Raw genomic sequence first — 57,251 nt, forward strand, 5'->3', positions numbered from 1 at the left:
GTGTCCGGTCAGAGCGTTGCGAGCCGTCTCCCGGATCAGTTCCCGTTTCGGCGCCCCGCCCACCGGATAGGCCACCAGCAGCCGGTCGTCGGCGTGCGCGTCCGCGGTGATCGGCCGGCCGGCGTGGAAACCGCCGTTCGCCACGTACACCTGATGGGTGCTGAAGACGATCTCCTGACCCTCGGCGCGCAGGGTGGCTCGCAACGGCCGGTGCCGCGACAGCAGCCCGAGGGCGGTGATCGGGTAGGCGATCCGCCCGATCATCCGCTTCAGCCGGCTCGGCACGTTGATCATGATCTCGGCGGACAGCCCGATGCCGACGTGGTTGGTGAACGGCATGTCCCCCGCGACACCCAGGTCCACGTCGATGACCTTGCCGTCGACGAGCGTGGCCACCGCCTCGTCGAGATCGGGCGCGATGCCGACCGTACGCGCGAAGTTGTTCGTGGTCCCCAACGGCAGCAGCCCGAGAGCGATGTCCTGATGCGCCAGCATCCGCCCCGCCGTGCTGATCGTGCCGTCCCCGCCACCGGCCACCAGCAGATCCGGCTGGTGCGCCAGCGCGGCCCGCAGCGAGTTCTCCAGCTCGCCGGGACGGTCCACCGCGTATGCCCCGAGCAGCTGGAACCCGGCGTCGACCAGACGGGCGTGGGCGTCCGCATACAACTGGCGGCCCCGCCTCGACCGCGCGTTGACCACCAGCGCGGCCCTCCGCTCACGCCGGATGTCCTCGGTCAGCTCCTGCTTCGTCCGCACCGGCCGACCCTATCTGCTGGAGATCACGGAAAGACGAGGCGCACGGACGCATAACCCCGCAGCACGAAACCCGGATCGCGGACGGGTTCCGCGGCCGGTTCGAGCCGCGGCCCCTGATCGAGCAGCGCGCTGAGGGCGGCCTGGAGTTCGATCCGGGCGAGCGGCGCCCCCAGGCAGAAGTGCAGCCCCGCCCCGAAACTCATGTGCGGATTCGGGTCCCGTCCGGCGTCGAACCGTTCCGGCCGCTCGAAGACCGCCGGGTCCCGGTTGGCCGCGCCGAGCAACGCGGCGACCTCGGCACCGGCCGGCACGGTCACCCCACCCACTTCAAGATCCACAGCGGCGGTACGGACGAACAACTGCGACGGTGAGTCGAACCTCAGCATCTCCTCCACCGTGGACCCGATCAGCCTCCGGTCCGACCGCACCCGCGCCAGTTCGCCGGGATGCCCCAGCAGCGCCACCATCCCGTTCCCCAGCCCGTTCACCGAAGCCTCGTGACCGGCGTTGAGCAGCAGGATCGCCGACGCCACCAGTTCCTCGCCGGTGAGCCGGTCGGATCCGTCCCGCACCGAGACCAGGTGGCTGATCAGGTCGTCCCGGGGTTCGGCGGCCCGCTGGGCGGCGAGCCCGGCCATGTATTCGGCGAACTCACGGCACGCCTCGACCGCGGCGGCCTCGGTCTGCTCGGTGCGGCCCAGTTCGTACATCCGCACCATCGCCGCCGACCACGGCCGGAGCCGGTGCCGATCGGCGGCCGGAACCCCCAGCAACTCCGCGATGACACTGACCGCCAGCGGCTCGGCGAAGTCCGCCAGCAGGTCGAACTCGTCCCCCGCCGCGTCCAGCAGCCGCTTCGCCTCGGCCGCGACCGCCGGGCGCAGCCGCTCCACGTGCCCGCGGGCGAAGGCTTTCGCCACCAGCCCGCGCAGCCGGGTGTGCACCGGCGGCTCGTTCTCCATCATCTGATTGCGGTGCAGCGTGTTGAACGGCTCGAACACCTCGGCGGGCGTGGTGTCGCGCCAGAACCGTCCCAGCCGCCGGTCGCGCAGCACCGCGTCCACTGCGGCGTGCCCGGCCGCCAGCCACCGCCCGCTCGGCGGATGAAAGCTCACCGGGGCTCGCTCCCGGAGCCGGTCCAGCGCCGGATAGGGATCCGCGAGAAAACCCGGCTCCGCGAAGTCGATCTGCACCCCTGAACGCTATCGGCCCCGGGTGTCACGCGTGTTGCAACGACATCCGGTCCGCATCCGGTGCATATCTGCCAGGATGAATGATCGGTTCCGCCAGACACGAGAGACGAGGCACCTTCCGATGAGTGACTGGGACGACAAGATCATCGAAGAGTTCCGTGCCAACGCCGGTCACGTGGGCGGTCCGTTCGCCGGAGCGCCCATGCTGCTGGTGCATCATCAGGGCCGTAAGAGCGGGCGCGACTTCGTCAGCCCGATGATGTACCTGCCGCACGAGTCCGACAGTGACGTCGTCTACGTGTTCGCGTCGAAGGCGGGCGCCCCGGAGAACCCCGGCTGGTACCACAACCTGGTCGGCGCCGGTCAGGGCACGGTGGAACGCGGCACCGAGACCTACCCGGTCCAGGTGCGCGACGTGACCGGCGACGAACGTGACCGCCGGTACTCCGAGCAGGCCACCCTTTACCCCGGCTTCGCCGAGTACGAGAAGAAGACGGCCGGTATCCGGACGATCCCGGTCCTCGAACTGACCCGCCTGACCAACGGCTGAGCGGTTCAACGGGCCGCGAGGGCGGCGTGCCGGCCGTGCCGCCAGAGCGCGCCGGCCTCGGTGAACCCGGCGGCCCGGGCCGCGGCGGCGTGCCAGGACACCGCCGGGGTGAACTCGGCGGGTGGGCGGTCGCGGAAGATCTCCGCCCGGCGGCGCAGCAGGTCGCCGAATTCGGGGACCGCGGCGAGGACCGCCCACCACTGCGACCACGAGTCACCGGACGGGTCGGCCGGCGTGGCCAGGGCTCGCATCATCGCGGGCAGGCCGTCGTCGGGCATCACGTCGGCCACCACCAGCAGGCCGCCGGGGTGCAGGATCCGCCGGATCGCCGCGTAGAGGCAGCGGATCGCGGCCGGATCCAGGTAGTGGACCGTCATCACCGCGGTCACCAGGTGGTAGCCGGTTCCGGTGCGGGTGGGCCAGGACGGATCGGTCAGGTCGGCCTCGACCACCGTCACCGACGGGGGCACGGTCGCGGCGGCCAGGGCCAGCAGCACCGGGTCCAGGTCGGCGAGCGTCACCCGGGCCGACGGCCAGCGGGTGGCCAGCCGTTCGGCGAGCAGTCCGGGGCCGCCGCCCAGGTCGAGGATCCGGGCGGGTGGGCCGGTCAGGCGTTCGGCGGTGGTCATGATCGCCTGTTCGAGGTCGGGCAGGGCGGGGAGGAAACCGGCCATCACGGTGTTCCAGGCGGCGCGATGACCGGCCACTCCGGCGGGATGTGATGCGGTGGGCGGGGCGGTGGGTGGCATGGCTACCTCGGTGCGACTGGTTAGGAACGACAACCGTTTCTAACCAGTCGCGGACCTCGGTGGTCACGGTTCCGACGAATACCTCAATGGTCCAGGCGGGACAGGGCGTCCAGCAGGCGGTCCACCTCGTCGGGGGTGTTGTAGACGTGCAGGCTCACCCGTACCGACGCGGTCTTCTCGCCCTGGACGCCCTGGCAGTGGCCGTCCGCCCGGACCAGGAGGCCGTCGCCGGCCAGGATGAAGCCCAGGTCGTTGGAGCCGATCGAGTGGTGGCGGAACGTCACGATGCCGTGCCGTTGCTGGACCAGCGAGTCCGACGTCAGGCTGCGCTGGCAGCCCAGGATCTCGTAGGCGGGCATCTTGGCCAGGCCTTCGGTCAGGCGGATGCCCAGGGCCTGGTTCCACTCGGCGATCCGGGTCAGGTCGGCTTTCTCCAGCCAGTCCATCGCGGCGGCCAGGCTGATGATGCCGCTGGTGTTCGGGGAGCCCTGCCAGCCGGCCGGGGTGTAGGCGGGGCCGCGCTGGTTGCGGGCCCAGATGGCGCCGGTGCCGGGCAGAGCCATCGCCTTGTGGCCGGAGAAGACCACGAAGTCGACGTCGAGGTCGCGGACCGAGATCGGGATGTGGCCGAAGCTCTGCGCGGCGTCCAGACAGATCGGCACGCCGGGGGCGACCGCGCGCAGGCGCTGGACGTTCATGTCGTTGCCGTAGACGTGGTGCACGTGGGTGAGCGCGATCAGCCGGGTTCGCGGGGTGACGGTGAAACGGCGGTGGTCGTAGTCGTAGGCGGTGTCGTACGGAATGGCCCGCACCGCGACGCCGGACAGGGACGCCGCCTCCACCCAGGGCATGGTGTTGGCGTTGTGGTCGGCGAACGGCACCATGATCTCGTCGCCGTCGCGCAACTGAGGCAGCAGCCAGTCGCGCGCGACGGCCCGCAGCCCTTCGGTGGTGCCGCTGACGAACTGAACGGTGGACTGGTCCGGCAGCGGGTCGTCGAGGAAACTCTTGAGCCGGTCGCGGGCCTGGTCGATGCGGGTGGTGGTGCGGTTGGCCCACGGGTAGGTGCCCCGGGAGGCGTTGGCGTTCCCGGTGGTCAGGTAGGTGATCACGGTGTCCAGCACGGACTGCGGCTTCTGCGAGGTGGCGGCGCTGTCCAGGTAGGCGACGTCCGGGTTGGCCTCGATCATCGGGAACTGGTCACGCAGGGCACGCTGCCAGATGGCGAGGTCGTCGAGTGTGGTCATCATCAGTCCCGGACCAGTTCGAGGCCGGCGTCGCGCCAGGCGATGATGCCGCCGTCCAGGGAGCGGGCGTCGGGGTGGCCCATCCGGGTGAGCAGGGCGGCGTAGGCGGCCGAGCGCTCGCCGACCGGGCAGACCAGCAGCACCGGACGGCGACGGCTGAACGGCAGCCCGGCCTGGAGCATGTCGGCGAACACCTCGTCGGCGATGTTGATCGAGCCGTCGATGTGCAGAGCCTGGTAGGCGTAGGGGTTCCGGACGTCGATCACCAGGGCGTCGCGGGTGAAGGCAGGCGCGTCCAGAACGGAAACAGCTGGAAAGTCCGAGATATCGCCCAGGGAAGCGATGGTGTTCGGGCGCGGTGGGCGACCGAACAGAGCGGGACGCCGATCCCGCAGGTAACTGAGGTAGCTCTCCACCCGGTCACAGACGATGAAAACCGCGGACTTACGCGACGGAAGCGAAGCGTCGATCGTACGCAGGAAATGAAGTGCGCCCTGAAAAGCCCCGCCCCCGGTGGGACCCGCGAGGATCCCGCATCGCCGGACCAGGGCGAGCAGGCCGTCGATCGCCTCGTCGGCGCTGACCGGTTCGATGACGTCGTAGACGCTGGGTTCGAAGAGGCCGACCTCGTGCACCTCGTCGATGGTGCGGATACCGGGGATGAAGTCGTTCTTGGCCGCGACCAGCCCGATCACCCGGGTGTCCGGGTTCTGCTGGCGTAGCGCCCGGGCCACGCCGGTGGATGATCCGGCGGTCCCGACGCAGGCGATGAAGAAGTCCGGAGCGTTGCCGTCCAGATCCTTCACGATCTCCGCGCCGGTGCCGTTGACGTGGGCGTCCACGTTGAGCGGGTTGAAGTACTGGTCGGTGTGGACGTACCCGCCGCCGTCGGTGTCGAGCCGCTGGTACATCCGGGTGAGCGGGTCCTCGGTGTCGCTGGGGTCGAGGCATTCGGACCGGCCGGGCAGTTCGTCGATCTCGGCGCCGAGCAGGAGCAGCAGGTCCTTGATCTCGGGGACCCGCATCCGGTTGGTGACGCTGCGGAACTTCAGCCCGTGCATGCCGGCGATCATGGCGAGGGCTTTCGCGGTGTTGCCGCTGGAGAGTTCCACGACCGTGTCGCCTCGTTCGGCGGCGCCGGGCAGCAGGGGGCGGACCATGTTCCACGCGGCCCGGTCCTTGACCGAGCCGAACGGGTTGAGCAGTTCGAGCTTGGCGTAGAGGTCGATGTTGGCCAGGCCGTGCACCGCGGGTTCGATGCGCACCAGCGGGGTGTTGCCGATGGACTCGGTGATGTCGTCGAATCTCATGGGGGCTCCGAGGGCGGGTGGATGGGCCAATACTGTTCGTCGAGGCTCCATTGCCACGACCCGCCCGACCGGAAGGCGGCAACCTTCCGGCCGAGCGGTTGATGGAGGGCCGTGGTGGCCGTCAGGTCCATGAAGTAACCGGCCGCGTTCACGAAGGCGAGCAGATCGCCGGGTGCGGGCCGGGCCGGCAGGTGGACCTTGCGCCGGGTGATCAGGTCGGATTCCAGGCAGAGATTCCCTAGAAGATAGACGCCGACCGGGCCGAAATGAAAATCATTCCGCCTTATGAGTATCGGGTCCATCAGCACACCGTGCTCTTCCAGACCCACGTCGCGGGCGTTCAGCCCCAGCCTGACCAGGGTGTCGTCACCGTCGTCGCGGACTTCGAGCACCCGGGCGACGACCAGGCCGCAGTCGTCGAGCAGCGCCCGGCCGGGTTCGATGTCGAGGTCGTACATGTGGTCCAGCAGCAGCGACCCGAGCGCCGGCGTGCCGGTGCCGAGCAGCGCGTCCAGATAGTCCGCCCCGAACACCTTCCGGTACGCCGGATAGAGCGCGAGGGACCCGCGCAGCGTGCCGGACTCGGCGCGCAGACCGTAGCCGTAGCCGTTCCAGGTCATCGGCGGGCGGTTGCCGAGCACGGCCTGGGCCAGCTCGGACGTGTACCGCTCCCACTCCCCTTCGTCGGCCAGGTAACCGAGGCCGAACCCGCCGCCGGCGTCCAGCGTCCACGGCCGCAGCCCGCGGGTCCGGCAGCGCTCCAGAGCCGCCAGGCAGCCTTCGAGGGCGACCGCTTTCTCGGTCAGGGCCATGGTGTCCAGGTGGTAGGCGATCCCGGCCAGTTCGAGTTCCCGCTCGTGTTTCTGGATCAGGTCGAGCACCGCGTCGAACCCGGCGAACGGCACCCCGAACCGGCTGCGGCGGCTCATCACCCGGACCCCGGTGGTTTCAAAACCGGACAACCGGACCATTATCCGTACGCGGGGAAGGTCGTGTGCGGCCACCAGCGCCGCCAGCTCGGCCAGCTCGGCGGCCGAGTCCGCGTTCACGGTGACCCCGGCGCGAGCGGCCAGCCACAGATAGGCGCGATCCTTGGGCCCGGTGGCCATGATCCGGCCGGGGGCGAACCCGGCGCCGAGCGCGTGCTGCAACTCGCCGAGCGAGGCCACGTCGACCCCCGCGTCGGTGGCGGCCAACTCGCGCAACAGGGCGGCGGACCGGTTGGCCTTGTGCGCGAAGTGGACCCGCCCGCCCAGGCGATGTCGCCGGTGCACGGCACGGAAGGCCGCGACGTTGGCGTGCAGGGCCTGGGGCAGGACCACGTTGACCGGTGAACCGAGTCCGTTCACCAACTGTTTCAGCAGGTCACCTTCATCGAGCAGGGACTGCGTGACCGGCCCGATCCTCGGCGTCAGGGGGAGCACTCCCCCAAACTAACCGCCGCCACCACCCTCCGCAAAGGAGTGAACACCGAGAGTCAGATAGTTCGCAGGTCCAGGGTGTGCCAGACCGCGATCTCCTGATCGCCGGTCGACCACCAGAGCATGCCGTCCTTGGTGGCGGCCAGATCGGCCGCGACCGCCAGCGGCACGTCCCGGCCGGTCTCCAGATCGTGCACCAGCAGCGCCGCGGTGCCGGTGATGTCGGAGTTCGGGCCGGGTATCGACAGGACCTCGAAACGGTCCAGCACCGCCACGTCGTTCACCGCGGCCTGGGTCTCGGTACCGGCCACCCGGCGGCGCTGCGAACCGTCCGGGTGCATCAGGTCGATCCGGGCGGTGCCCTCACCGGTCATCACGCTCACCCGGCACCAGACCGGCTCGCACATGCCCCACTCGGCGCCGGAGAACGGCACCTCGACCAGGTCGCCGGTGGTCAGGTTCCGCATCCGGACCTTGCCGGCCTGTCCGCCGGTGTCGTCGGTGAGCCACGGCCACGCCGACATCGCCCACTGGCCCTTCTCCTCCCGGACGGTCACCGCGCCGCCGGTCAGCGCCACCGACCGGACCTGGGTGGTGGCGTCGCCCTCACCGGCCGTCCAATGCACCCGCCCGTCGGCCAGCACCAGGTCGTGCTGGTTGCCGTAGAACAGGGTGTTGCCGGTGTCGGCGGTCAGCAGGCGTGGCTTCGCACCGTCGGTGCCGACCGTCCAGATCTCGACCGGCTTCCCGTTGACCGATTCCGCCCAGACCAGCTGCTTCCCGGAGGCGGTCATGCCCTCGAAGCGCGGATCGCCGGAGGCCGGCAGGTCACGCAGCTCGCGGGAGATCCCGTCCTTCTCGATCAGCAGCTTCACCCGGTCACCGGTGGTGACCGTGCCGACCGCGGTGGTCGCGTCCAGGAAGTGGACCGGTTCGACGGTCAGGTCCCTCAGGTCGGCGCGCTCGGCATCCGGCCACGCCTGCTCGATGGTGATCCGGGTGCCCGCTTGGAGGGCGTTTTCCGGAGACGACGGAACCGTGCCCGCGAGCAGGGCGACCGCCGCGGCCAAGGCCACCGCCAACCCGATCCGCGACCTCATTCGTACTGCTGCTTCGGTGCGGAGACCGGCTGCCACTGTTCGACCTCGAGATAGGCGATGTCGGCCTGGTTGACCGGGTCCTTGCCGCGCTTGCCGGAGAGTTGACCGGTGACCGCCAGCCACGTCCCGGCGGGCACGTCGACAATCGGGCCGCCGGTGAGACCGACTTTGATCGGACGGCCGTCGGCGGCGCAGCAGCTCACCACGATCCGGGCCAGCATCACGCCCTCCGGGCCGGTGGTGACGAAACCGGTCAGCTGGAGACGGCGGCCGTTCAGGGTGCGGCCCTCGTCGTAGATCACCCGGGACGCGTAGTCGAGCAGGCTCAGCTTCGCCGGATCGCCGTCGGGAAGCGGGGCGTAGTCCGAGTCGGCACTGACCTGCACCGTTCCGGACTGGCCGGCGGTGTAGGAGCCGAGAGCCGGCGGGGCCACCAGCAGCAGTCCGAGGACGGGCAGCAGGAGCAGCCAGCCGACGCGGGGCTCGTGATGAGCGTGGCCGTGATCGTCATCATGCTCATCCGCGGACTTCCGGTACTCGTACCACAGCGTCATGAAAGCCGCCGCGACCAGCGCCAGACCCGCCGCGATCAGGAACGGCCGCAACCCCTCCTTGACATACCGCAGGTAGAGGTCACCGATCGACGCCTTGAGGACCGCACCGCCGAAGAGGAACAGGATCACCGCCTGGGCCTGCCGGTTCACAGCAGCACCGCCCCGGCGCCGACGGCTACCAGAATCGCCAGCACGAAGGTCGCCGGGGCGAACCTCGTCGCGAACCCACGACCGAAAACGCCCGCCTGCATCGAGATCAGTTTGAGGTCGACCATCGGGCCCACCACCAGGAAGACCAGACGCGACGTCAGCGAGAACTGGGACAGCGACGCGGCGACGAAGGCGTCCGCCTCACTACAGATCGAGAGGAGTACGGCGAGAACCGCGAGCGCCAGCACCGACAGCACCGGCTGCGCGGCCAGGGTCTGCAGCCACGCCTCCGGCACGATCACGTTGATCGTCGCGGCGGCCGCCGCCCCCACCACCAGGAATCCGCCCGCGTGCACCACGTCGTGCCGGGCCGCCGACCAGAACGCCCGCCCCTTCGACGCGCCGTCCAGGTCCGGCCGGTGCGGTAGTCTGATCCACTCGGTCTTGCCGAGCCGCAGCCACAGCCAGCCCATCAGCACCGCCACCACCAGGCTGGCCAGCCCGCGAGCGACCACCATCTCCGGGTTGTCCGGGAAGGCCACCGCCGTCGCGACCAGCACGATCGGGTTGATCGCGGGCGCGGCCAGCAGGAACGCCAGCGCCGCCGCCGGGGTCACGCCCCGGCGGATCAGCGAACCGGCGATCGGCACCGCACCGCACTCGCAGCCCGGCAGGACCACCCCGGCGACACTGGCCGCCGGAACCGCCAGCACCGGATGCTTGGGCAGGGCTTTCGCCCAGAACGAGCGCGGTACGAACACCGCGATCACCGCCGACAGCAGCACCCCGAAGACCAGGAACGGCACAGCCTGCACCAGCACCGAGACGAACACCGTGGTCCAGGTCTGCAGGCGCTCGCCCTCGACCAGCCCGGCCAGCGGCTCCCGGAAGATCACCAGGAGCACCAGGAGGACGGCGAGCACCTCGACCTCGACGGACCTGGTTCTCGTTTTCAGCGTGTCCGTCACGCGGAGCAATTTACCCGGTGCAGTCGATCAGGGACGTCACGGACTTCCGGCCGGCCGCCACCGCCGCCAGACCAGTCGCCGTCACGGACTTCCGGCCAGGAACAGGAAGACCGCCAGCAGGCTCAGGTGCAGGCCGCCCTGCAGGATGTTGGCCCGGCCCGGCACCACGGTCAGCGTGCCGACCGCCACGGTCAGGGCCAGCAGCACCATCTCGGTGCCGCCCAGACCCAGCAGCAGCGGGCCCTCCAGCCAGATCATCGCCACCGCGATCGCCGGGATGGTCAGGCCGATGCTGGCCATCGCCGAGCCGAGCGCCAGGTTGAGGCTGGTCTGGATCCGGTCCCGGGCGGCCGCGCGCACCGCCGCGATGGTCTCCGGCAGCAGCACCAGCAGAGCGATCACCACACCGACCACGGCCTGCGGCAGCCCGGCCCCGGCGACCGCCGACTCGATCGTCGGGGACACCCCCTTGGCCAGGCCGACCACCGCGACCAGCGCGACGAACAGCAGCCCGAGGCTGGTCAGGGCGGTCTTGGACGACGGCGGTTCCAGGTGGTCCTCGCCGTCGATCACCTCGCCGGCGGTGGTGATCGGCATGAAGTAGTCCCGGTGCCGTTTCGTCTGCACCGCCACGAACAGCAGGTAGAGACCGAGCGAGACGACCGCCGCGAAGGCCAGTTGGGCCGGGGTGAACTGCGGTCCCGGGCTGCTCTTGGTGAACGTCGGCAGCACCAGGCTGAGCGTGGCGATCGCGGTGACCGTGGCGAAGGCGCCGCCGGTGCCTTCCGGGTTGAAGACGGCGTAGCGCCGGCGTAGCGCGCCGACCAGCAGGCTGATGCCGAGGATGCCGTTGCAGGTGATCATGACGGCGGCGAAGACGGTGTCCCGGGCCAGGGACTGGGCCTTCTCCCCGCCACTGACCATCAGAGTGACGATCAGGGCCACCTCGATCACGGTGACCGCGACGGCCAGGATCAGCGAACCGTACGGTTCACCGACCCGGTGCGCCACCACCTCGGCGTGGTGGACGGCGGCCAGCACCGCGCCGGCCAACAGCAACGACACCACTATCACCACCGGGGTGGAGAGGTCGCGGCCGAACGTCGCCATCAGGGCGGCCAGAGCCACCAGAGGGATGTACAGAGTCCAGCGGGAGGTCACCCGTCCGACTCTGCCAGCCCCGGAGCGGACTCGCCGGACTTGTGCCCATCACTGTGGCCCAGCGAACGTCCCGGCGCGATCCGGTCCCGGACCAGGCGCTTGAGATGCGCCAGTTCGGGGAAACCGCCTTCGGCCTTGCGCGACCACAGGGTCTGGTCGCCGAGCCGCACCTCGAACACCCCGCCGACGCCGGGCACCAGAGCCACCTCACCCAGGTCGGTGGTGAACGTGGTGAGCAGTTCCTGCGCGGTCCAGGCCGCCCGCAGCAACCAGCGGCACTGCGTGCAGTACTCGATCTCCAGACGGGGTTCCCGCGGCTGCGTCATGGTCGGAAAGTATGCCGGACGGCCGGGATCGGGCATGATCTCACGGGAATTCGGCAGTATCTCGAAGGAGTCACCGTGAAGGCACGCCAGACCACAGCCGCTCTGTTCGCCGTGGTGGCCCTGACCGCCGGCGGGTGCGGCGGCGGCACGGACGAGGCCGTGGAGAAGACCGTGACGGCCACCGACTTCGTGGCGCTCGGTGACTCGTACGCGGCCGGTCTGGGCGCCGGGAACTACGGCACGGACGCGAACTGCAAGCAGAGTAAGGACGGCGGCTACCCGCAGCTGTTCGTGAAGGAGCAGACCACGCCGTTCGCCAAGGTCACCGACGTGGCGTGCAGCGGCGCGGTGATCAACGACGTGCGGTACGAGCAGCTCAACGCGCTCTCCGACACCACCGGTGTGGTGACCCTGACCGTCGGCGGCAACGACGCGGGCTGGACCACGTCGCTGCAGCAGTGCCTGTTCGGTGACGACGCCGGTTGCCAGACCTCGGTCGAGAAGGGGGTCACCGCCGCGCAGGGCAAACTGCCGGCCGCGCTCGACGACCTGTACACGGCGATCCGCACGAAGGCCCCGAACGCGAAGGTGTACGTGCTGGGTTACCCGCATCTGGTGGCCGCGCCCGGCAAGTCCGGCGTCTCCTGCGAGCAGCTCACCGACGCCCGCCGCAAGGCGCTGAACGAGGGCGCCGACTCCCTGGTCGAGCTGATCAAGGGCCGGGCCGAGGCGGCGGAGTTCACCTTCGTCGACGTGCGGGAGGCGTTCAAGGGCCACGAGGCGTGCACCGAGGAGCCGTGGATCCACGCGGTCGGCGACGACCTCTCCGAGTCGTTCCACCCGAACGCCGACGGTTACCAGGCGTACCTGAAGGCTCTGGTCGCCGCCGTCTGATCCTCCCCGGCCCGCCACCCCGCGCTCACCGGGTGTTCTCCTGGCCGGGGTGGGATGGGCCGTGCACCACGCCAACCACTACTACGGGCATTCCCATGTGCTGGCCCGTTACTGCGGGTACGAGTCGGAGCTGCCGCTGTTGCGGGGCTATCTGCAGCACGGCTGGAACATCGGCGACGGGATGGCCCCGGATCACGAGTTCGTTCCGGGGGTCCCGTCGTTCCTGTGGAGTGAGCGGACCCGGCGGCGGGCCTGGTCGATGGGGCGGCGGCAGCTGCACGTGACCGGTTCGCCGTGGGCGTACCTGGTCGCGCTCTCGCCGCCGGCGGTGGATCAGCAGCGTGCGGGCACTCTCTACTACCCCTTCCACGGCTGGGAGGGGCAGCACGTCCAAGGCGACCACGATCGGTTGATCGACGAGATCCGGGCGACCGAGACCGGGCCGGTGACGGTGTGCCTGTACTGGCAGGAGTACCGGACCCCGCGGGTGCGCCGCCGTTACGAGCAGGCCGGTTTCCGGGTGATCTGCCACGGTTACCGGGGCGGCTGGTGGAAGGACCTCGACCCGGGTTTCCTCGACCGTCAGCTCGCCGAGCAGCGCAAGCACCGGCGGGTGGCGTCGAACCGGCTGTGCAGTGCCGTCTTCTACGGGGTGCTGGCCGGCTGTGAACCGGCCGTCTACGGCGATCCGATGCAACTCGACGGGGAACGTGACCTGTTCGGCGGCCGGTCCCGGATCACCCGGCAGTGGGCGTCGATGCACGGCGCCGAGGTCGATCTGGACACCGCCCGGGCCGTGACCGTCGAGGAACTCGGCGCGGACCGGCTGCTCTCCCCCGCTGAACTCCGTCACCTGCTGAACTGGGAAGTCCTTTGACTTCCCCCGCCCTAAAGGACCCCGTTGGGGAACGGCCAAACCATCTGAATCCGCTTGTTGGCATGATTGTCGGGTTTGCCGGGTGGAAAGGGTTCAGGGTGTCGCTGGAAGCGTGGGATGACCGTGGGGTGCCGGAGTTGACCGCGCGGGTGGTGCGGGCGTCGTTCCCGAAGGGCACTCTCGCGGTGCGGATCCGAGACGCGCTCGGGCCGGTCTTTGGCGATTCGGCGTTCGCACTGGCGTTCCCGGCGGTGGGCCGTCCGGCGGCCTCGCCGGGGGTGTTGGCGCTGGTGTCGGTGCTGCAGTACGCGGAAGGGCTCAGCGACAGGCAGGCCGCTGACCAGGTCCGGGCCAGGATGGACTGGAAGTACCTGCTCGGTCTGGAACTCGATGATCCCGGTTTCGACTACACGATCCTTGGCGATTTCCGGGCCCGGCTGATCAAACATGGGCTGGAGGAGAAGGTCCTGGAGGTGATCCTGGACCACTGCTCGCGGCTGGGACTGCTGCGCGCCGGTGGCCGGCAACGCACCGACTCCACCCATGTGCTGGCAGCGGTGCGCACGTTGAACCGGATGGAGTTCGTCGGGGAAACCCTGCGGGCGGCCCTCGAAGTCCTGGCCAAGACCGCTCCACAGTGGCTCGCCCCACGCATCGATGCCGACTGGGCCGGGCGATACGGTGCCCGGATCGACTCGTACCGCTTCCCCAAGGGCGACGACGTGCGCATGCGGTGGGCTGAGCAGGTAGGGCGGGACGGCTATCTGATCCTGGACGCGGTCGCTGCACCCGGTGCGCCGGCATGGTTGCGGGAGATCCCGGCGGTCCAGGTCCTCGGCCAGGTGTGGGAGCAGCAGTACCAGCGTGCTGGTGAGGAGGTGCACTGGCGGGAGGGCAAAGACCTCCCGCCCAGTAGAAACCGGCTGGCCTCGCCGTACGACATCGACGCCCGCTACGGCCTCAAACGGGGTCTGGGCTGGTCCGGTTACAAGGTGCATTTCAGCGAGACCTGCGAGGCGGACCTGCCGCGGATCATCACTGGTGTGCTGACCACCGATGCCACAGTCACCGACACCGAGACAACCGGGACCATCCATCAGAACATGGCCTGCCGGCAACGAGTGCCGGGCGAACATGTGGTCGACGCCGGTTACGTCACCGCCGCGCACATCGTGACCGCTCGCGACGAACACGGTATCGATCTGCTCGGTCCGGTAGGACTGGATACCCACCAGGGCGAACGTTTCCCGCAGAGCGCCTTCCGCATCGACTGGCAGTCCAAGGCCGTGACCTGCCCGCAGGGCAAGACCAGTATCAGCTGGTCGGCCCAGCGCAAGAGCAGCGGCACCGAACTGGCACGAGTGCACTTCGCCGCCGGTGACTGCACGGGTTGCCCGGTCCGGGCCGAGTGCACCACTGCCAGCGTCAACAGTAAATGGGGTCGCAGCCTCACCCTGCTTCCCGCAGCTCAGCAGGAAGTCTTGGAGGCCAGACGTGGTGAACAGGTCACCGAGGCGTGGCAGCAGCGCTACCACATCCGCGCCGGAGTCGAGGCCACGATCTCCCAGGTCGTCCGGCACACCGGAATCCGGAGCACCCGATACACCGGTGCGGACAAGACCCACCTCGGTCACCTCCTCGCCGCTACCGCAGCCAACATCGTCCGCATCGACGCCTGGCTCACCGGAACACCACTCGGCCGAACCAGAACCAGCCACCTCACCCAACTCGACCTCGACCTCGCTGGCTGAAGGTCGTTACATACCGTTTTGGCCGTTCCCCAACGGGGTCCTAAAGGACGGGGATTCTCTGGGTCGCCCCGGAGGCTTCCTGTTTCACAGCCGATTGCAGAAGGGCGAACCCTTGCTGTCTGACATCAGCTCCGCAGGCATCACCGGGTTGTTCCCCGGCTACGGCTCGTCCAGCCGCAAGGATGTTCTTGGCCGCGTTGATGTCCCGATCGTGTCGGGTGCGGCAGGCCGGGCACGTCCACGCCCGGGTCGAGAGGTCGAGTTTGGGCAGCAGATGCCCGCACGTAGAGCAGGTCTTGCTGGACGGGTACCAGCGGTCGATGACGATCAGATGCCTGCCGTAGCGGGCGGACTTGTATGCGAGCTGGAACCGGAACTCGGCCCACCCGGCGTCGGAGATGACCCGGGACAGCTTCCGGTTGCGGACCATGTTCGCCACGGCCAGGTCTTCGATCACGATCGTGTCGGCGGACCGGATCAGGGCGGTGCTGGTCTTGTGCAGGAAGTCTCGGCGGGCGTCACGGACCTTACGGTGCGCGACCGCGACCTTCGTCTTTGCTTTACGCCGGTTCGCGGAACCCTTCTTCGCGCGGGCGAGACGGCGCTGATACCGGGCCAGGTTGCAGGTCTTACGTTCCAGGTGCCGAGGGTTGGCGATTCGGTCGCCGTCGGAGGTCACGGCGAAGTCTTTGATCCCGAGGTCGATACCGATCTCATGCCCGGCCGGGTTGAAGGGGGCGGGCTGGTCGGTGTCGACGGCCAGGGTGGCATACCAGCGGCCGTCCGTGTCGCGGGAGATGATCACCATGGTCGGGTCCAGGGTGGCCAGGTCCACCCCCGGCCAGGACCACGCCAGCCGCAACGGCCCGGCGGTCTTGGCCATGAACACCTGGCCGTCCTTGATCCGGAACGCCGACCGGGTGTAGTGCGCCAACTGCTTGCCGTCGCGGGATTTGAAGCGGGGGTAGCGGGCGCGTTTGGCGAAGAAGTTGCCGAACGCGGTGTGCTGGTGCCGCAGCGTCTGCTGCAACGGCACGCTGGACACCTCGGACAGGAACGCCAGTTCGCCGGTCCGCTTCCAGGCGGTCAGGGCGGCGTCGGCCTGCTTGTACGAGGTCCGCTCACCGCGCTGGAAGAACGCGGCGTGCCGGTCGGCGAGGGCCTTGTTCCAGACCAGGCGCACATACCCGAACAGGCTGCGGTTGAACACCGCAGCCTGTTCGGGGTCCGGGTACACCCGACACTTGTACGCCGTACGCATGTACGAAAACTTACCCGAAAGACGACATGAGTAAAGCTCCGGCATCCTGCTTCCGGACTACGTCCTCAGACCGTCCCGGCTCCGCCGGGCCGCCCCTGACGGAGTCCGAATTCCTCCCCGGCCTGAAGGCCGGAACATCCTTCGGAGAAATCTGGTGACCGCGCTTCTGCTCGGCGGCGAGATGCCGCACTGGTCCGATTCCTCGCCGGTACGCGGTGACGTGCTGCGCGAACTGCTGCACTCGGTAACTGGGGACACCCTGGTCGTCGGGCCGCACGATCCGGAGCTGGTCGCCGCGATCGGGTCCCGGCGGGTCACCGTGCTGGTGCGGGGAGTGCCGGACGCGGAGTCCTTCGCGGAGCTGCCGGGGGTGCGGGTGTGCTGCGGCAGCCTGACGAAACTGGCGGCGGTTCCGGCGTACGACACGGTCGTCGCTCTCGACGGCCTGGACCGCACCGTCTCCACCGAGGACGCCGACCTGGCCTGGTCGGACGGTCTCGCCCATCTCCTGGCGATGCTGCGGCCGGGCGGGCGGCTGCTGCTCGGGCACGTCAATCCGCTCGGGCTGCACCGGCTCTACGGCCCGGCCGCGGCAGCCGGTGACGCGGACTGGGTGGTGACCGCCGGTGACGCCACCCGGCCGGCAGGGCTCGGCGCGCTGTGTGACCGGCTGCGCGAGTCCGGCCTCACCGTGTCGCGGGACTATGCCGCGTACCCGGATCCGCTCTCCCCCACCGTCCTGCTGAGCCGGACCGCTCTCGCCGACCCGGACCGGCATGGTCTTCTGACGTCGGTGCTGCGCCGGGCCGGTCTGCCGGGCGGGCCGCTGCTGGCCGATCCGCGCCCGCTCGCCGCCGATCTGCTGCGGCACGATCTGGCCGCCGCGCTGGCTCCGTCGTGGCTGGTGGTGGCCGCTCGTCCCGGCGATCAGACGCCGCCGTTGCCGGAGATCCTGCCCGCCGAACCGGCGGTGGCAGGCCGTTGTCTGCACGACGTTCTGCTGGCGGCGGCCCGGTCCGGGGACCGGCCGGCGATGCGGGCGCTGCTGACCGCCTGGCAGTCCGGCGACGCGGCGGGTGTTCCCGCTGACGCGATCATCGTGGACGCCGCGGGGCGGCTGCATCCGCTGGCCGGGCCGGCCGGCGATCCGGTGCTGCACCGGCTGGCCGCCGCGCTACGGGACGAGGGCCGGGGCGACGAGACCGCCGAGTTGCTGGCCGTGATGGCGGGCACCACTGTCACGGCGCTGCCGGTCACCGCTCCGGAGACGTTGCGCGAGGTCCGTGCCGCGCACGATCGTCTGGCGGTCCAGGTCGCCGATCTCACGAGCCAATTGGCCTGGTACGAATCCCGCACCGCGTCGCTGCGGTCGGAGCTGGCCCGTGCCGACCGCATCATCGGCGTGCTGAAGGGGACCGTCCCCGGCAAGGCCGCGAAGGCGGTACTGGACAGCGCCCGCACCGGAAAACGCCTGGCCCGCGCGGCGGTCCGCCGGATCCGCCGCTAGCGACGGTCCGGATCTGCGTGGTGACCCGGGGTGCGAATCGAACCTCGAGTCACCACGCTGAAAGGCACTCGCCTGCCTTTCAGGGGCGCGTGACCGCCGGCTCGTCGGCGGTGACCTCGTCGTAGAGGTCTTCCAGCCGCCGGGTCTGACTGTTCAGGTCGAAGTTCTCGGCCACGTGCGCGCGGGCCGCGGTGCCGAGGCGGTGGCGCAGACCGGCGTCCCCGAGCAGCCGGGCGATCGAGGCGGCCAGGGCTGCGGGGTCCCCTTCGGGGGTGAGCAGGCCGGTCCGTCCGTCGAGGACGGCTTCCGGGATGCCGCTGTGCCGGGTGGCCACCACCGGCAGGCCGAGCGCGCCGGCTTCCAGCAGGGTGGTGGGCAGTCCTTCGGTGTCGCCGTCGGGGGCGGTCTTCGACGGGCAGGCCAGCATCCGCGATTCGGCGAGGTGTCGTTGCACCGATTCGGGTGGCTGCCCGCCGACGAAGGTGGCGTCCACGCCGAGGTGTTCGGCGCGTTCCCGCATCCACGGCAGTAGGGGGCCGTCGCCGATGAGCAGGGCGCGGGGCCGTGGCGAGTCCAGCTCGGCGAGGGCGGTGAGCAGGTCGTCGACGCCTTTCTTGGCGACGAACCGGCCGACGAACACGACATCCCAGCGTTTCGGTGCCATCGGGACGAGGTCCGGCACCGGGACGCCGGTGTGGTGCACCCGCACCTTCGCCGGGTCGGCGCCCCAGGCCACGGCGCGTTCCCGGATCACCTCGGAGACCGCGACGATCAGGGCGGCCCGGTCGAACACCGTGCGCAGGTTGCGGCGGTAGCGCACACCGTGCAGGCCGGGGCTCTGCGGCTGGCGGGTCACGTCGTGCCCGTGCACGGTGACGATCAGCGGCACACCCAGCTGCCGGGCGGTCCGGCTGACCAGCCAGCCGTCGCCACCGAAGTGGGCGTGCACCAGGTCGGGCCGCACCCCGGCGAGCACCGACCGCAGCCGGGGGCTGGCCCCGGACAGCCGCAGGCGCAGGAACTCGCGGCCGGCGTCCGGATAGGTGATCACGTCGTCCGGCCGGGCCAGGGCCGAGTCGATCCGGGTCGCCCCGACGTAGGTCGGGGTCCAGCGGTCCAGGGCGTCACCCTGAGCCCGGATGAACGTCTCCGAACCGAGCAGCAGGGCGCTGCGCCAGATCGCGACCCGGCGCTGCCCGATCGTGGTGTCAGGCGACATCGACCGGCTCGGGGGTGCTGGCGGTGGCGGCGGGCGTGGAGCGGCGGCCGACGAGCAGGTCCCGGACCCGGGCACGCAGAGCCGGCGGCAGGGCCCAGATCTGCAGGTGGGTGAGGTAGTCGAGGGCGCCGGGGCGGCCGTGCGTACGAGCTTCGGCCAGCAGTTCCCGGAAGTGGCGGCCCTGCCGGGACGGGGCGGCCATCGAGCTGAGGACACTGAGGGTGAAGGCGGCGTAGGCGCGTTCGGTGAACAGGGCGCGGCTGTCGCGGAGCCAGGCGAGCTGGTCCTCGTACGGGTTCTGCAGGCTGATCCGTTCCCGGTCCTCGTCCTGGTGCCAGAGCACCAGCGGTTCTTCGGCGTAGAGCAGTTCCACGCCGTCCTCCCGGATCGCCCGCAGGGCCCAGTCGAGTTCCTGCTGACGGCGCAGGCCGACGGTGAACGGCACCCGGCGCAGCAGTTCGGTCGGGGCCATGATGGTGGACGTCTGGATGAAGCCGTCGCCGTAGAAGAGGCCGCGGCGCACGGTGAAGTACTCACTGAGCGGTTCGCCGGGTGCGGGCAGCCGGCGCGGCATCACCGAGTCGGCGCGGGGGGTGCGGTTGATCAGCCGGGTGGCGACGACCGGGAACTCGGCGTCCGATCCGGCGGCCAGCCGGAGCTGCACCTCGATCTTGGTCGGCAGCCACTCGTCGTCGTCGTCGAGCAGGGCGGTGAACCGGCCGCGAGCCTCCAGTGCACCGACGTTGCGGGCGTGTGGGGCCTTGCGGCGCTCCGGCAGGACCACCACGCGCAGCCGGGGGTCGCCGATCGCGCCGAGGGCATCGGTGGTGACCTCGTCCGGCCCGTCCACGACGACGATCACCTCGAGGTCGCGGTGGGTCTGGGCGAGGGCGCTCCCGGCCGCGCGGACCGCGAGTTCCGGTCGGTCGCAGGTCGGGATGACGACGCTGACGTCCGGTGCAGCTGACATGAGTCGACTCGCTTACGCAGGGCTGCCACCGTCGGTGGCGCGGCTGGGCGTGATCGATTCGACGCTAAGCAGGCCGGACGGCCGGGGAGTTAATGCCGGACGCCGCCCAGACGAGCAACATGGTGACGGAAGGCGCACGCAATCCGAACAAACGGTGGCCGACCGGATGACGGCCTTGTTCGGATGGCGCCGGGGCGGATCACGGGCCTTGTAGCGTGATCGAGATGGAACAGGTGACGCTCGCGCCGGCGGAGGGCCTGACCACGGCCGAGGCACAGGCACGGCACCGCCGGGGTGAGGGGAACACCGCAGTGCAAGGCGGTGGCCGCTCCTACGCGGAGATCCTGCGGACCAACGTCTTCTCGTTCTTCAACCTGATCCTGTTCGTGATCGGCGCGGCCCTGCTGACCTTGCAGCGCTACAGCGACGCCCTGGTCAGTGTGGGTCTGGGTTTGATCAACGCGGTGATCAGCGCGGCCCAGGAGATCCGGGCCAAACGCAAACTGAACCGTCTGCAGTTGCTGGACCGGACCGGGGTGCTGGTGCTGCGCGACGGCCGGGAGGTGGAGCTCGCCCCCGATCAGGTGGTCCGCGGTGACGTGCTGCGGGTGCGGCCCGGTGACCAGATCGTGGTGGACGGGCCGCTGCTGGACGGCGGCCGGCTGGAGGCCGACGAGTCGCTGCTGACCGGCGAGTCCGATCCGGTGGTCAAGCAGCCCGGCGACGACCTGCGCTCGGGCAGTCTCTGCGTGGCCGGGGACGGGCTTCAACTGGCCCGCGACGTGGGCGTGCACAGTTACGCCGGGCGGCTGACCGCCGAGGCGCGGCTGTCGACCACCGACCGGACGCCGCTGCAGCGCAGCATCGAGTTCATCGTGCGCCTGGTGATGGCGCTGACCGTGCTGATGAGCGGTGCGATCGTGGCCCAGGCGATCCTGGAGGGCTTCAGTGTGCTGCGGGTCGTGCAGATCACCGCGGTGCTGTCCGGGCTCGTACCGTACGGGCTGTTCTTCCTGATCGCCCTGGCCTACACCGCCGGGGCGGTCCGGATCGCCCGCAACGGGGCGCTGGTGCAGCAGGTCAACGCGGTCGAGTCGGTCAGCAACGTGGACGTGGTCTGCACCGACAAGACCGGCACGCTGACCACCGGGCAGCTCACCCTCGACGAGATCGTGCCGCTGGACGGGCACGACCACGCCACCGCGGCCGAGGCGCTCGGCGGGCTCGCCCATCACGCGGCGACCCCGAACCTGACGGCCCTGGCGATCGCCGGGGAGCTGACCGGGCCGGTCTGGCGGGTACGCGACGAGGTGCCGTTCTCGTCGTCCCTGCGCTGGTCGGGAATGGTGACCGCAACCGGTACCTGGGTGCTGGGGGCACCGGACGCGCTCGCCGGACGGTTGCGGGGACCGGCTCCGGACGGTGCCGTCGCCGCCCGTACCGGAAAGGGGTTGCGGGTCCTGCTGGTGGCTCGTGCCGTGGATCCGGAGGCGGGGCTGCGGGACGAGGCGGGACGCCCGGAGCTGCCGATGCTGGAGCCGGTGGCCCTCGCGGTGCTCGCCGACGAACTGCGCGACGACGTGATCGAGACGGTGGCCCGGTTCCACGCCGAGGGAGTGCAGATCAAGGTGCTGTCCGGCGACGACCCGCGGACGGTCGCCGCGATCGCCGCCCGGGCCGGCATCAGCCGTGCCGAACCGGTCGCCGGCGCTGACCTGGACGGCCTGGAGGATCCGGCGCTGGACCGGATCGTCGCCCGGACCAGCGTGTTCGGCCGGGTCGCGCCGGAGCACAAGGAACGGATCGTGCGGTCGTTACGGCGGCAGGGCCGGTACGTGGCGATGATCGGTGACGGGGTGAACGACGCCCGCGCCCTGAAACAGGCGCATGTCGGGGTGGCGATGCGCAGCGGCAGCGCGGTGACCCGGGACGTGGCCGACATCGTGCTGGTCGACGACAACTTCGCGGCGCTGCCCCCGGCCCAGCAGGAGGGCCGCCGGATCATCAACGGGATCGGGGTGTCGCTCTACGTCTTCCTGGCCCGGGTCGCCAGCCAGGGACTGGTCATCCTGTCGGTGACGATGCTGGGGCTGTCGTTCCCGTACTCGCCGACCCAGGTCGGGCTGACCATGTTCACCGTCGGCATCCCCACGGTGTTCCTCACGTTCTGGGCCAAACCGACCCGGCCCGACCCGTACCTGCTGCGCAACCTGGTCCGGTTCGTGGTGCCGGCGGCGGTGGTGACGGCCAGTTTCGGCACCGCGATCTACACGACGCTGTATTCGATGATCCAGCACGGGTTCAGCTCCGGGCGCACCCCGGAACGGATCGTGCACGAGTTCGAACGGTCCACCGGCATGACCTACGGGGTCGGTTCCGCCGACTTCACCGAGGCGGCCGCCACGATCCTGGCGCAGACCGGCCTGTCGACGTTCTTCTGTTTCGCGTCGTTCCTGCTGATCAGTTTCCTGCTGCCGTACTCGAAGATGTTCGCGGCCTGGACCCGCCCGACCAGTGACCGGCGGCCGGCCCGGCTGGTGCTGTGCCTGATGGGCGTGTTCAGCCTGGTCCTGTGCGTGCCGGTGCTGTGGGAGTACTTCGGGCTGATGGGCCCGTCCAAGCCGGTGTTCCTGGTGGTCCTGCCGGCGCTGATCCTCTGGTACCTGACCCTCACCGTGGTCTTCCGGTTCCGCCTGTTCGACCGGCTGCTCGGCTTGGAAGCACCGCGGTAGGGTTTGGAGACACCGCGATAATCCTCAGGTCGCGGGTCCGGGCGCCGACTGTCCGCCCATGCGTTGTCTACTGGCCGGCGCCGCCGCGCTCGTGCTGACCCTGACCGGTGCCACCCCCGCTCTGGCGGCTCCGGCGACGGTCACCCGTGCCTACGCGGTGGACGGTTCGGTGTTCGCCAACCCGGGACGCGGCTTCTTCACCTACACCGAGACGCATCTGCTCGCCGACGGTTCCGGCTGGGTGCCGCTGGACGCCGCCGCGCTCGCCGCCGATCGCGAGTCCGCGGGGCACAGTCTGGTCTTCCGGATCTTCTACCTGGAGAAATACCGGGCCGTCGACACCATCTCGGCTGCCGATCTGGCGCTGATCCGGGCCGATCTCGCCGCCGTCCGCACCGACTGGGCCGACCGCAAGCGGGTGCTGACCGCGCTGCTGGCGGCCGTTCCGGCGACGGTTCCGGTGCAGGTGCGCACCCCGCAGATCGCCCGCCGGCTGGCGCCCGGCAACACCCGGGTCGGGGTGCACGACGACTGTTTCCTGGCCGGGACCGACGACTACGGCACCTACCTCGCCGCCGACGACCGCGCGTGGCTGGCCAAGGCTCCGGGGCTGGTCGGTGGTGAGACCTGCGACGTCTCCGACCGGTCCGGCTGGGCGGACGCGAGCGCCGAGACGGCCGCCGGTTCCTACCGGCTCGCGCTCAGCCTGCCGGACCCGGCTTCCCGGCTGACGGCCGTGCCCGCGTATGCGATCCGGCTCGCCAGCACCGGCGTGTGGGACGCCACCACCGGCCGCAACTCACTCGGCGCCACCCTGACGGTGGCCCGCTGACCAGCCCGGCCGGCTGCCTTGGGGGGTCTTGGCAGCCGGCCGGGCATTCCCGTTACTCGGTCAGGAATTCACTGGTGGCCAGGAACTGCGTCCGCTCCCGGATCAGCGTGGTCAGGTTCTCCGCGTCGGTCGCGGTGGTCTCCGCGTTCGAGCCGTCGACGGTACCGATCACCTTCGTGATCTCGGTGATCCGGTTGAGAGCGGCGGCGTTGCCGTAGATCTTGTTGTACAACGCCTTGTACTGCTGCTGGTAGACGTCCTGGTAGGCGCTACTGGCCAGGAAACGCTCCTTGAGCTTGTGACCGCTCATGAAACCGCCCCGGCCACCACCGCCCTGCGGCGCCTCCATCCCCTCCGGCGGCTGGAAATCGCCGCCACCCTGCTGGCCGCCGCCGCGCATTCCGCCGCCGCCCATGCTCACCGACTGGGTCGGATCCTGAGTGGCGGAACCGGACAGGGTCAGGTTGTAGTCCCAGCCGACCACCGAGAACTTCTTGGTCGTCAGGTCGTACCAGAGGTAGTAGTTCTTGCCCGGCCCGGCCATGTCGTCGAAGTTGACCAGCAGGTTCTGGGTGGCCACGTACCGCGCGAACGACTCGACGTCGACGTGATCGCCCAGGTGCTCGGCGAACTCGGTGTCGGTGGCCGTGTTCACCCATCTGATCAGGTCGATGACCGGCTGCAGATCCTGACTGCCCTTCTTGTTGATCTGCTTGAAGTCGTCGGCGTACTCGGTCTGGTCGTCGCCCTGGTCGGTGAACTGACTGGTCGACAGGCTCTTGTAGAGCACACCGTTGGCGCCGAGGTCGTCGGCGAAGTTCTCGTCCGGGTGTTCGACGATCAGCCGGGCGGTGGTGGGGCGGTCGTTGACGGTGAAGCTGGTGTAGGAGTACTTCTGGGCCGGTTCCCCAGCCGCGGCCAGCACGTCGAGCGAGACGGCCTCGTTGAGTACCGTCGCGCCGCCGCCCATGCCGCCGACCCGGACCGAGACCTCCCGGTGGCCCTGGTAGCGGCGGCCTTCGACGAACTCGTCGAAGCGGATCAGCCAGGGCAGGTTCTCGGGTTCCTCGGTCTTGAGCTCGGTGCGCCCGCCACCGCCCATCATTCCCCCACCGGGGAATCCCCCTTGCTGACCTTGCGGGGCGCCCTGCTCGCCTTGCGGAGCGCCTTGCTGGCCACCCCCGGGGAAGCCCCCGCCCGGCATACCGCCGCCGCGCATTCCGGCGCCGCCGCTGCGCCCGGTCTGGCGGGACTCGCCGTTGCGGGTCAGGCTCTGCAGGGTGGAGTTGCCCTTGAGCCGGATCCCGACACTCGGAATGGTCGTCCCGTCCAGCGTCAGGTCGGCCTCCAGGTACTCCTTCTCGCCCTCGTCCCAGAACGAGTCCAGCAACTCCTGGTAGTTCTCGTCCCGGAAGGTGAGCTTGATGCTGTGCGCCCGGGCCGCGTCGAACAGGTCGGTGGTGCCGGCGATGTCCACCGTCACCTTGTCACCGTTCTCGTCGCTGGCACTGGTGACCAGCGGTGCGACCCGCACCGTGCTGAACACCACCGCGAACGCGAGCAGCGTGGCCGCGCAGGTGGCGAGCAGCTTCCAGTAGTGCCGGACCCGGACCGGGATCCGGTGGATCAACCGGCGCTTCACTAGAGATCCGTCTGGTCGTACCCGGTCAGGACCGTGACCCGCTGCCCGCCGGTACGCTCACCGAGTCTGGCGATCAGCTCACTGGGTTCGGTGCCCTTCTTGAGCCGGACCGTGTACATCAGCTCGGTGAGGGCCCCACCGCGGATCGACTCGATGCTGACCAGTTCGAACTCACTGGTCAGACTGACCAGCACGTCCTGGATGTGTTCGGTGTAGTTACCGTCCGGCGGGACCTGCACCTTGACCACCTGACGCTGCACGTTGGCGGCGAACCAGTTGAACCGGAACATCACCAGGATGATCAGGCTGATCGTGACGGCGGCGACGATGGCCAGGGTGTAGAAGCGGGTGCCGGCGGCCATGCCGACGCCCATCACCAGGAAGATGAACCCGACATCGCGGGTCTCCTTGATCGCGTTCCGGAACCGGACCACCGACAACGCGCCGACCAGAGCGAACGCCCGGGCGATGTTGGAACCCACCACCAGCATGATCAGCGCGATCAGCATGCCGAGGATGACAAGCGTCTGCACGTACGACTGGGAGTACGACACGTTGCGGTGGGTGAACCGGTAGACCCAGGCGATGAACGCGCTGAGCACGAACGACAGCGACAGCGCGATGGCGATGTCACCGACACTGAACGTGCCGGACAGGTCCTGTACTTCGAAGGGCATCTGGATCAGACCTCGGCAGTCTCGTAATCAGGGATGTGGAAGAGCGAGCGCGGCGCCTTTCCGAAGGCCTCGACGCTCTGGCAGTACTTGGAGACCCGCACGACCGACATGTTCAGGCGGGCGGCCAGATCGGTGAGCCAGTACGGCACCCGCTCGTTGGCCTTGAACTCGACCACCGACAACCGGGCCGGCACGATCAGCCGGTTCTCCGCGTCGGCGGCGAAGTCGAAGTCCCGGTCCCGGCCCCGGATCCGGTGGTCGAAGGTGACCCGCAGGCCCACGTCGGACTCCCGCCCGACGAACGCCTCCCGCTGGTAACCGGTCATCGCGACCGGCCGCAGGTCGAGCAGCGAGATCAACTCCAGGACCTCCTCGAGGAAGGCCTCCTGGGACGGGTCGTGGTCGACCATCCGGCGGCCGTCACACAGCTCCCGGGCCAGGTGATACGGCAGCGCCACCCGCCGTTTCTGGGTGACCCGGTTGACCCGCTGCTTGATCTCGACGTGGACCTCGGTGTCGTCGCCGACGTTCGTACGGTCTCCGTAGTGCCGGACCCGCAGTTTGCGCCGGAACTTCAGCCCCTCGATCTTCTCCCAGTAGAACCGCAGGTCACGGGTGTCGTAGTAGGTACTCCACACCCCGTACCCGCCACCGGCTCCATAGCTGTCGGAGTCCATCCGGCCGACGATCTCGGCCCGCAGTTCCGGGATCTGATCGCTCGGCACCAGGTACTTGATCTCGTACCGGTTGAACGAGTGCAGCTTGCTGGGTGCGCGCAGGGAGTGCCCGGATCGGTCGTCGCTGACGTGTTCGGGCGCCGCGGGTTCCCGTCGGAAAGGCAGTCTCATGCCCCATATCTACGGTTACCAGAAACAAGGGAAGCTCGATGAATCCTGTGAATCACGTGAGAACGGCAGGTGAATAGCGGGTGGAACTACTTCAACGGCGGTAGCGCTCACTACCGCCGATGAACGACGCCTGCCCGTGGACTCCGGCACTACCGTGGAACCCGTCATGGACAGCGAGATCAACACCCTGCTCTGGCCCCTGCCCCGCGCCTGGGCCGCCCGGCATCCGACAGCCGTCGACGCGATGCTCTCGGCGGTGTTGTGCGCGTTCGCCGCGGCCGGCTACGTCCGATCCGGTGGCCTGCCCGGCGACCGGCCGCTGACCATCTTCGACTGGGCCGTCTCAGCGGTGGCGGCCGGGGCGGTGGCCGGCCGGCGGCGGTTCCCGCGCACCCTGCTGATCGTGGTGACCGCCGGACTGGCCACGCAGTACAGCATCACCCAGCACCGCAACCCGCTGCTGATCCTGGCCGGCGCCATCCTGTCGTACACGGTCGCCGCCGGCACCGACCGCCGCACCACCTGGATGCACATCGCCGGCAGCGGGTTCGCCCTCTACCTCGCCGACGCGACCCGGCGGCAGGACCTGCTGACCCTGGACAGCCTGCCGATCCTCACCTTCCTCAGCATGGCCGCCGCGTTCGGCGACGCAACCCGCAGCCGCCGCGCCTACCTCGCCGAGGTCGAGGAACGGGCCCGCCGCGCCGAGCAGACCCGGGAGGAGGAGGCACAGCGCCGGGTCATCCAGGAACGGCTGCGCATCGCCCGCGAGCTGCATGACGTGGTCGCCCACCACATCGCGGTGATCAGCGTGCAGGCCGCCGCCGCCAGCCACCTCCTCGACCGCAGACCCGAGCAGGTCCGCCCGGCGCTGGACCTGATCCGGCACTCCGGCGACGACGTGCTCAAGGAGTTGTCGTCGATCGTCGGGGTGCTGCGCCAGTCCGACGACCCGGTGGTGACCACCGAACCCACCCCCGGCCTGTCCCGGCTGCCCGCCCTGCTGGAGACGGTCGCCGCCGCCGGTCTGCGGGTCGCGTTCGAGGAGACCGGCGAGCCACGGGAGCTGCCCGCCGTCACCGATCTGGCCGCCTACCGGATCGTGCAGGAAGCCCTGACCAACGCCCACAAACACGGCGCCGGGACCGCCGAACTCGACCTCACCTGGTCCGGGCGCAGCCTGACCATCCAGGTGCTCAACGACGTCGCCCTGCACGGTGACACCACCGGCTCCGGCTACGGCCTGGTCGGGATGCGGGAACGGGCGGCCGCCGCCAACGGGATCCTGGAAGTGCACGAGACACCGGGCGGCCGGTTCACCGTGCACACCGCGCTACCTTATGAGGACAAAAAGTGATTCGTGTGCTGCTCGCCGACGACCAGGTCCTGATCCGGGCCGGTTACCGGATGATCCTGGACTCCGAACCGGACATCGAGATCGTCGGCGAGGCCAGAGACGGGCGCGAAGCCGTCGAACTGGCCCGCACCGCCCGCGCCGACGTGGTGCTGATGGACATCCGGATGCCCGGCCTGGACGGCATCGAGGCCACCCGCCGCATCGCCGCCGACGACGACCTGGCCGGCGTGCGGATCCTGGTGCTCACCACGTTCGAGAACGACGACAACGTGATGCTCGCCGTCCGCGCCGGGGCCAGTGGTTTCCTCGGCAAGGGCGTCAGCGCCGACGAGCTGATCCACGCGGTCCGGGTGGTCGCCGCCGGAGACGCCCTGCTGTCCCCGAAAGCCACCCGCGGCCTGCTCGACCACCTGATCGGCCAGCCCGGCCCGGGACCCGCCGTCACCGCCACCGCCCTCGACGACCTCACCCACCGGGAACGGGAGGTGCTGGTCCTGGTCGCCAACGGCTACACCAACGAGGAGATCGGCGAACGCCTGTTCCTGTCCCCGTTGACAGCCAAGACCCACGTCAACCGGGCGATGACCAAACTGGGAGTACGAGACCGGGCACAGCTCGTGGTGGTCGCCTACCAGAGCGGGCTGGTGACCGTGCCCCGTGGCTAGGCACAGGCTGAGAGCGGGCTGAGAGCACACCCACAGCGGTGGTATTGCGGAACCACAGCTACCGCACATGCGGTACCCGTTTCGTCTACCGCTGGACGACGATTCCCGCGCCGGAGAATTCCAGACTTCTCTCGTGTCGATATTCGCCCGTCTCAGCCTCGCCAACCGCAAACTGGTGGCCATCATCGCCGCCCTCGTCGTAGCGCTCGGCGCGTACTCGGCGATGTCCCTCAAACAGCAACTGCTGCCCGACCTGTCGTTCCCCGCCGTGACCGTGGCCGCCTCCTACCCCGGCGCCGCCCCCGAGGTCGTCGAGCAGCAGGTCACCGTGCCGATCGAGGACACGGTGCAGAACCTGACCGGGGTGGAGTCGATGACCTCCACCTCCCGGCAGGGCTCGACGCTGGTGATGCTGTCGTTCGCCTTCGGCACCGACATCGACGACGCGTCCGCCGAAGTCCAGCAGGCCCTCGCCAAAGCCCGCCTGCCCCAGGACGTCGACCCGCAGGTGATGACCGGCAGCACCGGCGACATGCCGACGATGACCCTGGCCGCCACCGGATCGACAGCGGCCGACCTCACCCGCCACGTGGTGCCCGCTCTGCAGGCCGTCGACGGCGTCAACGAGGTCTCCGTCTCCGGGGCCCGCGAGCAGATCGTCACGATCACCCCGTCGAACCCGGCGACCACCCAGGCCATCGCCGCCGCCCTGAGCACCCTCGGCGGCACCTCGTCGGCCGGATCGATCACCGCGGACGGCCGGGACCTGAGCCTCGCCGTCGGCGCCGCGGTCACCTCACTCGACCAGGTCAAAAACCTCTGGATCACCGCTGGTACGAAACCCCAGCAGCTCAAGGACATCGCAACGGTCGAACTCACCGACGCCGACACCACCTCGATCACTCGCACCAACGGGGAACCCAGCCTCGGCGTCTCGCTCACCATGGACCACGGCGGCAGTTCCTCCGCGATCTCCACCGACGTCCGCGACCTGCTTCCCGGCCTGACGGAGCAGCTCGGTGCCGGAGCCGCCCTGACCGTCGTCTCCGACAACGGCCCCGCTGTCAAGGAATCCGTCGACGGCCTCCTCGAAGAGGGCGCGCTCGGCCTGGTGATGGCCATCCTGATCATCGTGCTGTTCCTGCGGTCCGCCCGATCCACCCTGGTCACCGCGGTCTCGATCCCACTGTCCCTGCTGATCGCCCTGATCGCGCTCTGGACCCTGGACTACTCGCTCAACATCCTCACCCTGGGCGCCCTGACCATCGCGGTCGGCCGGGTGGTCGACGACTCGATCGTGGTCCTGGAGAACATCAAACGCCACCTCGGGTACGGCGAGGACCGCCGGCACGCCGTAATCACCGCCGTCCGTGAGGTCTCCTCAGCGGTCACCTCCTCCACCCTCACCACCGTCGCGGTGTTCCTGCCGATCGCGTTCGTCAGCGGCATGGTCGGCGAACTGTTCGGCTCCTTCTCGATCACCGTCACCGTCGCCATGCTCGCGTCTCTGCTGGTGTCGCTGACCGTCGTCCCGGCGCTCGCCTACTGGTTCCTCAAAGCCCCCGCGGACTCCGCCGGTGTCGACCCCCAGGAGTACCGGCAGCGTGTCGAGGACGAGGAACGGCAGGGCCGTCTCCAGCGGATCTACCTGCCGGTCATCGCGTTCTCGGTTCGCCGCCGCAAGACCGTCCTCGGCATCGCCGGCGCCCTGCTCCTGCTGACCGTCTTCATGGCCACCGGCCTGAAGACCACTTTCATCGACGAGTCCGGTGAGAGCACGCTGAGCGTCAGCCAGACCCTGCCGCCCGGCACCGACCTGGCCACCACGGACAAGGCGGCCCAGCAGGTCGAGACCGCGATCGCCGGTCTGGACGGCATCGAGTCCTACCAGGTCACCATCGGCGCCAGCGGCGGATTCCTCGGCGGCGGAGGCGGTGGTAACAGCGTCTCCTACACGCTCAACCTGACCGAGGACGCCGACGCGGCCACCGTCACCGACGCCCTGGACACCGCGGTCAGCGGCCTCACCGGCGCCGGTGAGGTCACTGTCGGCAGCGGCGGAGGCGGCTTCGGCGGTACCGGCATCGAGGTGTCCGTCCGCGCCGACGACGACGCCACCCTCAAGACCGCCACCACCCTGGTCGCCGACACCCTCGCCGGGGTCTCCGAGGTCACCGGCGTCACCAGCGACCTGTCCGAGAGCGCCCCGCAGATCAGCATCGTCGCCAAGGGCGAGGCCGCGGCCCGCTACGGTCTCACCGACCAGGCCATCGTGTCGGCACTGCGGCAGACCGTACAGGGCAGCACCGTCACCCGGGTCACCCTGGACGGCGCCGAACACGAGGTCGTCGTCTCCACCGGCGCCGACGCCCCCACCAGTCTCGCCGACGTCAAAGCCGTCAGACTGACCACCCCGGCCGGACCGGTACGCCTCGACCGGGTCGCCACCGTCACCCAGATCGACGGCCCGGTCCAGCGCACCCGCATCGACGGCGACAGCACCAACACGGTCACCGCCACCCCGGTCGGCGACGACACCGGCGCCGCCAGCACGGCCGCTCAGACGGCCCTCGACAAGATCGAACTGCCGGCCGGTTCCTCGTACGAGATGGGTGGTGTGACCTCGCAGCAGAACGACGCGTTCACCCAGCTCGGCCTGGCCATCGCCATCGCGATCGCCCTGGTCTTCCTGATCCTGGTCGCGGTGTTCCGCAGTATCCGGCAGACCCTGATCCTGCTGGTGTCGATCCCGTTCGCGTTCGTCGGCGCGATCGCCCTGCTGCTGCTCACCGACACCGCGATGGGCGTGGCCGCCCTGATCGGCATCCTGATGCTGATCGGCATCGTGGTCACCAACGCGATCGTCCTGATGGACCTGATCAACCAGTACCGCGAACGCGGCATGACCGTCACCGAAGCAGTCGTCGAAGGCGGCCTGCGCCGGCTGCGGCCCATCCTGATGACTGCCCTGGCCACCATCTTCGCGCTGTTGCCGATGGCCCTGGGCATCACCGGCGCGGGCGGCTTCATCTCCCAGCCCCTGGCCGTCGTGGTGATCGGCGGCCTGCTCAGCAGCACCCTGCTGACCCTGGTCCTGATCCCGGTCCTCTACACGATGGTCGAGTCCCGCCGGGACCGGCGCCCCACCCCAGCTCCGGTGGAGGCCGAACCCGAACTGGTCTCCGTCACCTGACCCCGTCGGACGGACAGCCCGGATCGTGACCGGGCACACGGGTGGTGGCACAGAGCAACTCCAGCTCGGTGCCACCACCGGCGTCCGCCCGCATCACCAGCATCAGCTTGTTCGCTGGCAACCACGGGTTTCCCGCGGCGCCCGAATAGTCGATCTCCCCGGTCACCCCGTCCACCGCGTTGACACCGGTCAGCATCCCGATCCCCTGAAGCAGACTCGTCCCGTTGATCGGCGCCTTGCTGCTCGACCCACGCACCTGCACGATCGCGGTCCGCACCGTCTCCAGCGCGTCCCACCCGAACATCGCCCGCGCCGCCTGCCCCTCCGTGCACGCGTCGCCGTAGCCCGCCTTCTCGTACTCGATGAAGAACAACTCGGTCCGCCGGATCGCCGCACAGTCCGCACCCCACATCCGGCTGCTCGCCGGTGACATGTAATGCAAGGCCAGGCGCGGATGCTTGGCCAGGCCACCGGAAAGCACGAACTCGGTGATCGCGTCCCCGGCCAGGATCCGCGGCGGATTCCGCTCACAGGACGCACTGAGCCCCGACAGAAAGTTCTCGAAATCATCCGGGCGCCCGGCGAAGAAGACCAGGTAGTCGTCCGGCACCGCCCGGCCCTTCCTCGCTCTCGCCTGCTCGGCACACGCCCGACTACCGAGGTTCGACGCGTCCTTGCCGCCCGCCCCGTACGGGATCCGCTCCAGAATCCGGATGCCCCGAGCCTCGAACTCCTGATGGACGTCGTGCGCCAGGCCGGTGCTGTACAGATCCTCGGCGTCCCCCGAGTAGTAGACGGCCGCCGCCGCCACGCCCAGCTTCTGCTTCGCGTAGAAGGCGGCGACCGCGGCCTCCCGGCGATTCGACGGCGCGATCTGGTGATACGTCATCACCGCCTTGTTCAGGTCGTCCGCGGTGAGCAGCGTCGCCAGGGTGGGAATCCGCTCACCGTCCAGCACCCGGATCGCCTCCTCGGTGCCCCGGCGGCTCACCCCCAGGCCCACCACCGCCACCACGTTCAACCGATCCGCAGCATTCGCGATCAACCGGGCGGCGGTACCGCCGTACCTCATCTGGTCCCCGCCGTTGGCCAGCCGCAGCAGTATCGGAGCCTGCGTGGTGAGTGCCTGCTGCTGCCCCAGCGCCAGACCACGCAACTCCTCCAGCGCCGCCTGGTAGCCACCGAGCGTGGTGTTGGTCAACGTACTCAGATAGACGATCGTCACCGGGTGACGATCCGCCTCGTGCGGATGCTCCAGCACCTTCCGGTTGGTCCGCGCGATCAGCTCCTCCACCGCACGCAACTTCCCGGCGACCTCGTCGTCGGCATGCGGCGGCCGCCCGGCGAAAAATCGATGCCGATCGTCGGCCAACCCGATGCACTGGGTCGTCGTCCCGTCGCTGTCGAGCTTCTCCCGTTGCAGCGTGTTCCCGGTCATCGGCCACCACCACGCCTCACACCGCCGGCCGTTGGCCCAGGGCACCGCCACCAGCGCCACCACCAGCAGCAACGGCAGAACCGACGACATCCACGGCAGGCGCCGCCGGGGCAGGCCCACCCGGCCCAGTTCGGCCCAGTCCCCCGGCCGCTCGGTCTCCACCGGCAACCGCAGAGCAAGGGTGCTCCGCCCCTCCCGGCTCGCATGCCGCTGCTCCTCGGCCCACTCCTGGTAGGCCATCCGCGCGTCCCCCGGAGCGAAAGGGGCCGGCGAACCGTCCGTCACCGGATTCGTCACGACCAGCAGCGGCTCACTGCGCGGATGTCCCGGCCGGCGCTGCCCCGGCACGAACCCGGCCTTCTCGATCAGCCGCACCAACTGGGCGGCCTGCACACTGTCCGACTCCACCAGCAGCACCGGATAGGTGGTCCGGCGCCGGCCCGCCCCGAACAGACTCCGGCGCCGGTGCGCCACTCGCAGATCCTGCAGGAACGCGTCCACCAACAGTTGATCGACGACGTCCCGACGCTGCCGCCGCTCCGCCTCGGTGAGCCCGCACCGCTTCTCCGAGTTGGCGAAGTCACGCGCCATGTCGTAAAAGCTGCCCGCCTGATTGAGGCGGTGCCGGGCGAACCAGCGCGGCGGGCGCCACGTCCCCCGCATGAAGAGCAGACCCAGCCTGGGTACGATCCTCGAACTCAACCGCACCCACCACGGGAAGTCACCGACCGCGTCGGCCAGGCCCTCCAGGTAGGCGGTGTTCTCCAGACGCTGACGCAGATGCCGCTGCAACTGCCCGGCGATCGCCTCCCGCTCCTTGTCCGGGGACTTGGGCTGAATAGGCCGAAGGTGCACCAGCCACAGCGCCAGACCGTAGTGCGGGAACCGGAGCCGCCAGCCCGCACCGTCCGCGGCCAGGCCCTTGACTGCCACGTCCAGCAGATCCTCGACCGTCGGCGGCCGGTCCGTCACGGATTCGGCACGCGCCTCCGGTGGCGGCGCCGCCTGATCCTCGCCCCCGGCCTGATCCTCACACCCGGCCTGCTCATCCCACAGCACGGCCGGGCGTTGTACCAGCCGCGTCCCGGTCCGCGCCCAGGGCGTGAAACGGGCACTGCGCAGCCATTCGGCGATCCCGTCGAGCGGATCCGGCCCGCCCGCGACCGGACGGATCAGGCCGATGATCGGGAGAGGGCGCTCGGCGCCGTACCGCCAGGGCCGCTGCACCAGCCATTCGATCAGCTTCAACAGTTGAGGCGCACCCTGGAACTGGATTCCCCTCGTCTGTTCCTTACCGGCATGCCAATGCCCGCGCACCATCGATGACCCCCAACGTCGAGAAGCCGGGTGGTCCATTCATCGTGGCGACTGAAGGCGTACGGAGCGTCGGCCCGGCGGAGGGGATTGACGGTATCTTGTAGAAAATCACTAACCGGGTAGAACAATACAGTTTCGACCATTGCTCACCCATCCGTGCACCGTCTACGTTGGCGGAACGTCGTTTCCCTCAACGAGACTGGGGCCGTGGATGCTCAGTGTCCTCTTCGGGTTGATCGCCGTCGCCGAAGCCGTCCTGCTGGGCCTCGTCATCACCCTGCGCCGCCGCTGGCCGGACCGGTCCCTCATCCTGCTGATCCCGGTACTACTGGCCCTGATCGGGGACAACGCGGTCATCGCAGCCGGCTCCACGATCGGCACCGGCGACACCCTCCTGGCGTTGTCCTATCCCCGCTACATCGCACACGGCCTGTTCGTCCCACTGCTGATCATGGTCGGCGCCGGGCTCTGCCGCGCCCACGGCATCCGCCTGCCCCTGGCCGCCTCGGGCATCCTGACGGCGGCCCTGATCGCGGTCGGCATCCGCCAGGACATCATCAACCTGAACCTGCAGCCCACGCCGTACGCCGACACCCTGCGCTACACCAACACGGCGACCCACGGCGCACCCATCCCCGCCGTGGTCACCATCGTGGTGCTGATCGCCTTGGGCGCCGTCTTGCTGGCCCGAACCCGCAGCCCCTGGCTACTGGCCGGCTCGAGCGCCATGTTCGCAGCCGCAGCCCTGAGCGTGTTCGCCTTCTGGCTGGGCAACGTCGGCGAGTTGCTCCTGCTCCTCGGCCTCTACCTGACCGCGACCCGCCGGCCCGCCCCGATGATCGCTCCGGTCACTGCTGCATGATCCAGATCGGCAGGGGGTCGTTCACCTCGGCGACGACTTCCCACCCGGCCCCGCGGTAAAGGTCCACATTGCCCGGCGTGCTGGTCTCCAGGTAGGCGGGCAGCCCATCCGCTGCCGCCCGGCGCAGCCCTTCGGCCATCACGGTCCGCCCGAGCCGCCGCCCCGCAGCCGCCGGATGGGTACCGAGCACCCCCAGATACCAGTAGGGCCGGCTCGGAAAAGCCGCGTGAACCGCGTCGTCATACCGCCGCATCCGCTCCCGGGCGTCCCCCGGAAGCTCTGCGATCGCCGTGCTCTCCTTGCTCGCCGAAGCGACCGGCTCGTCCTCACCCGGCGGCTCCCAGATGGCAGCGGCCAGCCCGCCGTCAGCCGTCCAGATGGCTCCTTTACCGACCCGCTTGTCGAAGAGATGCCCGAAGAAGGCCGCCGCATGCCGCGGATAGTCCTCGTCCGACGGAAAGAGAAACCGGAGAACCGGATCCCTCTCGAACGCCGCCACCATCGTCGCGACAACCCGCTCGCGGTCCGCAATCCCCGCCACAGCGATCCCAGAAGCCTCAGTCACACCTGCCGACTCTACCGCTCACCGTAAGTCATCCTAGGAGGCTAGGTGCTCTTCTAACCGGCTGGTGCCTCGATCGCGGCCAGAAACCGGAACATCCCCGACGATGGGTTGTCGCCGGGAAATCGTGTGCCGTCCCGGATGTGCCGCTTCTCCAGCGCGGCGGCCCGCTCAACAGCCATCTTCCGGAGTGGCATGTAGGCCGCCGCGTCGATGCTCTTGTTCTTACGCCCGTCAAGGCGGCTTTCGCTCTCAGCCTTGCCGGTTTCCAGGAACTGCGTGTGATCGACGTGATGCAGGATCAGCCAGATCTCGAAACACGGGTTCGAGACGGCGAGCCGCACCCCGGTTCGGGCAGCGAGGTCGGCGGCTTCCGCCAAATGCGGATGGTGCTGAGACCACTCGACGTCGAAGAGGCACCAGCACTCGTCGACCTCCGGGTCCTTGATTCGCTCGGCGGCCATCTTCACCAAGGTCAAAGGTGTGCCCTGCTTAGGGTGGATCTCGATGTTGAGGGCGGTGTTGCGGACGATCTCCGGCAGGCGCTTGAGACCGTTAACGTAATCCGGCTCGGAGTTCTTTCCTTCGCAGAAGACCACGATGGTACGGAGTTCGGGGCGCTTGCCGGCCGAACGCCCGAGGGGCTTACCGCCTCTTCGCCGAATACTCACCCGATCAGCCCCAGTGCCCGCAGCAGTTCGGTCTGGTCGAGTTGCGGCAGAGCCCCGAAGCGGCCGTGCAGATAAGCACTCTCCAGGTTCTGCGACTTACGGACCCGTTCGCCGGCGAAATCGGACAGGGCGCCGAGCCGGGTGGAGCCGTCCGGCCGTTTTTCGGTCAGCCAGACCTCGTCGCGGTTCAGGTGGTTCAGCAGACTGGTGTCATGTGAGGTGAACACGAGCTGGGCACCACGCGGGTTGAGGGTGGGATCGGCGAAGATCCGCAGAAGTTCGGCGGAGAGGGTCGGGTGCAGGCTGGCCTCCAGCTCGTCGAAGACCATCAGCGTGCCCTGCCGTAACGCTGTCAGCACCGGGCCGATCAAACTGAGCCAGGTCTGCGTGCCCTGCGATTCCTTTTCCAGGTCGAATGCGACGGAGCCCTCAGCGGTTCGGTGCAGAAGTTGCAGAGTAGGCACATTCGACGCGAGTTTGCCGAAGAGTTTGACCTCTTCGTCGATCACTCGAACATCTTGAATGCCGAGGTCAGCCAGCCGCAGCATGGCCAATGCCCGCGCCCTGTCCACAAGCTCTGAACCGCCGGCCGTATCAACTCGGTTCGTTCGCCACAGGTCAACGGATTCACCGACGACGAACGACCTTTCGATGACCGCCCGCAAGGATGAAAGAACGTCTCTCCCATGCCCCTCGATCTGAACCAGCTCTCGCGCGAAGCCGGTGATCAGCGGCTCGTCGAAGCGGCGGGCGACCGACAGGACCAGGGTGCGGCCGGTCAGGAGTTCGCGGGTGCCGGACAGGCCGCCGAGACCTCGCTGCAGGGTCAGGTTCAGGCCTTCGCGTTCGAAGACGCGGCGGCGTTTGCGTTCCGGGTAGTGGAACAGGGCCTCGTAGTGGACCGCTTCGCCGTCGAGCGCGAGGACGTACTCGAAACGGACTCCGTCGATCATCAGTTCCAGGGAGAACTCGCTGGTTTCCGAGGTGCCTGAGCCGAGGAGGAAGGGCTCCACCGGGATCGTGTCGTCCCACTCGCGGAGAGAGTCGCGGACGGCGTCGCGGAGCCAGAGGACCGCGGCTATCAGGTTGGACTTGCCGGAAGCGTTGGGGCCGTAGATCGCCGCCCTGGTCAGCAGGCTCTCGTTGAGGCGGGGCTGCGGGCGGCCGGCCGGTCACGGTCGATGGCGACCATCGACAGCTCGGCTGGTTCGGCGATCGAGCGGAAGTTGGACACCTCGAAGCGGATCAGCACATGCCCAGGATAGCTGCCGGCAAGCCCCGGTTTTCGACGAGTCTCGTCGGAAACCGGGGCTTGCCGGCAGTTACCACCGCATTCGGCCCGGCGGCCGCGTGGCGGCCTGGCGCCGCGGAGGCCTCGCGTGACGGGGCGGGCGGTGCCGGATTTCTAGGAAGCCGTGGAACGTACGACATCCTTGGGGGTCGGCTCTGGGGTTCTCGGGGTTGGCGGGGTGGCCGTGAGCTGGGATTCCAGGACGTCCAAGGCCTCGCGGAGCCGGGCTATCTGGTGGTGCGGGGTGTTGTCCAGGACCTGGATCGGGATGGCTGGGCCGGCCTCCTTGCCCCCGGTGGCGGCGCGTTCGGCCTCGTGGGCCTCCTGCAAGGCGGTCAGTACCAGGCCTACCAGCAGGTTCGTCAGCAGGTAGCAGGCGGCGACCATGTAGGAGACGTAGTACGGGATGGCCCACGGGGTGACGTCCCGGCCGGCTTCCAGGATGTCGGTGATGCCGTCCAGGGAGAGCAGCAGGAACAGGCTGAGCATGGCCTGGCCCACGGTGCCGTACTTCTCCGGTTCGGCGCGGCCGAAGAGCATCCAGCCGAGCATCGCGTAGCCGTAGATGACCAGCGCGGTGATCAACAGGAAGCTGCCCAGGCCGGGGAGGCTGCGGCGGATGCCGACCAGGATGATCCGCAGGCTGGGGAACAAGCGGAAGGCCCGGACGATCCGGGCCAGGCGCAGCAACCGGAGCAGGGTGACGTTCTCGCGGATGCCGGGGATCAGCGGCGCCACGATGATCGCCATGTCGAAGATGTTCCAGCCGTCGCGGAAGAAGCTCGACGGCCGGTTCAGGCAGGCACCGAAACGGATCAGCAACTCGCAGATGAAGCCTGCTATGCACAGGTGCTCTATCAATGTGAGGTAAGGTCCCGCGACGGCCCCGACACTGGAGTAGGTCTCCAGTCCGAGGCACATCGCGTTGACCATGATGACCGCGAATCCGGCGATGCTGAACCAGGGCGCGCCGACCATGACCAGGCAGCGCGCGGCTAGGTCCCTTGTGAGCGTGGACAGGATGTGTCTCCTCGGCCAATCTTCGCGAATGGCCGCATCCTATGACATAACTAATTCGTCGGGATGCTCTGCCCGTTCGTGTCCAGCCACTGGTCGAAGGTCAGCAGGCCGGGGTTCAGCTTGCGGACCGCGTCCAGGTCGCGGACGCCGGTGAAGTAGTCCTCGAACTCGGTGTAGTACTGGAGCATGTTGCCCGCCTCGTCGGCGCCGGGGAAGCCGAGGCCACGGTAGGCGTCGTGGGTCAGCGGGCGGTAGACGACCGGCTCGCCGACGGCCCGGGAGAGGCCGGCCGCGATCTGTTGACCGGTCAGGTGTTCGCCGGCGATGTGCACCGTACGGCCCGCGTATGCCTGAGGGCCGGCCTTGAGCAGACCGTAGGCGGTCCGGCCGATGTCGTCGACGGCGATGCCAGCGAGCTTGGCGTCACCCATCGGCAGGGTCAGCGTGAGCACGCCGTCCGCGCCGCGGGTCGCACCCCAGCCGGTGGCGAGGTTCTCCCAGTAGAACGTGGTCCGCAGGAAGGTGGTGGGCACCCCGGCCGCGGTGAACAGGCTGTCCGCCTCGGCCTTGGCGTCGAAGTGCGGCACCTTGTACTTGCCCTGCAGGGTCGGCATCCGGTCGTCGCCGGCCGGGATGTGGTCCCGGGTGTCCTCCAGGGTCGACCAGATCACGTGCTGCAGGCCGGCGCGCTTGGCGGCGTTCGCCAGGTTGGCCGCCTCCTCCAGTTCCTTGTCGGCCGACATGTGGGCCCAGAAGTTGGTCACCAGGAAGGCTCCGTACGCCCCGGTGAACGCCTCGACCAGGCTTTCCTCGTCGTAGTTGTCGGCCTGCACCACCTCGGCGCCTAGCTTGACCAGCTCCTGAGCGCGAGGTGAGGTGGTATCGCGGGTGACGGCCCGGACCGTGTAGTCGCCGGACTTGTCGGCCAGGATGGCCTTGACGAGCCCGCCGCCCTGGGCACCGGTGGCGCCGACGACCGCGATGATCTTCTGCTGGTTCATCTCTGTACCACTCTTTCAGTTTTGAAGGACTGCCCCGCACAACCACAAGTCGACATCGATGATTCCCGATTGAACGAGACGCCCGTCACGCCGCTTTTCCCATTCCGGGACGGCCCGTGAGCCGCAGTCGATAGCGTGAGAGTTGAAGTCCGGGCGGAGAGGGTCATGTGGAAAACCGCTGAACAGCAGGGGCCAGTGGTGTTGCTGGTCGAGGACGACGAGGACCTGCGCGAGCTGACGGCGCAGATGCTCGAGATGCGGGGCTTCGTCGTGCTGTCCGCGAAGGATCCGGTCAGCGCACTGATGGCGTGCCGGGTCCACGACGGCAGCATCGACGTGCTGCTGACCGACCTGGGACTGCCGGGTGTCTCCGGCGGCGAACTCTCCCGGTCGGCCGCGGCAGTGCGGCCGGGCATGAAGGTGGTTTACGTGTCCGGCGTCCCGGAGGAGATCGCGATCAAGCGGGGCCTGATCAAAGCGGGTTCGCCATTCATCTCAAAACCGTACACGGCGGACGTTCTGGCAGGCACTTTGCGCACCGTCCTGTCCCAGAACTCGCCGACGCCCAACTGGTGACCGTTAAGCAACCGAGGCTGGCTCATGCCCCGACGAACTCTTCCGATTCATAGGGCACAGGCCAACGGGGGGTTGGCCACGGAACGTGAGGAAACACCATGGAGCAGATCAAGTTTCTCCTCGGCTACCTGCGCAGCATGCACAAGTCCGAGGAGGGTGCCACGATCGTCGAGTACTCCCTGCTCGTCGCACTCATCGCAGCCGCGCTCATCACGGCCATCGGTCTGCTCAGCGACAACATCGAGAGCCTGCTCGGCCGGGTCACCGGCTCCCTGCTCTGACTCCGGGCGGCCTCGCCCCGGGAAGTACCGGGGCGAGGCCGGAGCAGCCATCGTCGAGATGGCGATCGTGTTACCGGTCCTGCTGCTGATCCTCTTCGGGATCATCGACATGGGCCGGGCGCTGCAACAGAACATCCAGCTCACCCAGGCGGCCCGTGAGGGCGCCCGGCTCGGTGCCCTGAACGGTACGGTCACCGACGTCAAAACCAAGATCACTACGATCGTCGGCAGCGGAACCGCGCTGAACTACCCCACCAACGGGGTCCAGGTCTGTTCGAGTTCCTCGCTCGCCGGCACCGACTCGACCGTGGTGGTGGAACGGCAGTTCCGGGCCGTGACACCGGTGATGGCCTGGATCACCCGGGCCGGCGGGTCGAGCACCATCATCCTGCGGGGTAAAGGCGTGATGTCCTGCGTCGGCTGACTCGCGGCGTGACCGAGTCCGCCGTCACCGGTCACACCGGTTCGATCGGCGGACTGTTCAGCGTGGTCTGCACCCTGATGAACGCCGTATCCGTGCACCGTCCGGAAAACGGTGAGAACCACGGGGTAACGGTGATCGCCCCCTTCGGATGACCTTCACCTGATTAGGTGGAGTCATGCGACGGCGCGTGCTGATCCTGCTGGGCGCGCTCCTGCTGGCGATTGTCAGCGGGGCGGCGATCATCTCGTACGTCCGCGGTGCGGACAAACGAGCGGTCGAGGGCAAGCAGGGTGTCTGGGTCCTGATCGCCAGGGAGCGAATCCCCGCGGCGACCAAAGGTTCCGACGTGAAGAGTCTGACCGAACGGATCCTGGTCCCGTCCGAGACCGTCCCCGAGGGGACTCTGACGGCCTGGGACTCCGCCATCGACGAGCTGTTCCTGGTGGCGCCCCTGGAGAAGACCCAGTTGCTGCTGCGGTCGCTCTTCCAGACGACGGCCCCCTCGACGACACCGTCCCGGCGGATGACGGTGCCCAGCGACATGCTCGCGGTGACCGTGGCGCTGAGCGTGGCGCCGCAGGTGGCCGGCGACGTGGCGGCTGGTGACCAGGTCACCGTCTACGGCACGTGCCCGCTGCAGGCGGACAGCACCAATACTGATCCGCCGCGGACCGCGGCGCTGCTGCCGCGAGCCCAGGTGCTGGTGATCGGGGAGGCGCCGGAGCCGGTGCCGGCCACGGCCGCCCCGGCGGCCTCCAGCTCGGCGTCGCCCGAGGCGAAAGAGAGCCCGGCATCCCAGCCCACCGGGAAGTACGACCGGTACACGGTCACGCTCGCGGTCGACCCCGGCGACGCCCAGCGGCTGATCCAGGCGTCCAAGTACTGCGGGCTCTACCTGGCCCTGCTCGGGGCCACGGTGAAGGTGACGCCCGGCGGCGGCGTCGACACGAAGGGGCTGTTCTGAATGAGCCTCTACGTCTACGTCGAACCCGACGAGGCCCGGCGCACCGAGGTCGGCCCGGCGTTCCGGGAGGTCGGCTGCACGATGCTGACCAGCATGGCGGACCTGGAGACACATCTGCCGCGCTACCCGGAGACGATCCTGGTCATCCTGGGTGCCACGGTGGATCTGGGCGAGGCGCTGATGTTCACGGCGTACCAGCGGCTTCAGAGGCCGTTGATCGGTGTGGTCCTGATCCGGCGGGTGATCGAGCCGCACGTGGTGCTGGAGTGCCTGCGTTCCGGGGTCCGCGAGATCGTCGACGAGGCGGACAACGACGGGCTGCGGGCCGCCACGGTCCGCTCGGTCGACCTCTCCAAGGCGCTGAGCAGCACCCTGCGCGGTACCGCCGACCAGGCCGCCCCGTACGCCCGGGTGATCACGCTCTTCGCCGGTAAGGGCGGTTGCGGCCGCAGCATGGTCGCCGCCAACCTGGCCGTGGCGCTCGCCGGTGGCGCGCGGCGGGTCCTGCTGATCGACCTGGACCTGCAGTTCGGTGACGTCGCCATCATGTTGCGGCTGTCCCCGGACCGCAACATCGCCGGTGGTCTGTCGATGACCGGGCGGCTGGACGAACCGGGCCTGCGCTCGATCATCTCCAGTCACCGCACCGGCCTGGACGCGCTGCTCGCCCCGCCCAGCCCGGCCGAGGGTGAACGGGTCAGCCGCGAGTTCGTGGTGGAACTGCTGGACGTGGCCCGGCCGCTCTACGACTACATCGTGGTGGACACCCCGGCCGTGGTCACCGACCAGGTGCTCGCGGCGCTGGACATGTCCGACTGGTTCATCCCGATCGTCACCCCGGACCTGCCGACCCTGAAGTCGGTGCGGCTCACCTCGGAGATGTTCGACCTGCTCGACTATCCGAAGGAACGCCGGCTGCTGGTCTTCAACCGGGCCAACACCCAGGTCGGCCTCACCCCACAGGACGTGGAGGAGGCGGTCGGCATGCCGTTCGCGGTGCAGGTGCCGTCCAGCCGGGACGTCCCGGTCTCGGTCAACCAGGGTGAACCGCTGACCATGACCGACCCGATGCACCCGGTCAGCCGCGCCATCCGTGAACTCGCCGACCGGTGTTCCGGCATCGTCACCGCACCCGTCAAGGAACGTAAGTTCCTCGGCATCAGGAGGCCTGGGAAATGAGCCTGTCCGCAAGACTGGCCGCGGCCCAGCAGACCCAGAACCAGCAACAACAACAGCAGCAACCGGCGGCCGGGGCCGGGGGCCAGCCGCCGATCGACCGGGGCGCGGCGTCCGGCACCGACCGGTACCGCGCGGCCAGCCGGCCGCAGCAACCGAACGACCAGATCAACGAGGTCCGGCTGCGGATTCAGCGGCGGCTCGCCGACGAACTGGGCCCCACCCTGTACGGCAACGACCGGACCCAGGACGACGACCTGGACACGAAGGTCCGGGAGTCACTCAACGAACTGCTGGCCCGGGAGGAGACCCCGCTCTCCGGTGCCGACCGGGCCCGGATCGTCCGGGAGGTCGTCGACGAGGTCCTCGGCCACGGCCCGATCGAGTCGCTGCTGCGCGACCAGTCGGTCACCGAGGTCATGGTCAACGGACCCCATTTCGTGTACGTGGAACGGTTCGGCCGGATCGAACGGGTCGCCGCCGAGTTCGACGACGAGTCACACCTGCGCCGGATCATCGACCGGATCTGCTCCCGGGTCGGCCGGCGGGTGGACGAGTCCAGCCCGATGGTGGATGCCCGTCTGCCCGACGGCAGCCGGGTCAACGCGATCGTGCCGCCGATCGCCCTGGACGGTTCCACCCTGACCATCCGTAAGTTCGCAGCGGTGCCACTGACCGTGGCCGACCTGCTCAACTACGGGACGCTGACCCGCAACGCGGCCGAGTTCCTGGAAGGCTGTGTCCGCGGCCGGCGCAACGTCGTGGTCAGCGGCGGTACCGGCTCCGGCAAGACCACCGTCCTCAACGTGCTCTCCAGTTTCGTGCCGACCGACGAGCGGATCGTCACCATCGAGGACGCCGCCGAACTCCAGCTGGTGCAGGACCACGTGGTCCGGCTGGAGTCCCGGCCGGCGAACTCCGAGGGCCGGGGCACGATCACCGCCCGCGACCTGGTCAAGAACGCGCTGCGGATGCGGCCGGACCGGATCGTCGTCGGTGAGGTCCGCGACAGCGCCGCCCTCGACATGCTCCAGGCCATGAACACCGGCCACGACGGGTCGCTGACGACACTGCACGCCAACTCGCCGCGTGACGCGCTGTCCCGGATGGAGACCATGGTCCTGATGGCCGGCATGGACCTGCCGAGCCGCGCGATCCGCGATCAGATCACCTCGGCGGTCGACCTGATTCTGCAGGTCAACCGATTCAAAGACGGCTCCCGCAAGATCACCCACATCACTGAGGTGGTCGGCATGGAGGGTGACGTCATCACCCTGCAGGACATCTTCCTGCACGAGTACGCCCCGGACGCCCGCGGCGGTCTGCTGAAGCCGACCGGGATCCGGCCGAACTTCTCCGACGCGCTCGCGCCGTACGGGGTGACACTCCAGCAGACACTCTTCGCAGGCCGCGGATGGTGACACTGATCCTGGTCGCCCTGCTGGTCACCGCGACCATCTTCCTCGTCGGCTACGTGCTGCTGGATCTGCTCTTCGGGAAGACCCCGATCCAGCGCCGTCTCTCCGTGCTCCGGCGTTTCCGGGTCCGGACCGTCACCGAGGACGCTCCCCTGCTGCGCCGCATGCTGGTGAGCGCCGGTGAGCAGCTGGAGGCGATCCCGCTGACGGCCCGCCTGGCCGCCCGGGACGAGCCGCTGCTGGACCGGCTGGGCGGCTCGATCAAACCGGCCGAGTACCTGGCCGTCCGGTTCGCCGTCATGATCGTCACGGTGATCCTGCTGCTGTGGATCATGCCGTGGCCGGTCGCGATCCTGGGCGGACTGGCCCTCGGATTCCTGCTCTGCAGCTTCGCCCTCACCTTCCGGGTGAACCGGCGGGAACGACAGTTCGGCGACGAACTACCCGGCGCCCTCAACCTGATGACCAGCTCACTGCGGGCCGGTTTCACCCTGAACCAGTCGGTCGAGGCGGCGGTCCGCGACGACGGCGGCCCGGTCGCCACCGAACTGCGCCGGGCCCTGGCCGAGACCCGGATCGGTGGCAGCTTCGAGGACGCCCTGGAACGCGTCGGCGAACGGATGCACAGCTACGAGATGTCGTGGCTGGTGATGGCCCTGCGGCTGCAGCGCGAAGTGGGCGGCAGCCTCGTCGACGTCATGCAGACCACCGCCGACACGATGCGCGAACGCGCCTACATCAAACGGCACGTCCGGGCCCTCTCCGGCGAGGGCCGGATCTCGGCGTACGTGCTGACCGGCATGCCACCACTCACCGCCCTGGCCATCCAGCTGACCCAGCCGGGTTATCTGCGGCCGCTGTTCACCGAACCGATCGGCATCCTGCTGCTCGTGGTCGCACTCACCGGCATGGGACTCGGCGGGCTCTGGCTGCGGTCGGTCGTACGGGTGGAGGTCTGACATGGGCGGCGCCCTGCTGGTGATCATCGCGGTGGCCGCACTGGCCGGCGCGGTCGTGCTGGTCGCGGTCGCCTCGACCATGCCCGAGATGCGCCGCGACCGGATCCTGCGAACCCTGGCAATCTTCACCGGCCAGCCGGACGGCGTGCACGTCCGGCGCCAGGTCTCCCCGCTGGGCCAGGCGCTGCTGGATCTCGCCGAACGGCTCGGCATCATGCTCAGCCCGCCCGGTGACCGGGACCGGCTGCACCGGATGCTGGAACTCGCCGGCAACCCGGTCGCCTGGCCGGTGCAGCGGGTGGTCCGGCTCCGGCCGATGGCGATGATGGCGCTGGCGCTGCTGATGTGCGGTGTCGGCAACACGTTCAAAGGCCAGCCCGGGGCGATCGTCGGGGCGATCGCCGGGGTGGCCCTCGGTTACGCGATGCCGCTGATCCTGATCTACAACGCGTCGATCAAACGGCAGGAGGCCATCCAGCGCGCCCTGCCGGACGTGATGGACGTGCTGGTCATCGGCGTCGAGGCGGGCCTCGGCCTGGACTCGGCGATGGACCAGGTGGCCCGCAGTACCCGCGGGCCGATCTCCGACGAACTGCACCGGGCTCTGCAGGAGATGCGGCTCGGTGTGGCCCGCTCCGAAGCGTTGCGCGACCTCGCCCAGCGGACCACGGTCCGCGACCTGAAACGGTTGGTGACCGCCCTGATCCAGGCCGGTGAACTGGGTATCTCGGTGGCCCCGATCCTGCGTGAGCACGCCGCCGACCAGCGGGTCCGGCGCCGTCAGCGCGCCGAGGAGGCGGCCCAGATGGTCCCGGTGAAGATGCTCTTCCCGATCCTGTTCTGCATGTTCCCGGCGATCTTCGTGGTGATCATCGGCCCGGCCGTGATCCAGCTGGTCAAGACGTTCTCCAACAGTTGACGCCCCGGGCCGCCGGGACCGCCGGCCGCGGGTGCTTAGGGTAGCCTAACCACCCGCTCCGACGAAGGGCCGACGCCGCCCCATGACTGTTCTGAGAAGGGCCCTGCGCCGGCAGCGGGGCCGCATCACCGCCAGCGTGGCGCTGGTCTGCCTGCACCAGACCGCCGAGGCCATGGTCCCGGTCGCGATCGGGCTGATCATCGACCGGGCGGTGGCCACCTCGGACACTCCGGCCCTGCTGATCGCGCTGGCCGCGTTGGCCGGGCTGTTCACCGTCCTCGCGCTGGCCTGGCGGTTCGGCTCCCGGCTGGGCAACGCGGCGGTGGAACGTGAGGCGCACCTGCTGCGGGTGGAGATCGCCGGCCGGGCCCTGGACCCGCGCGGACAGCGCTCCGGGATGCGCGACGGCGAACTACTCTCGGTGGTCGCCTCCGACACCGAACAGGCCGTCCAGGGGATCCGGGCGGTCGCGTTCCTGGCCGCGGCGAGCACCGCGATCACCGTCTCGGCGGTCGCGCTGATCGTCGTGGAACCACTGCTCGGGGTCGGCGTGCTGATCGGCGTACCGCTGGTGGTCCTGGGTCTGCAATCGCTGGCGCCGCTGCTGACCCGCCGCAGTGAGGCCCAGCAGGCGGCCCTGGCCGCCACCACCGCCCTGGCCGTCGACCTGCTCTCCGGCCTGCGGGTGCTGCGCGGGCTGGGCGCGCAGCACCACGCGGCCGGCCGGTACGCCGAGGCCAGCGACCGGGCCCTGACCGACACGCTGCGGGCCGCCACCACCAAGGGTGTGCACCTGGGCCTGACCACCGCGGTGAACGGGCTGCTGCTCGCGGCGGTCGCCGGGTTCGCCGGATGGTTCGCGATCCAGGGCCGGATCACCGTGGGGGAACTTGTCGCGGTGGTCGGGCTGGCCCAGTTCATCGCCGAGCCGGTGCAACTACTCGGCTTCTGCGTGCAGTTGCTGGCGGCGGCGCGAGCGTCGGCCGGGCGGGTCACCCGCGTCCTGGACGCGGCGCCGCAGGTCGAACCGGGCACGGCGGGCGTTCCGGCGCCGGGCCCGGCGCGGGTCGAAATCGACCAGGTGGGGTACGGCGAACTGGACGACCTGTGCCTGCGCCTGCACGACGGCGAGATCCTGGCCGTACTGGCAGGTTCCCCGCGCCAGGCCGGCGAACTGCTCGCGCTGCTGACCGGCGGTGTGCCCCGCGCCGACTACGGCGGGACGGTCCGCATCGACGGCGTGCCCCTGGAGGAGTTGGCTCTGGACACCGTCCGTCAGGTGGTGCTGGTGGAACGGCACGACGTGACACTCTTCGCCGGGACCGTGCGCGCCAACATCGCCCTGCGCGGTGACCTGGACGACGTGGTGGTGTCGGCCGCGGTGGCGAACGCCGCCGCCGAGGAGGTGCCACTCGACCAGGAACTCGTCGAACGCGGCGCGAACCTGTCCGGCGGGCAGCGGCAGCGCCTCGCCCTGGCCCGGGCGCTGGCCACCGACCCGCCGGTGCTGGTGCTGCACGACCCGACGACCGCTGTCGACGCGGTGACCGAGGCCCTGATCGCCGACCGGCTGGCCGGAGCCCGCAACGGTGCCGGGCGCGCCACCCTGATGGTCACCAGTAGTCCGGCGCTGCTGCGGGCCGCGCACCGGGTGGCGATGCTGGACGGTGGCCGGGTGGTCGCCGAGGGAACCCATGACCAGCTCGTCGCCTCCGACGAGCGTTACCGAGCGGCGGTCCGGCGATGAACTCCCCTGACCTTCTTCCCGGTGGCCTTCTTCCTGTCGCCGGCACCCGGGAGACCTGGCGGGCGTTCGGTGCCGAGTTCGCCCGGATGCCGCGGCTCAGCGCGATAGCGGTGGCGTTGCTGGTCGGCGCGTCCGCCAGCCTGCTGGTCGCGCCCTGGGTGCTGGGCCGGCTGGTCGACGCCGTGATCGGCGGGGCCGGGGTGCGCGACGTGGTCGGGCAAGCCCTGGTGATCGCGGCGGCCGCGGTGATCGGCGGTCTGCTGACCGCGGCCGGCGCGGCGGTGGCGGCCCGGCTCGGTGAGACAGTGGTGGCCCGGCTGCGGGAGAAGGTCCTGGACCGGGCCCTGCACCTGCCGTCGGCCACCCTGGAGCGCAGCGGCACCGGCGACCTGGTGGCCCGGGCCGGCGACGACGTGGCGGTGGTGGCGAACGCGCTCACCGGCAGCGGCCCGGCCCTGGCCGGAGCGCTGCTCTCGGTGGTGCTCACCGCGGCCGGGCTGTTCGCGCTGGACTGGCGGCTCGGGCTGGCCGGACTGGCCGCGGCACCCGGGTACGCGCTGGCGATGCGGTGGTACCTGCCCCGGTCGGCGCCGTACTACAAGCGGGAACGGATCGTGGCCGGGGAACGGTCGCAGGCGATGGCCGGGGCGCTGCACGGGGCCGCGACGGTGCGGGCCTACCGGGTCGAGGACGACCACGTGAACCGCATCGCCGACCGGTCGGCGGCGGCCCGGGACCTGTCGCTGGACGTGTTCACGCTGTACACCCGGTTCAGCACCCGGATGAACCGGGCCGAGTACTTCGGGCTCGCCGCCGTACTCATCGCCGGGTTCCTGCTGGTCCGCTACGACCTGGCCTCGGTCGGCGCGGCCACCGCGGCGGCCCTCTACTTCCACCGGCTGTTCAACCCGATCGGCATGCTGCTGATGGAGGCCGACACGATCCTGCAGGTCAACGCCTCGCTGGCTCGCCTGATCGAGGTCGCCGGGCTGCCCGGCCGCACATCTGCGCCGTTGTCATCGGATCCGGCGGACGACCGTCTCGAGATCACCCTCCGGGAGCATCGGTACGACGGCGGGCCCCCGGTTCTGGCCGACGTGAAGCTGACCATCGCCCCCGGGGAGAGAGTCGCGCTCGTCGGAGCCAGCGGAGCCGGCAAGACCACCCTGGCGGCGATCGCGGCCGGGATCATCGAAGCCTCCGACGGCCAGGTCCGGCTCGGTGGGGTGCCGCTGACCGAACTGGGCGAGGAACGCACCCGGCAGCGGATCGCCCTGGTCAGCCAGGAGGTGCACGTGTTCGCCGGAACCCTGGCCGCGGACCTGCGGCTGGCCCGGCCGGACGCTTCTGACAGGGAGATGACCGCGGCGCTGGAGCGGGCCGGGGCCGACGGCTGGTTCCGGGCGCTGCCGGACGGCTTGGACACCGAGGTCGGCGAGGGCGGGCACTGGCTGACCGCGGCGCAGGCCCAGCAGCTCGCGCTGGCCCGCCTGGTGCTGGCCGACCCGGCGGTGGCGGTGCTCGACGAGGCGACGGCGGAGGCCGGCAGTGCGGGCGCCCGCGATCTGGACCGGGCCGCGGCAGCCGTCACCGAGGGCCGGACCACGCTGATCGTGGCGCACCGGCTGACCCAGGCCGCGGTCGCCGACCGGATCCTGGTGATGGATCACGGGCGGGTGGTCGAGGAGGGCAGCCACGAGACGTTACGGCAGGCCGGAGGCAGGTATGCACGGCTATGGACCGCGTGGGGGCATTAGGTTAGGGTAGCCTAACTATGGCGAACTTCAAGATCCGTAAGCCGGTCGATCCCCACGTGCTGCTCCTCGAAGTGGTCACCAGCGAACGGGTGTCGGCGAACGTGGTCCGGGTGACCCTCGGCGGCGAAGGGCTGGACCGCTTCACCCCACTCGGCTTCGACCAGTGGTTCCGGCTCTTCCTGCCCCGCCCCGGCCAGGACACGCTCAAGCTGCCGACCCGCACGTCCGGGCTGTGGTACGCGCAGTACCTGGCGACCGCCAAGCCGAAACGGCCGATCGTGCGCAACTACACGGTCCGGGCATACCGGCCGGGCGGTCTCGACGTCGACTTCGTCGTGCACGTGGACGCCGACGGGCACAGCGGCCCGGCCAGCGCGTTCGCCCTCGCGGCCAAACCCGGCGACCAGGTCGGGCTGCTCGACCAGGGAGTCGGCTACCACCCGCGGGCCGAACACGACTGGACGCTGCTGGTCGCCGACGAGACCGGGCTGCCCGCGGTCGCCGGCATCTGCGCGTCGCTGCCCGACGACGCTCAAGGGGTGGCGATCGTCGAACTGCCGTCTCTCGACGACACCCAGGACTTCCGGGTGCCGGATGGTGTCGACCTGCGCTGGGTGGCACGCGACGGCGGTCACGGCGTACCCGGGAAGCTCGCTCTGGAGACACTGACCGCGGCCGAACTGCCCACGTCACCGGTCTGGGCCTACCTGGTCGGCGAGTCGGCCCTGGTCACCGGCGGCCGCCGGCACCTGGTCCAGGACCGCGCCGTGCCGAAGACGAACATCGACTTCATCGGCTACTGGCGGCACGGCCACGCGGCCATGTAGGCAGGCGCAGTCGGATCACCGTGCCGCCGGCCGGGTTGCCGTCCACCTCGATCAGGCCACCGTGCCGTTCCACGATCCGCATGCAGGTGGACAGGCCGATGCCGTGCCCCTTGCGGGCGGCCGGATCCACCTGGGCGAACATGTCGAACACCCGGTCCCGGTGTTCCGGCGGGATACCCAGGCCGTTGTCGGTGACCGCGACCACCCAGCCACCCGGCTCGGGCGTGCAGCTCACCGACACGGCCGGCGGCCGGTCCGGGTGGCGGTACTTGATCGCGTTGTCGACCAGGTTCTGCAACAGTTGCCGTAGCAGCGTCGGGTCGCCGTCGACCGAGGGCAGCACCCCGTCGACCGTCACGGTGGCCCCGGCGGACACGATCAGTGCCCGCAGGTCGGCCCGCATCTGGGCGGCCACGTCGTTCAGGTCCACCCGCACCGACTGGCGCGGGGCGTGACCGGCCCGCGCGTACTCCAGAAGGGCCTGAACCAGCTCCTGCATCCGGTTCAGCGCCCGGCCCGCGCCGGTGACCCACTTCGCGCCCCGCTCGTCCAGCTGCTCGCCGTAGACCTGGCCGAACATCTCCAGGAAGCCACTGGCGCTGGCCAGCGGCCGCACCAGGTCGTGGCTGACCGCCGCGGCGAAGCCCTCCAGCTCGTCGTTGGAACGCCGCAGCTCATCGACAGCGGCGGTGAGCTGTGACTCCCGCTCGGCGATCTCGGCGTGCGCGCGTTTCGTCTTGCGGGCCAGGTCGGCGCTGATCCGGGCCTGCCGGCGGCGCTCGAACAGGCCGACGATCACCTGCGCCAGATCTTCCAGACGGGCGAGCTGGTCCCCGCTCAGTTCCTTGACGACCGAGTCGAAGACGCAGAGGGTGCCGAGGGCGTGCCCGGACGGGCTGATCAGCGGCGCCGAGGTGTAGAAACGGACGTCGGCCATCCGGCCGTCCACCCACGGGTTCCCGGCGTAGACGGGACTCCGCCGGGCGTCCGGCAGGTACACCACCACACCGTCACGGAACGCGATGTCACACATCGAGTCGGACCGGGCCGAGTCACCACCCTGGAATCCGGTGGTCGTGAGCTGACACTGCCGGTTCTCGTCGATCAGGTTCAGCGACGCGTTCGCGCCCCCGGCCACCATCGCGGCGACCCGGACCACCGCGCTCAGCTCGTCGTCGGCGGGCGCGTCCAGCAGGCGGTACTCGTGCAGCGCGGCCAGCCGGTCGAGTTCACGATCCGGGCGCTCGATGACTAGTGTCGACACGCCCCGCAGATCGGCAGCAACGGCTCGCGCTTTAGCAGCCCGGCCGCCGGTTCGATCGCCGGAACGGGTGGGCCGCCGAGCCGGTAGCAGCGAGCCCACCGCGTCGCCGGGCTAGATCCAGTACATCGCCTCGGCGTGGGCCGGGCTGGCTGTCATCACCGCCCCGAACACCACGACGCTCGCCAGCCAGAGCCTGATCAATCCACGCATCATGTCCCCCTGTCGTCACAGCCGCCAAAGAGGGAAACGAGCTAGTTGATCAATCGTGGCGGGGGCTGTTTCTCCGCTGTGTCCCCGGCGTCAGATCCTTAGCGGGAATATAAGTATCGAACGATTTGACCCTCGCGCCCGTATCGGTGAGCGGCAACATCACCGGAGGGGTTCGGGAGGCTACTGTGGCGCGGACTGGTATCGATACGTCCATCCTGCACAAGGGCTCGCACAGCGCGTCGTACTTCGACATCGCGCGGGCGGCGGGTGAGGGTGTGGAGATCGTCGACTTCTGCATCCCGTGCAACCCGTACTTCCCGACGCCGGAGATGTTCGACGAACTGTCACGGGACTTGAAGAGCATCCTCAAGTACTACCCGAGCGACTCGTCGACGATCACCAAGAAGCTGGCCTCCGTGCTGGGCCTGCACCCGCAGACGGTGGCGATGGCGAACGGCTCCACCGAGCTGATCACCTGGATCGACCACCTGCTGATCAAGGAGAGCGTGGCGATCCCGATCCCGACCTTCGGGCGCTGGACCGACCAGCCGATGGAGACCGGCAAGCGGGTGGACATGTTCCCGCTGCAGGAGCGGGACGGGTTCCGGCTGGATCTGGAGGAGTACGTCGAGTTCATCCGGGAGCGCAAGTCCCGGGTCGCGGTGGTCTGCAACGTCAACAACCCGGACGGGCACTACATCCCGCGGCGTGACGTGATCCGGTTCATGGACGCGCTCAGTGACCTGGACCTGGTCGTGGTCGACGAGTCGTTCATCGACTTCTCCGACGCCGAGCGGTACCCGTCGGTCGGGCCGGACGCGGTGATCCGCCCGAACACGGTGGTGCTGAAGAGCCTGGGCAAGAACTTCGGTCTGCACGGCATCCGGTTCGGCTACATGCTGGCCAACCCGGCGATCGCCGGCAAGATCGCGAAGAATCTGCCCAAGTGGAACCTGAACTCCCTCGCGGAGAAGGTGGTCCACATGATCTCCGACCACGAGATGGAGTACGAGGAGAGCCTGCGCCTGCTCAGCCGGGACCGCCGTTCGATGGGCCGGGAGCTGCAGCGCATCCAGGGCCTGACGGTCTTCCCGTCGCAGGGCAACTTCTTCCTGGTCAAGCTGCCGACCGAGTGGTCGGGGGTGGCGCTGCGCGACTATCTGGTCGCCAACCACGGCATCATGACCCGCGAGTGCGGCAACAAGCTCGGCATGACCAGCCAGTTCATGCGCCTGGTGGTACGCCCGGCCGCGGACGTGGACCGCCTGGTCGACGGCATGCTCGATTACGGGCAGCGGTTCCACAGCCGGTCGGCGTACGACAGTGACCCGCTGGAGAACGCCCGCCCGGAACCGGGCCGCCGCTGGGCCGACACCTCGTACGACGAGCAGCCGGACAACCTGGTGCAGTACCCGGGCCAGCGTGGCGGGGCCGACTACACCGCACGCCGCGCCGCCGTCGGCTGACACTCAGTTCACTCGCTCCCCCGCCGATAGGCAGGTGTGACCCCGATGGGGCGCGCCCGGGGAGCGAGTGATGACGTACCGACGATCGCTGGCACGCACCGGTGTCTTCGCCGTGGCGTTCCTGATCTCGGTGCTGGCCGGGCGTCTCACCGTCATGGACGCCTCCGACCTCAGCATGGTCTGGCCCGCCGCGGGTGTCGCGGTGGTCTGGTTCTGTGCCCAGCGCCAGGCTCCCGTTCGCTGGGCGGACGCCGCCGCACTCGCCGTGATCACCCTGGTGGTGAACACGGCGACCGGAGCGTCCCTGGCGTTGGCGGTGGTGTTCACGGTCGCCAACCTGGTCCAGATCGGGGTCTTCCTGCGCCTGATCGACAGGTGGCGGCCGGGGCTGGCGGACGGGACGATGCGAGGCCCGCGTGACCTGTGGGTGCTGCTGGGCGCCTCGTTCGCCGCGACGGCGGCGGGGGCGGCGGCCGGGCCGACCGGCATGTGGCTGATCACCGATCAGCACTCGTGGTCGGCCACCCTGGTCTGGCTGGCCCGCAACACCGCGAGCATCCTGCTGATCGGCGGGGCCGGTCTCACCCTGCCGCACGCCCTGGCGGTCCGCCGGGGCGCTGTCGTCCCGTCCCGGGCCCGGCTCGCCGAGTACGCCGCCCTCGCCCTCTGTTCGGGCGCGGCCTACTGGTTCGGTTTCGTCCAGGATCGCCATCTGCCGGTCACGTTCCTGCTGATCGCGGTGACCGTCTGGGTGGGTGTCCGGTTCCCCACCCCGTTCGTGGTGGTGCACGGTCTGCTCGTGGGCACGATCACGATGCTGATCACGCTGAGCGGCCACGGATCATTCGCGGACATCGCCGATCCGGCCACCCGGGCTTTCGTGGCGCAGTTGTTCGTCGCCGTGGTGGCCGTGGTCGGGCTGGCCCTGGCGCTCGGCCGCGACGAGCGGGACGCCCTGATCGCCGCGCTGGCCGCCGAGAAGGCGCAGCTGGCGGCGCAGCGCGAGGAGTTGACCAGTTTCGCCGAGGTGGCGGCGCACGACCTGCTCAGCCCGCTGACCTCGATCAGCGGGTGGGCGGAGGTGGCCACCACGGCGGTCGAGCAGCTGCCGGCGAACCCGTCGGCGGATCAGGCCCGCGACGGTCTGGTCCGGGTCTCCCGGTCGGCGACGCGGATGCGGGAGCTGATCGACGACCTGCTCGGCTACGCCACCGCGCGGGAGGCGATCGTCGCACCGGCCGTGATGGATCTGGCGGCGACGCTGGCCGAGGTGACCGTGGCCCGGCTGGACGCGGCGATCGCGGGCGGGCTGCCGCCGCCCCGGTTCCAGGTGGCCGACCTGCCGCCGGTCCGGGCCGACCCGATGCTGGTGCGGCAGTTGCTGGACAACCTGATCGGCAACGCGATCAAGTACACCGCGCCGGGGGTGACCCCGATGCTGACGGTGACCGCGACCGGGGACGGCCCGATGGTGCGGGTCTGCGTCGCGGACAACGGGATCGGCATCCCAGCCGGCCAGCACGACCAGATCTTCGGCCGGTTCCATCGGGCCCACCCGTCACTGGGGTACGCCGGAACCGGTCTCGGTCTGGGCATCTGCAAGCGGATCGTGGAACGGCACGGCGGCACGATCGTGGCCGGCGACAACCCGGGAGGCGGTTCCCGGTTCGTCTTCACCCTCCCGTCGGCGGCCCGTGCCGGGATACCCGAACCGGTCCAGGATTCCGCTCAGGTCGGCTGAGCGGTGGCCGAATGGCAGTCGTGGAACGCGAACCTGCTGTCCCGAACGAGCAAGCCAGACTTGAGGCGCTGTACTCCTACCAGGTGCTGGACCGGCCCCGGCCGGCAGTTCTGGACGATCTGACCCGACTGGCCGCATCGATGTTCGACGCGCCGATCTCGGCGATCTCGCTGATCGACCGGGAGCGGCAGTGGTTCGCCGGCAGTCACGGGATCGCCGACGCGCAGACCCCGCTCGAGGTGTCGTTCTGCCGCTATCTGGTGCCGACCGGCCGGCCGCTGATCGTTCCGGACGCGACCCGCGACGACCGGTTCCGCGACTACCCGAACGTGACGGGGACACCGAACATCCGCTTCTACGCGGGGGCGCCGCTCGTCGACGAGGACGGGCACGTGCTCGGCGCGCTGTGTGTGGTCGACGACGAACCGCGTGAGGTCGACGATCGCCAGATGAGCGATCTGGTGATGTTCGCCGGGCAGGCGGCGGCGCATCTGTCGGCGATCCGTACCCGGCTGCGGATGTCGGACCTCGGTGACGAGCTGTCCCGGGCGTCCCAGCGCGAGGACGACCTGATCGCGACGATCACCCATGAGCTGCGTACGCCGGTCGCCTCCATCCAGGGTTATCTGGAGCTGCTCGGCGACCAGGAGGCGGACCTGGCCCCGTACCGCAGTCTGATCGAGCCGATCCACCGCAACGGCGAGCGCCTGGTGTCGATGGTCGACCATCTGCTGGCCGGCACCCGCCCGGCGGAGGCTCCGCTGACCGGACCGGCCGGCGTCGTCGAACTGGACACCGTGCTGGACGCCGCGTTGCAGACCTGCCGGCCGCTGATCGCGCTGCGGTCCGAGACGGTGCTGGTGCTCCGGGACGGCGCGGTCGCGGTGCGGGCTGATCTGGCCCGCCTGGCCGATGCCGTGAGCCAGTTGGTGCGCAACGCGCTGCTGTTCACCCCGGCCGATCGCCCGATCATGATCAAAACCGGGCACCAGCCGCGGCCGTACGTGGAAGTAGCCGACTGCGGCATCGGCATCCCCGAGGACGAGCTGCCGTACGTCTTCGATCGCTTCCATCGTGGCCGGCACGCGCGCGAGCAGGCCGTACCCGGCGTGGGTCTGGGTCTGACCATCGCCCGCAACATCGCCGAGTCCCACCAGGGGACGGTGACGGTGACCGGCACCCCGTCCGGGACCGTCGCCCGCCTCACCCTCTGAGCCGGAACTGCCGGGCTCACCGGGTCGGGGCGAGGGCCTTGGCGTACGCGGACCGGCCCGCCGGCAGGGTGAAGGAGATCCGGGTGCCCTGACCGTACGGGTTCGGAGCCGCCTCGATCAGGCCGCCGTGCCGCTCCACGATCCGCTTGCAGATCGCCAGTTCGAGCCCGTTGGCGGTGCCGCCCTTCTCCCGGTGGAAGCTGGTGAACACCTCGCGCACCATGCCCGGCGGGATC

52 protein-coding genes and 1 pseudogene (2 of these 53 cut by a window edge) are annotated in these 57,251 nt (G+C 69.5%); 26 read left to right on the plus strand and 27 right to left on the minus strand.

Annotation, left to right across the window (positions count from 1 at the left end):
- Positions 1-756, minus strand: partial view of a diacylglycerol/lipid kinase family protein gene (locus BLU81_RS23265; protein WP_092546604.1) — the 5' portion only. Its footprint begins 174 nt before the window's first position; the window shows 756 of its 930 coding nt (coding positions 1-756); its start codon is at positions 754-756; its stop codon lies off the left edge, out of view.
- 23 nt (positions 757-779) lie between these two features.
- Positions 780-1,949 (minus strand): cytochrome P450, encoded by a 1,170-nt coding sequence (locus tag BLU81_RS23270; protein WP_092546605.1) that lies wholly within the window; start codon positions 1,947-1,949, stop codon positions 780-782.
- A 121-nt stretch (positions 1,950-2,070) separates the two neighbouring features.
- Here BLU81_RS23270 and BLU81_RS23275 point away from each other — a divergent pair, with 121 nt between their 5' ends.
- Positions 2,071-2,499 carry a nitroreductase family deazaflavin-dependent oxidoreductase gene (locus BLU81_RS23275; RefSeq protein ID WP_092546606.1) on the plus strand — a complete coding sequence of 143 codons (429 nt, stop codon included), beginning with the start codon at positions 2,071-2,073 and terminating at the stop codon, positions 2,497-2,499.
- Between the two features lie 5 nt (positions 2,500-2,504).
- Here the strand turns inward: BLU81_RS23275 and BLU81_RS23280 are convergent, their stop codons facing one another.
- The 9 genes from BLU81_RS23280 to BLU81_RS48540 form a co-directional block, all read right to left on the minus strand.
- Positions 2,505-3,248, minus strand: a complete 744-nt coding sequence (locus BLU81_RS23280; RefSeq protein ID WP_092546607.1) for a class I SAM-dependent methyltransferase — start codon at positions 3,246-3,248, stop codon at positions 2,505-2,507.
- 83 nt (positions 3,249-3,331) lie between these two features.
- Positions 3,332-4,498: an aminotransferase class V-fold PLP-dependent enzyme gene (locus tag BLU81_RS23285; protein WP_092546608.1), complete on the minus strand. Its 1,167-nt coding sequence runs from the start codon at positions 4,496-4,498 to the stop codon at positions 3,332-3,334.
- A complete protein-coding gene (locus tag BLU81_RS23290) occupies positions 4,498-5,805 on the minus strand; it encodes a pyridoxal-phosphate dependent enzyme (RefSeq protein ID WP_092546609.1) in 1,308 nt (435 codons plus the stop codon). Before BLU81_RS23290 ends, BLU81_RS23285 begins: the two co-directional genes overlap by 1 nt.
- On the minus strand, positions 5,802-7,229 hold the full coding sequence (locus BLU81_RS23295; RefSeq protein ID WP_092546610.1) for a type III PLP-dependent enzyme domain-containing protein: 1,428 nt from the start codon (positions 7,227-7,229) through the stop codon (positions 5,802-5,804). Before BLU81_RS23295 ends, BLU81_RS23290 begins: the two co-directional genes overlap by 4 nt.
- 53 nt (positions 7,230-7,282) lie before the next feature.
- The gene (locus tag BLU81_RS23300) at positions 7,283-8,326 is read right to left on the minus strand and encodes a hypothetical protein (RefSeq protein ID WP_092546611.1); all 1,044 of its coding nucleotides are present in this window, start codon (positions 8,324-8,326) and stop codon (positions 7,283-7,285) included.
- The gene (locus BLU81_RS23305) at positions 8,323-9,030 is read right to left on the minus strand and encodes a TIGR03943 family putative permease subunit (protein ID WP_092546612.1); all 708 of its coding nucleotides are present in this window, start codon (positions 9,028-9,030) and stop codon (positions 8,323-8,325) included. The genes BLU81_RS23300 and BLU81_RS23305 overlap by 4 nt, the downstream gene beginning before the upstream one ends.
- A complete protein-coding gene (locus BLU81_RS23310) occupies positions 9,027-9,998 on the minus strand; it encodes a permease (RefSeq protein WP_231954724.1) in 972 nt (323 codons plus the stop codon). The genes BLU81_RS23305 and BLU81_RS23310 overlap by 4 nt, the downstream gene beginning before the upstream one ends.
- A gap of 81 nt (positions 9,999-10,079) precedes the next feature.
- The gene (locus BLU81_RS23315; protein ID WP_092557523.1) at positions 10,080-11,108 is read right to left on the minus strand and encodes a calcium:proton antiporter; all 1,029 of its coding nucleotides are present in this window, start codon (positions 11,106-11,108) and stop codon (positions 10,080-10,082) included.
- A 47-nt stretch (positions 11,109-11,155) separates the two neighbouring features.
- The gene (locus tag BLU81_RS48540) at positions 11,156-11,485 is read right to left on the minus strand and encodes a SelT/SelW/SelH family protein (protein ID WP_157751758.1); all 330 of its coding nucleotides are present in this window, start codon (positions 11,483-11,485) and stop codon (positions 11,156-11,158) included.
- Between the two features lie 75 nt (positions 11,486-11,560).
- Here BLU81_RS48540 and BLU81_RS23320 point away from each other — a divergent pair, with 75 nt between their 5' ends.
- From BLU81_RS23320 to BLU81_RS23330, 3 genes are all read left to right on the plus strand, one after another.
- Positions 11,561-12,379 (plus strand): SGNH/GDSL hydrolase family protein, encoded by an 819-nt coding sequence (locus BLU81_RS23320; RefSeq protein ID WP_157751759.1) that lies wholly within the window; start codon positions 11,561-11,563, stop codon positions 12,377-12,379.
- A 61-nt stretch (positions 12,380-12,440) separates the two neighbouring features.
- Positions 12,441-13,256, plus strand: a complete 816-nt coding sequence (locus BLU81_RS23325; RefSeq protein ID WP_092557525.1) for a hypothetical protein — start codon at positions 12,441-12,443, stop codon at positions 13,254-13,256.
- A 98-nt stretch (positions 13,257-13,354) separates the two neighbouring features.
- Positions 13,355-15,007, plus strand: coding sequence for an IS1182 family transposase (locus BLU81_RS23330; protein WP_092540493.1), 1,653 nt, complete (start codon positions 13,355-13,357; stop codon positions 15,005-15,007).
- Positions 15,008-15,047: 40 nt separating this feature from the next.
- Here the strand turns inward: BLU81_RS23330 and BLU81_RS23335 are convergent, their stop codons facing one another.
- Positions 15,048-16,268 (minus strand): RNA-guided endonuclease InsQ/TnpB family protein, encoded by a 1,221-nt coding sequence (locus tag BLU81_RS23335; RefSeq protein ID WP_092546615.1) that lies wholly within the window; start codon positions 16,266-16,268, stop codon positions 15,048-15,050.
- Between the two features lie 154 nt (positions 16,269-16,422).
- On the opposite strand from BLU81_RS23335, the gene BLU81_RS23340 reads away from it, so the two are divergent.
- Entirely contained in the window at positions 16,423-17,775 is a 1,353-nt protein-coding gene (locus BLU81_RS23340) for a serine/threonine-protein kinase (protein WP_092546616.1), read from the plus strand.
- A 79-nt stretch (positions 17,776-17,854) separates the two neighbouring features.
- Here BLU81_RS23340 and BLU81_RS23345 read toward each other — a convergent pair whose 3' ends face one another.
- Positions 17,855-18,994: a glycosyltransferase gene (locus BLU81_RS23345; protein ID WP_092546617.1), complete on the minus strand. Its 1,140-nt coding sequence runs from the start codon at positions 18,992-18,994 to the stop codon at positions 17,855-17,857.
- Positions 18,984-19,964, minus strand: a complete 981-nt coding sequence (locus BLU81_RS23350; protein ID WP_092546618.1) for a glycosyltransferase family 2 protein — start codon at positions 19,962-19,964, stop codon at positions 18,984-18,986. The genes BLU81_RS23345 and BLU81_RS23350 overlap by 11 nt, the downstream gene beginning before the upstream one ends.
- 224 nt (positions 19,965-20,188) lie before the next feature.
- Between BLU81_RS23350 and BLU81_RS23355 the strand changes: the two genes are divergently transcribed.
- Together BLU81_RS23355 and BLU81_RS23360 are read left to right on the plus strand one after the other, a co-directional pair.
- Positions 20,189-22,696: an HAD-IC family P-type ATPase gene (locus BLU81_RS23355; RefSeq protein WP_092557527.1), complete on the plus strand. Its 2,508-nt coding sequence runs from the start codon at positions 20,189-20,191 to the stop codon at positions 22,694-22,696.
- A gap of 58 nt (positions 22,697-22,754) precedes the next feature.
- Entirely contained in the window at positions 22,755-23,528 is a 774-nt protein-coding gene (locus tag BLU81_RS23360) for a DUF4832 domain-containing protein (RefSeq protein ID WP_092546619.1), read from the plus strand.
- 52 nt (positions 23,529-23,580) lie between these two features.
- On the opposite strand, the gene BLU81_RS23365 is transcribed toward BLU81_RS23360, so the two are convergent.
- Genes BLU81_RS23365 through BLU81_RS23375 form a run of 3 tightly spaced genes read right to left on the minus strand, consistent with a single transcriptional unit; the run spans position 23,581 to position 26,695 of the window.
- Entirely contained in the window at positions 23,581-25,170 is a 1,590-nt protein-coding gene (locus BLU81_RS23365; protein WP_092546620.1) for a CotH kinase family protein, read from the minus strand.
- Positions 25,170-25,847 carry a DUF4956 domain-containing protein gene (locus BLU81_RS23370; protein ID WP_092546621.1) on the minus strand — a complete coding sequence of 226 codons (678 nt, stop codon included), beginning with the start codon at positions 25,845-25,847 and terminating at the stop codon, positions 25,170-25,172. Before BLU81_RS23370 ends, BLU81_RS23365 begins: the two co-directional genes overlap by 1 nt.
- Before the next feature lie 5 nt (positions 25,848-25,852).
- On the minus strand, positions 25,853-26,695 hold the full coding sequence (locus tag BLU81_RS23375) for a polyphosphate polymerase domain-containing protein (protein WP_092546622.1): 843 nt from the start codon (positions 26,693-26,695) through the stop codon (positions 25,853-25,855).
- Between the two features lie 166 nt (positions 26,696-26,861).
- Here BLU81_RS23375 and BLU81_RS23380 point away from each other — a divergent pair, with 166 nt between their 5' ends.
- The 3 genes from BLU81_RS23380 (at position 26,862) to BLU81_RS23390 (ending at position 31,910) form a co-directional block, all read left to right on the plus strand.
- Positions 26,862-28,052, plus strand: coding sequence for a sensor histidine kinase (locus BLU81_RS23380; RefSeq protein WP_157751760.1), 1,191 nt, complete (start codon positions 26,862-26,864; stop codon positions 28,050-28,052).
- The gene (locus tag BLU81_RS23385; RefSeq protein ID WP_197686356.1) at positions 28,049-28,717 is read left to right on the plus strand and encodes a response regulator; all 669 of its coding nucleotides are present in this window, start codon (positions 28,049-28,051) and stop codon (positions 28,715-28,717) included. Before BLU81_RS23380 ends, BLU81_RS23385 begins: the two co-directional genes overlap by 4 nt.
- A 133-nt stretch (positions 28,718-28,850) precedes the next feature.
- On the plus strand, positions 28,851-31,910 hold the full coding sequence (locus BLU81_RS23390; protein WP_092546624.1) for an efflux RND transporter permease subunit: 3,060 nt from the start codon (positions 28,851-28,853) through the stop codon (positions 31,908-31,910).
- On the opposite strand, the gene BLU81_RS50850 is transcribed toward BLU81_RS23390, so the two are convergent.
- The gene (locus tag BLU81_RS50850) at positions 31,903-34,596 is read right to left on the minus strand and encodes an ABC transporter substrate-binding protein (RefSeq protein WP_092546625.1); all 2,694 of its coding nucleotides are present in this window, start codon (positions 34,594-34,596) and stop codon (positions 31,903-31,905) included. The genes BLU81_RS23390 and BLU81_RS50850 overlap by 8 nt on opposite strands.
- Positions 34,597-34,876: 280 nt before the next feature.
- Here BLU81_RS50850 and BLU81_RS23400 point away from each other — a divergent pair, with 280 nt between their 5' ends.
- Entirely contained in the window at positions 34,877-35,527 is a 651-nt protein-coding gene (locus tag BLU81_RS23400; protein WP_092546626.1) for a hypothetical protein, read from the plus strand.
- Here the strand turns inward: BLU81_RS23400 and BLU81_RS23405 are convergent.
- The 3 genes from BLU81_RS23405 to BLU81_RS49945 all read right to left on the minus strand — a co-directional run bounded on the left by BLU81_RS23405 (position 35,514) and on the right by BLU81_RS49945 (position 37,425).
- Positions 35,514-36,029, minus strand: coding sequence for a GNAT family N-acetyltransferase (locus tag BLU81_RS23405; RefSeq protein ID WP_092557531.1), 516 nt, complete (start codon positions 36,027-36,029; stop codon positions 35,514-35,516). The two genes, BLU81_RS23400 and BLU81_RS23405, sit on opposite strands and share 14 nt — an antisense overlap.
- Positions 36,030-36,145: 116 nt before the next feature.
- A complete protein-coding gene (locus BLU81_RS23410; RefSeq protein ID WP_092546627.1) occupies positions 36,146-36,760 on the minus strand; it encodes an RloB family protein in 615 nt (204 codons plus the stop codon).
- Positions 36,757-37,425 (minus strand): AAA family ATPase, encoded by a 669-nt coding sequence (locus BLU81_RS49945; RefSeq protein WP_197686357.1) that lies wholly within the window; start codon positions 37,423-37,425, stop codon positions 36,757-36,759. The genes BLU81_RS23410 and BLU81_RS49945 overlap by 4 nt, the downstream gene beginning before the upstream one ends.
- A 21-nt stretch (positions 37,426-37,446) precedes the next feature.
- Here BLU81_RS49945 and BLU81_RS50855 point away from each other — a divergent pair, with 21 nt between their 5' ends.
- Positions 37,447-37,752: a hypothetical protein gene (locus BLU81_RS50855; protein ID WP_231954725.1), complete on the plus strand. Its 306-nt coding sequence runs from the start codon at positions 37,447-37,449 to the stop codon at positions 37,750-37,752.
- Here BLU81_RS50855 and BLU81_RS52115 read toward each other — a convergent pair.
- From BLU81_RS52115 to BLU81_RS23425, 4 genes and pseudogenes are all read right to left on the minus strand, one after another.
- Positions 37,660-37,896: pseudogene (locus BLU81_RS52115) on the minus strand (AAA family ATPase); the annotation flags it as partial. The gene BLU81_RS50855 and the pseudogene BLU81_RS52115 sit on opposite strands and share 93 nt — an antisense overlap.
- A complete protein-coding gene (locus BLU81_RS51620; RefSeq protein WP_269461089.1) occupies positions 37,890-38,012 on the minus strand; it encodes a hypothetical protein in 123 nt (40 codons plus the stop codon). The pseudogene BLU81_RS52115 and the gene BLU81_RS51620, both read right to left, overlap by 7 nt.
- Before the next feature lie 153 nt (positions 38,013-38,165).
- Entirely contained in the window at positions 38,166-39,029 is an 864-nt protein-coding gene (locus tag BLU81_RS23420; RefSeq protein ID WP_092546628.1) for an ion transporter, read from the minus strand.
- 92 nt (positions 39,030-39,121) lie between these two features.
- On the minus strand, positions 39,122-40,072 hold the full coding sequence (locus BLU81_RS23425) for an NmrA/HSCARG family protein (protein ID WP_092546629.1): 951 nt from the start codon (positions 40,070-40,072) through the stop codon (positions 39,122-39,124).
- Positions 40,073-40,237: 165 nt separating this feature from the next.
- Here BLU81_RS23425 and BLU81_RS23430 point away from each other — a divergent pair, with 165 nt between their 5' ends.
- The 11 genes from BLU81_RS23430 (at position 40,238) to BLU81_RS23480 (ending at position 51,120) form a co-directional block, all read left to right on the plus strand.
- Complete coding sequence (locus tag BLU81_RS23430; protein WP_092546630.1) at positions 40,238-40,648, plus strand: response regulator; 411 nt, start codon at positions 40,238-40,240, stop codon at positions 40,646-40,648.
- A gap of 98 nt (positions 40,649-40,746) precedes the next feature.
- Positions 40,747-40,929: a Flp family type IVb pilin gene (locus BLU81_RS23435; protein ID WP_092546631.1), complete on the plus strand. Its 183-nt coding sequence runs from the start codon at positions 40,747-40,749 to the stop codon at positions 40,927-40,929.
- 49 nt (positions 40,930-40,978) lie between these two features.
- Complete coding sequence (locus BLU81_RS23440; protein ID WP_269461112.1) at positions 40,979-41,353, plus strand: TadE family protein; 375 nt, start codon at positions 40,979-40,981, stop codon at positions 41,351-41,353.
- A 175-nt stretch (positions 41,354-41,528) separates the two neighbouring features.
- On the plus strand, positions 41,529-42,317 hold the full coding sequence (locus BLU81_RS23445) for an RcpC/CpaB family pilus assembly protein (protein WP_092546633.1): 789 nt from the start codon (positions 41,529-41,531) through the stop codon (positions 42,315-42,317).
- Positions 42,318-43,496: an AAA family ATPase gene (locus tag BLU81_RS23450; protein ID WP_092546634.1), complete on the plus strand. Its 1,179-nt coding sequence runs from the start codon at positions 42,318-42,320 to the stop codon at positions 43,494-43,496. It abuts the gene before it with no gap.
- Positions 43,493-44,914 carry a CpaF family protein gene (locus tag BLU81_RS23455; protein ID WP_092546635.1) on the plus strand — a complete coding sequence of 474 codons (1,422 nt, stop codon included), beginning with the start codon at positions 43,493-43,495 and terminating at the stop codon, positions 44,912-44,914. The genes BLU81_RS23450 and BLU81_RS23455 overlap by 4 nt, the downstream gene beginning before the upstream one ends.
- Positions 44,908-45,870, plus strand: coding sequence for a type II secretion system F family protein (locus BLU81_RS23460; RefSeq protein ID WP_092546636.1), 963 nt, complete (start codon positions 44,908-44,910; stop codon positions 45,868-45,870). Before BLU81_RS23455 ends, BLU81_RS23460 begins: the two co-directional genes overlap by 7 nt.
- 1 nt (position 45,871) lies before the next feature.
- Positions 45,872-46,789 (plus strand): type II secretion system F family protein, encoded by a 918-nt coding sequence (locus BLU81_RS23465; protein ID WP_092546637.1) that lies wholly within the window; start codon positions 45,872-45,874, stop codon positions 46,787-46,789.
- 82 nt (positions 46,790-46,871) lie between these two features.
- Positions 46,872-48,536: an ABC transporter ATP-binding protein gene (locus BLU81_RS23470; protein WP_092546638.1), complete on the plus strand. Its 1,665-nt coding sequence runs from the start codon at positions 46,872-46,874 to the stop codon at positions 48,534-48,536.
- Entirely contained in the window at positions 48,533-50,293 is a 1,761-nt protein-coding gene (locus tag BLU81_RS23475; RefSeq protein WP_092546639.1) for an ABC transporter ATP-binding protein, read from the plus strand. Before BLU81_RS23470 ends, BLU81_RS23475 begins: the two co-directional genes overlap by 4 nt.
- 17 nt (positions 50,294-50,310) lie before the next feature.
- Complete coding sequence (locus tag BLU81_RS23480) at positions 50,311-51,120, plus strand: siderophore-interacting protein (RefSeq protein WP_092546640.1); 810 nt, start codon at positions 50,311-50,313, stop codon at positions 51,118-51,120.
- Here the strand turns inward: BLU81_RS23480 and BLU81_RS23485 are convergent.
- Entirely contained in the window at positions 51,083-52,384 is a 1,302-nt protein-coding gene (locus tag BLU81_RS23485; protein ID WP_231954726.1) for a sensor histidine kinase, read from the minus strand. The two genes, BLU81_RS23480 and BLU81_RS23485, sit on opposite strands and share 38 nt — an antisense overlap.
- Positions 52,385-52,779: 395 nt before the next feature.
- On the opposite strand from BLU81_RS23485, the gene BLU81_RS23490 reads away from it, so the two are divergent.
- The 3 genes from BLU81_RS23490 to BLU81_RS23500 all read left to right on the plus strand — a co-directional run bounded on the left by BLU81_RS23490 (position 52,780) and on the right by BLU81_RS23500 (position 57,015).
- Complete coding sequence (locus tag BLU81_RS23490) at positions 52,780-54,060, plus strand: pyridoxal phosphate-dependent aminotransferase (RefSeq protein WP_092557535.1); 1,281 nt, start codon at positions 52,780-52,782, stop codon at positions 54,058-54,060.
- A gap of 70 nt (positions 54,061-54,130) precedes the next feature.
- Positions 54,131-55,801, plus strand: coding sequence for a sensor histidine kinase (locus tag BLU81_RS23495; RefSeq protein WP_092546641.1), 1,671 nt, complete (start codon positions 54,131-54,133; stop codon positions 55,799-55,801).
- An 11-nt stretch (positions 55,802-55,812) separates the two neighbouring features.
- Positions 55,813-57,015, plus strand: a complete 1,203-nt coding sequence (locus BLU81_RS23500; protein WP_092546642.1) for a sensor histidine kinase — start codon at positions 55,813-55,815, stop codon at positions 57,013-57,015.
- A 16-nt stretch (positions 57,016-57,031) separates the two neighbouring features.
- Here the strand turns inward: BLU81_RS23500 and BLU81_RS23505 are convergent, their stop codons facing one another.
- Positions 57,032-57,251: the 3' portion of an ATP-binding protein gene (locus tag BLU81_RS23505; RefSeq protein ID WP_092546643.1), read on the minus strand. It continues 1,817 nt past the right edge of the window; the window shows 220 of its 2,037 coding nt (coding positions 1,818-2,037); its start codon lies beyond the right edge, outside the window — the gene reads right to left on this strand; its stop codon occupies positions 57,032-57,034.

The sequence above is a fragment of the Actinoplanes derwentensis genome (genome assembly GCF_900104725.1).
Lineage (GTDB): Bacteria > Actinomycetota > Actinomycetes > Mycobacteriales > Micromonosporaceae > Actinoplanes > Actinoplanes derwentensis.

Excerpts from the sequence above, each read along its gene's own strand:
- BLU81_RS23275 (WP_092546606.1), top strand. The coding sequence starts at position 2,071 with ATGAGTGACTGGGACGACAAGATCATCGAAGAGTTCCGTGCCAACGCC.
- BLU81_RS23280 (WP_092546607.1), bottom strand. The coding sequence starts at position 3,248 with ATGCCACCCACCGCCCCGCCCACCGCATCACATCCCGCCGGAGTGGCC.
- BLU81_RS23285 (WP_092546608.1), bottom strand. The coding sequence starts at position 4,498 with ATGATGACCACACTCGACGACCTCGCCATCTGGCAGCGTGCCCTGCGT.
- BLU81_RS23290 (WP_092546609.1), bottom strand. The coding sequence starts at position 5,805 with ATGAGATTCGACGACATCACCGAGTCCATCGGCAACACCCCGCTGGTG.
- BLU81_RS23300 (WP_092546611.1), bottom strand. The coding sequence starts at position 8,326 with ATGAGGTCGCGGATCGGGTTGGCGGTGGCCTTGGCCGCGGCGGTCGCC.
- BLU81_RS23315 (WP_092557523.1), bottom strand. The coding sequence starts at position 11,108 with ATGGCGACGTTCGGCCGCGACCTCTCCACCCCGGTGGTGATAGTGGTG.
- BLU81_RS48540 (WP_157751758.1), bottom strand. The coding sequence starts at position 11,485 with ATGACGCAGCCGCGGGAACCCCGTCTGGAGATCGAGTACTGCACGCAG.
- BLU81_RS23335 (WP_092546615.1), bottom strand. The coding sequence starts at position 16,268 with ATGCGTACGGCGTACAAGTGTCGGGTGTACCCGGACCCCGAACAGGCT.
- BLU81_RS23345 (WP_092546617.1), bottom strand. The coding sequence starts at position 18,994 with ATGTCGCCTGACACCACGATCGGGCAGCGCCGGGTCGCGATCTGGCGC.
- BLU81_RS23350 (WP_092546618.1), bottom strand. The coding sequence starts at position 19,964 with ATGTCAGCTGCACCGGACGTCAGCGTCGTCATCCCGACCTGCGACCGA.
- BLU81_RS23355 (WP_092557527.1), top strand. The coding sequence starts at position 20,189 with ATGGAACAGGTGACGCTCGCGCCGGCGGAGGGCCTGACCACGGCCGAG.
- BLU81_RS23360 (WP_092546619.1), top strand. The coding sequence starts at position 22,755 with ATGCGTTGTCTACTGGCCGGCGCCGCCGCGCTCGTGCTGACCCTGACC.
- BLU81_RS23370 (WP_092546621.1), bottom strand. The coding sequence starts at position 25,847 with ATGCCCTTCGAAGTACAGGACCTGTCCGGCACGTTCAGTGTCGGTGAC.
- BLU81_RS23375 (WP_092546622.1), bottom strand. The coding sequence starts at position 26,695 with ATGAGACTGCCTTTCCGACGGGAACCCGCGGCGCCCGAACACGTCAGC.
- BLU81_RS23380 (WP_157751760.1), top strand. The coding sequence starts at position 26,862 with ATGGACAGCGAGATCAACACCCTGCTCTGGCCCCTGCCCCGCGCCTGG.
- BLU81_RS23400 (WP_092546626.1), top strand. The coding sequence starts at position 34,877 with ATGCTCAGTGTCCTCTTCGGGTTGATCGCCGTCGCCGAAGCCGTCCTG.
- BLU81_RS23405 (WP_092557531.1), bottom strand. The coding sequence starts at position 36,029 with ATGGTGGCGGCGTTCGAGAGGGATCCGGTTCTCCGGTTTCTCTTTCCG.
- BLU81_RS50855 (WP_231954725.1), top strand. The coding sequence starts at position 37,447 with ATGCCCCTCGATCTGAACCAGCTCTCGCGCGAAGCCGGTGATCAGCGG.
- BLU81_RS23420 (WP_092546628.1), bottom strand. The coding sequence starts at position 39,029 with ATGGTCGGCGCGCCCTGGTTCAGCATCGCCGGATTCGCGGTCATCATG.
- BLU81_RS23425 (WP_092546629.1), bottom strand. The coding sequence starts at position 40,072 with ATGAACCAGCAGAAGATCATCGCGGTCGTCGGCGCCACCGGTGCCCAG.
- BLU81_RS23430 (WP_092546630.1), top strand. The coding sequence starts at position 40,238 with ATGTGGAAAACCGCTGAACAGCAGGGGCCAGTGGTGTTGCTGGTCGAG.
- BLU81_RS23435 (WP_092546631.1), top strand. The coding sequence starts at position 40,747 with ATGGAGCAGATCAAGTTTCTCCTCGGCTACCTGCGCAGCATGCACAAG.
- BLU81_RS23445 (WP_092546633.1), top strand. The coding sequence starts at position 41,529 with ATGCGACGGCGCGTGCTGATCCTGCTGGGCGCGCTCCTGCTGGCGATT.
- BLU81_RS23450 (WP_092546634.1), top strand. The coding sequence starts at position 42,318 with ATGAGCCTCTACGTCTACGTCGAACCCGACGAGGCCCGGCGCACCGAG.
- BLU81_RS23455 (WP_092546635.1), top strand. The coding sequence starts at position 43,493 with ATGAGCCTGTCCGCAAGACTGGCCGCGGCCCAGCAGACCCAGAACCAG.
- BLU81_RS23460 (WP_092546636.1), top strand. The coding sequence starts at position 44,908 with ATGGTGACACTGATCCTGGTCGCCCTGCTGGTCACCGCGACCATCTTC.
- BLU81_RS23465 (WP_092546637.1), top strand. The coding sequence starts at position 45,872 with ATGGGCGGCGCCCTGCTGGTGATCATCGCGGTGGCCGCACTGGCCGGC.
- BLU81_RS23470 (WP_092546638.1), top strand. The coding sequence starts at position 46,872 with ATGACTGTTCTGAGAAGGGCCCTGCGCCGGCAGCGGGGCCGCATCACC.
- BLU81_RS23475 (WP_092546639.1), top strand. The coding sequence starts at position 48,533 with ATGAACTCCCCTGACCTTCTTCCCGGTGGCCTTCTTCCTGTCGCCGGC.
- BLU81_RS23480 (WP_092546640.1), top strand. The coding sequence starts at position 50,311 with ATGGCGAACTTCAAGATCCGTAAGCCGGTCGATCCCCACGTGCTGCTC.
- BLU81_RS23495 (WP_092546641.1), top strand. The coding sequence starts at position 54,131 with ATGACGTACCGACGATCGCTGGCACGCACCGGTGTCTTCGCCGTGGCG.
- BLU81_RS23500 (WP_092546642.1), top strand. The coding sequence starts at position 55,813 with ATGGCAGTCGTGGAACGCGAACCTGCTGTCCCGAACGAGCAAGCCAGA.